Origin of the sequence: Thioalkalivibrio sp. ALJ2, assembly GCF_000378325.1 — a bacterium.
Taxonomy (GTDB): Bacteria; Pseudomonadota; Gammaproteobacteria; order Ectothiorhodospirales; family Ectothiorhodospiraceae; genus Thioalkalivibrio.
Map to the genome: position 1 here is coordinate 284,359 of NZ_KB899556.1, position 57,004 is coordinate 341,362.

The 57,004-nt window shown below is 65.4% G+C and carries 53 protein-coding genes and 1 pseudogene (2 of these 54 running past the window's edge); 12 read left to right on the plus strand and 42 right to left on the minus strand.

Going from position 1 to position 57,004, the window contains the following annotated elements; all coding sequences use genetic code 11:
* Positions 1 to 323: the 5' portion of an NUDIX hydrolase gene (locus F468_RS0108560; protein ID WP_018994963.1), read on the minus strand. Its footprint begins 226 nt before the window's first position; 323 of the gene's 549 nt are visible here — the first part of the coding sequence; its start codon is at positions 321 to 323; the stop codon falls past the left edge of the window.
* A 124-nt stretch (positions 324 to 447) separates the two neighbouring features.
* Here F468_RS0108560 and hspQ point away from each other — a divergent pair, with 124 nt between their 5' ends.
* Genes hspQ through F468_RS0108575 form a run of 3 tightly spaced genes read left to right on the plus strand, consistent with a single transcriptional unit; the run spans position 448 to position 3,192 of the window.
* Positions 448 to 768, plus strand: coding sequence for a heat shock protein HspQ (gene hspQ, locus F468_RS0108565; protein WP_012982621.1), 321 nt, complete (start codon positions 448 to 450; stop codon positions 766 to 768).
* 40 nt (positions 769 to 808) lie between these two features.
* On the plus strand, positions 809 to 2,494 hold the full coding sequence (gene ilvD / locus F468_RS0108570; RefSeq protein ID WP_012982620.1) for a dihydroxy-acid dehydratase: 1,686 nt from the start codon (positions 809 to 811) through the stop codon (positions 2,492 to 2,494).
* Between the two features lie 11 nt (positions 2,495 to 2,505).
* Complete coding sequence (locus tag F468_RS0108575; protein WP_012982619.1) at positions 2,506 to 3,192, plus strand: rhomboid family intramembrane serine protease; 687 nt, start codon at positions 2,506 to 2,508, stop codon at positions 3,190 to 3,192.
* Positions 3,193 to 3,196: 4 nt separating this feature from the next.
* Here the strand turns inward: F468_RS0108575 and galU are convergent, their stop codons facing one another.
* The 17 genes from galU to F468_RS0108660 all read right to left on the minus strand — a co-directional run bounded on the left by galU (position 3,197) and on the right by F468_RS0108660 (position 22,925).
* Entirely contained in the window at positions 3,197 to 4,087 is an 891-nt protein-coding gene (gene galU / locus F468_RS0108580; RefSeq protein ID WP_018993919.1) for a UTP--glucose-1-phosphate uridylyltransferase GalU, read from the minus strand.
* Between the two features lie 55 nt (positions 4,088 to 4,142).
* Positions 4,143 to 4,427: a ComEA family DNA-binding protein gene (locus F468_RS0108585; RefSeq protein WP_012982617.1), complete on the minus strand. Its 285-nt coding sequence runs from the start codon at positions 4,425 to 4,427 to the stop codon at positions 4,143 to 4,145.
* A gap of 63 nt (positions 4,428 to 4,490) precedes the next feature.
* On the minus strand, positions 4,491 to 5,222 hold the full coding sequence (pyrF, locus tag F468_RS0108590; protein ID WP_018993920.1) for an orotidine-5'-phosphate decarboxylase: 732 nt from the start codon (positions 5,220 to 5,222) through the stop codon (positions 4,491 to 4,493).
* A 23-nt stretch (positions 5,223 to 5,245) separates the two neighbouring features.
* Positions 5,246 to 6,472: a tetratricopeptide repeat protein gene (locus F468_RS0108595; RefSeq protein WP_012982615.1), complete on the minus strand. Its 1,227-nt coding sequence runs from the start codon at positions 6,470 to 6,472 to the stop codon at positions 5,246 to 5,248.
* A 342-nt stretch (positions 6,473 to 6,814) separates the two neighbouring features.
* Positions 6,815 to 7,132, minus strand: a complete 318-nt coding sequence (locus F468_RS0108600) for a lipopolysaccharide assembly protein LapA domain-containing protein (RefSeq protein ID WP_012982613.1) — start codon at positions 7,130 to 7,132, stop codon at positions 6,815 to 6,817.
* Positions 7,133 to 7,137: 5 nt separating this feature from the next.
* Positions 7,138 to 7,500 carry an integration host factor subunit beta gene (locus tag F468_RS0108605; RefSeq protein ID WP_255349413.1) on the minus strand — a complete coding sequence of 121 codons (363 nt, stop codon included), beginning with the start codon at positions 7,498 to 7,500 and terminating at the stop codon, positions 7,138 to 7,140.
* A gap of 34 nt (positions 7,501 to 7,534) precedes the next feature.
* Entirely contained in the window at positions 7,535 to 9,205 is a 1,671-nt protein-coding gene (rpsA, locus tag F468_RS0108610; protein ID WP_012982611.1) for a 30S ribosomal protein S1, read from the minus strand.
* Between the two features lie 82 nt (positions 9,206 to 9,287).
* A complete protein-coding gene (cmk, locus tag F468_RS0108615; protein ID WP_012982610.1) occupies positions 9,288 to 9,995 on the minus strand; it encodes a (d)CMP kinase in 708 nt (235 codons plus the stop codon).
* Positions 9,992 to 11,296: a 3-phosphoshikimate 1-carboxyvinyltransferase gene (gene aroA, locus F468_RS0108620; protein WP_018994965.1), complete on the minus strand. Its 1,305-nt coding sequence runs from the start codon at positions 11,294 to 11,296 to the stop codon at positions 9,992 to 9,994. Before aroA ends, cmk begins: the two co-directional genes overlap by 4 nt.
* 3 nt (positions 11,297 to 11,299) lie before the next feature.
* Entirely contained in the window at positions 11,300 to 12,181 is an 882-nt protein-coding gene (locus F468_RS0108625; RefSeq protein WP_012982608.1) for a prephenate dehydrogenase/arogenate dehydrogenase family protein, read from the minus strand.
* A complete protein-coding gene (hisC, locus tag F468_RS0108630) occupies positions 12,178 to 13,335 on the minus strand; it encodes a histidinol-phosphate transaminase (protein ID WP_018994966.1) in 1,158 nt (385 codons plus the stop codon). Before hisC ends, F468_RS0108625 begins: the two co-directional genes overlap by 4 nt.
* Before the next feature lie 12 nt (positions 13,336 to 13,347).
* Positions 13,348 to 14,406 (minus strand): prephenate dehydratase, encoded by a 1,059-nt coding sequence (gene pheA / locus F468_RS0108635; RefSeq protein ID WP_018994967.1) that lies wholly within the window; start codon positions 14,404 to 14,406, stop codon positions 13,348 to 13,350.
* 60 nt (positions 14,407 to 14,466) lie between these two features.
* Positions 14,467 to 15,630, minus strand: a complete 1,164-nt coding sequence (locus F468_RS0108640) for a 3-phosphoglycerate dehydrogenase family protein (RefSeq protein WP_018994968.1) — start codon at positions 15,628 to 15,630, stop codon at positions 14,467 to 14,469.
* Positions 15,631 to 15,668: 38 nt separating this feature from the next.
* Positions 15,669 to 16,754 carry a 3-phosphoserine/phosphohydroxythreonine transaminase gene (gene serC, locus F468_RS0108645; RefSeq protein ID WP_018139263.1) on the minus strand — a complete coding sequence of 362 codons (1,086 nt, stop codon included), beginning with the start codon at positions 16,752 to 16,754 and terminating at the stop codon, positions 15,669 to 15,671.
* Positions 16,751 to 19,363, minus strand: a complete 2,613-nt coding sequence (gene gyrA, locus F468_RS0108650) for a DNA gyrase subunit A (protein ID WP_018993925.1) — start codon at positions 19,361 to 19,363, stop codon at positions 16,751 to 16,753. Before gyrA ends, serC begins: the two co-directional genes overlap by 4 nt.
* 141 nt (positions 19,364 to 19,504) lie before the next feature.
* Entirely contained in the window at positions 19,505 to 20,581 is a 1,077-nt protein-coding gene (gene mtnA / locus F468_RS0108655) for an S-methyl-5-thioribose-1-phosphate isomerase (RefSeq protein ID WP_018139261.1), read from the minus strand.
* 28 nt (positions 20,582 to 20,609) lie between these two features.
* A complete protein-coding gene (locus tag F468_RS0108660; RefSeq protein WP_018994969.1) occupies positions 20,610 to 22,925 on the minus strand; it encodes a DNA internalization-related competence protein ComEC/Rec2 in 2,316 nt (771 codons plus the stop codon).
* 113 nt (positions 22,926 to 23,038) lie between these two features.
* Between F468_RS0108660 and F468_RS0108665 the strand changes: the two genes are divergently transcribed.
* Positions 23,039 to 23,608, plus strand: coding sequence for a DUF2062 domain-containing protein (locus F468_RS0108665; RefSeq protein WP_018139259.1), 570 nt, complete (start codon positions 23,039 to 23,041; stop codon positions 23,606 to 23,608).
* Between the two features lie 68 nt (positions 23,609 to 23,676).
* On the opposite strand, the gene F468_RS0108670 is transcribed toward F468_RS0108665, so the two are convergent.
* Positions 23,677 to 24,390 carry an ABC transporter ATP-binding protein gene (locus F468_RS0108670; RefSeq protein WP_026296514.1) on the minus strand — a complete coding sequence of 238 codons (714 nt, stop codon included), beginning with the start codon at positions 24,388 to 24,390 and terminating at the stop codon, positions 23,677 to 23,679.
* On the minus strand, positions 24,383 to 25,633 hold the full coding sequence (locus F468_RS0108675) for a lipoprotein-releasing ABC transporter permease subunit (protein ID WP_018139257.1): 1,251 nt from the start codon (positions 25,631 to 25,633) through the stop codon (positions 24,383 to 24,385). Before F468_RS0108675 ends, F468_RS0108670 begins: the two co-directional genes overlap by 8 nt.
* Before the next feature lie 91 nt (positions 25,634 to 25,724).
* Here F468_RS0108675 and F468_RS0108680 point away from each other — a divergent pair, with 91 nt between their 5' ends.
* The 5 genes from F468_RS0108680 to F468_RS0108700 all read left to right on the plus strand — a co-directional run bounded on the left by F468_RS0108680 (position 25,725) and on the right by F468_RS0108700 (position 32,332).
* Positions 25,725 to 26,123: a hypothetical protein gene (locus tag F468_RS0108680; protein ID WP_018139256.1), complete on the plus strand. Its 399-nt coding sequence runs from the start codon at positions 25,725 to 25,727 to the stop codon at positions 26,121 to 26,123.
* Entirely contained in the window at positions 26,120 to 27,190 is a 1,071-nt protein-coding gene (locus F468_RS0108685; RefSeq protein WP_038049141.1) for an agmatine/peptidylarginine deiminase, read from the plus strand. The genes F468_RS0108680 and F468_RS0108685 overlap by 4 nt, the downstream gene beginning before the upstream one ends.
* 6 nt (positions 27,191 to 27,196) lie before the next feature.
* A complete protein-coding gene (locus F468_RS0108690) occupies positions 27,197 to 28,096 on the plus strand; it encodes a carbon-nitrogen hydrolase (RefSeq protein ID WP_018174328.1) in 900 nt (299 codons plus the stop codon).
* A 99-nt stretch (positions 28,097 to 28,195) separates the two neighbouring features.
* Complete coding sequence (gene mfd / locus F468_RS0108695) at positions 28,196 to 31,669, plus strand: transcription-repair coupling factor (protein WP_018174327.1); 3,474 nt, start codon at positions 28,196 to 28,198, stop codon at positions 31,667 to 31,669.
* A complete protein-coding gene (locus tag F468_RS0108700; protein WP_018139252.1) occupies positions 31,670 to 32,332 on the plus strand; it encodes a CsiV family protein in 663 nt (220 codons plus the stop codon).
* Between the two features lie 40 nt (positions 32,333 to 32,372).
* Here F468_RS0108700 and F468_RS0108705 read toward each other — a convergent pair whose 3' ends face one another.
* From F468_RS0108705 to F468_RS0108715, 3 genes are read right to left on the minus strand one after another with little or no spacing between them, the layout of a single operon-like run.
* Positions 32,373 to 33,338, minus strand: a complete 966-nt coding sequence (locus F468_RS0108705; protein ID WP_012982592.1) for a S49 family peptidase — start codon at positions 33,336 to 33,338, stop codon at positions 32,373 to 32,375.
* Between the two features lie 9 nt (positions 33,339 to 33,347).
* A complete protein-coding gene (locus tag F468_RS0108710; protein ID WP_012982591.1) occupies positions 33,348 to 34,046 on the minus strand; it encodes an HAD family hydrolase in 699 nt (232 codons plus the stop codon).
* On the minus strand, positions 34,043 to 35,029 hold the full coding sequence (locus F468_RS0108715; protein WP_018174326.1) for an RluA family pseudouridine synthase: 987 nt from the start codon (positions 35,027 to 35,029) through the stop codon (positions 34,043 to 34,045). The genes F468_RS0108710 and F468_RS0108715 overlap by 4 nt, the downstream gene beginning before the upstream one ends.
* A gap of 432 nt (positions 35,030 to 35,461) precedes the next feature.
* Here F468_RS0108715 and F468_RS0108720 point away from each other — a divergent pair, with 432 nt between their 5' ends.
* Positions 35,462 to 38,296 (plus strand): Rne/Rng family ribonuclease, encoded by a 2,835-nt coding sequence (locus F468_RS0108720; protein ID WP_018994971.1) that lies wholly within the window; start codon positions 35,462 to 35,464, stop codon positions 38,294 to 38,296.
* A gap of 74 nt (positions 38,297 to 38,370) precedes the next feature.
* Here F468_RS0108720 and F468_RS0108725 read toward each other — a convergent pair whose 3' ends face one another.
* On the minus strand, positions 38,371 to 38,865 hold the full coding sequence (locus F468_RS0108725) for a low molecular weight protein-tyrosine-phosphatase (protein WP_018174324.1): 495 nt from the start codon (positions 38,863 to 38,865) through the stop codon (positions 38,371 to 38,373).
* A 223-nt stretch (positions 38,866 to 39,088) separates the two neighbouring features.
* Between F468_RS0108725 and F468_RS0108730 the strand changes: the two genes are divergently transcribed.
* Both F468_RS0108730 and F468_RS0108735 read left to right on the plus strand, forming a co-directional pair.
* Positions 39,089 to 40,324 carry a flagellar hook-length control protein FliK gene (locus F468_RS0108730; protein ID WP_018994972.1) on the plus strand — a complete coding sequence of 412 codons (1,236 nt, stop codon included), beginning with the start codon at positions 39,089 to 39,091 and terminating at the stop codon, positions 40,322 to 40,324.
* Positions 40,325 to 40,333: 9 nt separating this feature from the next.
* The gene (locus F468_RS0108735) at positions 40,334 to 40,693 is read left to right on the plus strand and encodes an EscU/YscU/HrcU family type III secretion system export apparatus switch protein (RefSeq protein ID WP_018174322.1); all 360 of its coding nucleotides are present in this window, start codon (positions 40,334 to 40,336) and stop codon (positions 40,691 to 40,693) included.
* 21 nt (positions 40,694 to 40,714) lie between these two features.
* Here F468_RS0108735 and F468_RS0108740 read toward each other — a convergent pair whose 3' ends face one another.
* From F468_RS0108740 to fliQ, 18 genes and pseudogenes are all read right to left on the minus strand, one after another.
* On the minus strand, positions 40,715 to 41,134 hold the full coding sequence (locus F468_RS0108740) for a DUF2802 domain-containing protein (protein ID WP_018139246.1): 420 nt from the start codon (positions 41,132 to 41,134) through the stop codon (positions 40,715 to 40,717).
* 83 nt (positions 41,135 to 41,217) lie between these two features.
* A complete protein-coding gene (locus F468_RS0108745) occupies positions 41,218 to 41,439 on the minus strand; it encodes a hypothetical protein (protein ID WP_018174320.1) in 222 nt (73 codons plus the stop codon).
* 99 nt (positions 41,440 to 41,538) lie between these two features.
* A complete protein-coding gene (locus F468_RS0108750; protein ID WP_018139245.1) occupies positions 41,539 to 41,997 on the minus strand; it encodes a chemotaxis protein CheW in 459 nt (152 codons plus the stop codon).
* 84 nt (positions 41,998 to 42,081) lie between these two features.
* Complete coding sequence (locus F468_RS0108755) at positions 42,082 to 42,813, minus strand: chemotaxis protein CheW (protein WP_018174319.1); 732 nt, start codon at positions 42,811 to 42,813, stop codon at positions 42,082 to 42,084.
* Entirely contained in the window at positions 42,810 to 43,616 is an 807-nt protein-coding gene (locus tag F468_RS0108760; protein WP_018993940.1) for a ParA family protein, read from the minus strand. Before F468_RS0108760 ends, F468_RS0108755 begins: the two co-directional genes overlap by 4 nt.
* A complete protein-coding gene (gene motD / locus F468_RS0108765; protein ID WP_018174317.1) occupies positions 43,613 to 44,530 on the minus strand; it encodes a flagellar motor protein MotD in 918 nt (305 codons plus the stop codon). Before motD ends, F468_RS0108760 begins: the two co-directional genes overlap by 4 nt.
* Positions 44,531 to 44,537: 7 nt before the next feature.
* Complete coding sequence (locus F468_RS0108770) at positions 44,538 to 45,281, minus strand: flagellar motor protein (RefSeq protein ID WP_018139241.1); 744 nt, start codon at positions 45,279 to 45,281, stop codon at positions 44,538 to 44,540.
* Positions 45,282 to 46,388, minus strand: coding sequence for a chemotaxis response regulator protein-glutamate methylesterase (locus tag F468_RS0108775; protein WP_018139240.1), 1,107 nt, complete (start codon positions 46,386 to 46,388; stop codon positions 45,282 to 45,284).
* Positions 46,389 to 46,390: 2 nt separating this feature from the next.
* Positions 46,391 to 48,523, minus strand: coding sequence for a chemotaxis protein CheA (locus tag F468_RS0108780; protein ID WP_018994973.1), 2,133 nt, complete (start codon positions 48,521 to 48,523; stop codon positions 46,391 to 46,393).
* 79 nt (positions 48,524 to 48,602) lie between these two features.
* The gene (locus F468_RS0108785; RefSeq protein WP_018139238.1) at positions 48,603 to 49,379 is read right to left on the minus strand and encodes a protein phosphatase CheZ; all 777 of its coding nucleotides are present in this window, start codon (positions 49,377 to 49,379) and stop codon (positions 48,603 to 48,605) included.
* 102 nt (positions 49,380 to 49,481) lie between these two features.
* Positions 49,482 to 49,862: a chemotaxis response regulator CheY gene (gene cheY, locus F468_RS0108790; protein ID WP_018139237.1), complete on the minus strand. Its 381-nt coding sequence runs from the start codon at positions 49,860 to 49,862 to the stop codon at positions 49,482 to 49,484.
* A 59-nt stretch (positions 49,863 to 49,921) separates the two neighbouring features.
* Entirely contained in the window at positions 49,922 to 50,683 is a 762-nt protein-coding gene (locus F468_RS0108795; protein WP_018994974.1) for an RNA polymerase sigma factor FliA, read from the minus strand.
* Entirely contained in the window at positions 50,680 to 51,504 is an 825-nt protein-coding gene (locus tag F468_RS0108800; RefSeq protein ID WP_018862904.1) for a MinD/ParA family protein, read from the minus strand. Before F468_RS0108800 ends, F468_RS0108795 begins: the two co-directional genes overlap by 4 nt.
* Before the next feature lie 159 nt (positions 51,505 to 51,663).
* Positions 51,664 to 52,735, minus strand: a pseudogene (flhF, locus tag F468_RS0108805) (flagellar biosynthesis protein FlhF); the annotation flags it as partial.
* Between the two features lie 104 nt (positions 52,736 to 52,839).
* Positions 52,840 to 54,951, minus strand: coding sequence for a flagellar biosynthesis protein FlhA (gene flhA / locus F468_RS0108810; RefSeq protein ID WP_018139233.1), 2,112 nt, complete (start codon positions 54,949 to 54,951; stop codon positions 52,840 to 52,842).
* Positions 54,951 to 56,102, minus strand: a complete 1,152-nt coding sequence (flhB, locus tag F468_RS0108815; protein ID WP_018994976.1) for a flagellar biosynthesis protein FlhB — start codon at positions 56,100 to 56,102, stop codon at positions 54,951 to 54,953. The genes flhA and flhB overlap by 1 nt, the downstream gene beginning before the upstream one ends.
* A 1-nt stretch (position 56,103) precedes the next feature.
* Complete coding sequence (gene fliR / locus F468_RS0108820) at positions 56,104 to 56,865, minus strand: flagellar biosynthetic protein FliR (RefSeq protein WP_012982569.1); 762 nt, start codon at positions 56,863 to 56,865, stop codon at positions 56,104 to 56,106.
* Between the two features lie 18 nt (positions 56,866 to 56,883).
* On the minus strand, positions 56,884 to 57,004 hold the final stretch of the coding sequence (gene fliQ, locus F468_RS0108825) for a flagellar biosynthesis protein FliQ (RefSeq protein ID WP_012982568.1). 149 nt of this gene lie beyond the right edge of the window; only the last 121 of its 270 coding nucleotides appear in the window; its start codon lies beyond the right edge, outside the window; its stop codon occupies positions 56,884 to 56,886.

The following is a 57,004-nucleotide window of genomic DNA, read 5'->3' on the forward strand; positions in this document are numbered from 1 at the left end:
TGCGGCAGACTGTAGACCGCGAGCAGGCGATCGATACGCAGCCGGGCGCGCGCCTCCTCCCAGGCCTCTCGCTCGGCGCCCTGCTCGGTCGACTCGCCGAGCTCCATGTATCCTGCGGGCAGCGTCCAGTGACCCTTGCGCGGCTCGATCGCCCGGCGGCACAACAGGACCCGCCCTTCCCATGTGGCGACGACGCCCACCACAATCCGCGGGTTCTCGTAGTCCACGAAGCCACAGTGACTGCAGATCTTGCGTTCGCGGTCATCATTTTCGGGCACGGCCCGGTGAAATTCGGGGCGGGGGATGCTGACGTCACGGGACATGGTATACGTTCGCTTTGCGGGTTCAGGACCACGCGCCGGAACGCGAGACCCGGGCGATGGTCTTTTCTGAGAGACACTGTCAATGCAGCGCAATTAATGCACCAAACGCCGCCAGGGGGCAGCGATGACACAGGGAACACGCTTCACCGTGGGTGAACTGGTCCACCATACCAAGTTCGGCTACCGCGGTGTGATCGTCGAGGTCGACCCGGTCTACTCCGGCTCGGACGAATGGTACGAAACCGTGGCCAGGAGCCGCCCCCCCAAGGACCGGCCGTGGTACCACGTGCTGGTGGACGGGTACTCGCACAGCACGTATGTGGCCGAACGCCACCTGGAACCCGACACCTCCGGCCAGCAGATCGACCATCCGGCACTGGGCCAGTTCTTCGATCACTTCCTCAATGGGCGCTACTGCCGGGGAAGCAATTCTCGCACCCACTAGTCCGCCCTCTCCCGGGCCGGACAACGGACAGGACGACTCGATGACCCAGGACAATCGACGCAGCCGCGTCGTCACCGAAGGGCCACGCCGCACCCCCAACCGCGCCATGCTCAGGGCCGTGGGCTTCGGTGACGACGACTTCCAGCGCCCCATCGTTGGCATTGCCAACGCCCACAGCACCATCACTCCCTGCAACATGGGGATCGGGGCACTGGCCGAACGTGCGGAATCGGCCGTACGAGCCTCGGGCGGCATGCCGCAGACCTTCGGCACCATCACCATCTCTGACGGCATTTCGATGGGCACCCCGGGCATGAAGTACTCCCTGGTGTCGCGCGAGGTGATCGCCGACGCGATCGAGACGGTCGTCAACGGCCAGAGTCTGGACGGGCTGCTGGCCACCGGCGGCTGCGACAAGAACATGCCCGGCGCCATGATGGCGATCGCCCGGCTTAACGTGCCCGCGATCTTCGTCTACGGAGGCACGATCAAGCCGGGACGCTACAAGGACCAGGACCTGACGATCGTCAGTGCGTTCGAGGCCGTCGGACAGCATGGGGCGGGAAAGCTGTCGGATGAAGACCTGGCCGGCGTGGAGCGCAATGCCTGCCCGGGAGCCGGCTCCTGTGGCGGCATGTTCACAGCCAATACCATGTCCAGCGCCTTCGAGGCGATGGGCATGAGTCTGCCGGGCTCGTCGACCCAGGCGGCCGAGGACCCGGAAAAGGCCGACTCCGCCGCCCGTTCCGCCGAGGTCCTCCTGGAGGCGATCCATGCCGACCGCAAGCCGCGCGACATCCTCACGCGCGAGGCCTTCGAGAACGCCCTGGCCGTGGTTATGGCCGTCGGGGGATCGACCAATGCCGTGCTCCACCTGCTCGCCATTGCCCACTGTGCCAACGTGCCGTTAGCTCTGGATGACGTAGAACGGATCCGCCGGAAAACCCCGGTACTGTGCGATCTGAAGCCCTCCGGTCGACACGTGACCACGGAATTCCATGCGGTGGGGGGCACACCGCAGGTCATGAAGATCCTGCTGAACGCCGGTCTTCTGCACAGGCACTGCCTGACCATTACCGGCCAGACCCTAAGCGAGGTCCTCGCAGACATCCCTGATGCACCACCATCGAACCAGACCATCATCCGCCCGCTGGATGCCCCCCTGTACCCGCAGGGGCACCTGGCGATCCTTAAGGGCAATCTGGCGCCGGAAGGCAGCGTGGCCAAGATCACCGGGCTCAAGTCCACTTCGATTCGCGGGCCCGCGCGCGTATTCGAATCCGAGGAGGAATGCCTGGACGCCATCCTGGCGGGTGGTATTCAGGCTGGAGACGTCATCGTGGTCCGTCACGAGGGTCCTCGTGGGGGGCCCGGTATGCGCGAGATGCTCGCCCCCACGGCAGCGATCATCGGCGCGGGTCTCGGCGACTCCGTTGCGTTGATTACCGACGGACGCTTCTCCGGAGGCACCTACGGTCTCGTCGTCGGACATGTCGCGCCCGAGGCGGCGCAAGGTGGGCCCATTGCCCTGGTGCGCGAGGGCGACATCATCGAGGTCGATGCCGACCGTAATCGTCTCGCGCTCGAGGTACCAGAGGACGAACTGGCGCGTCGCCGCAGTGCCTGGCAGGCACCCCCGCCGCGCTTTGATCGAGGTGTGCTCGGGAAGTACAGCCGTCAGGTCGGATCCGCCAGTCGCGGCGCGGTCACCGACGACTTTCGCTGATCCCGGCCCCGATGACGCACCCGGACCCGCGCCACCCCGATTTCAGCATGATGCCACCGGTGATCGGCTTTTTGCTGATCACCAACGTGGCGCTCTTTCTTGCCCTGCCCTGGCTGGGCGACTGGCTGATGACCCATTTCGCTCTGTGGCCCATCGGAACGCCTTCGATGATCCTCCAGGACGGGCAATGGCTACGTGTGCCGGACTTCCAGCTCTGGCAGCTGTTGACCTACGGGTTCCTGCACGGAGGCCTCGTTCACCTCTCGGTGAACATGTTTGCCGTCTGGATGCTGGGAGTGCAGATCGAGAACGCCTGGGGTTCCAGGACCTTCGCCCTGTACTTCCTCATCTGCGTGATCGGCGCAGGGCTGGTACAGCTTATGGTCACCGCCTATGGCGACAATGGGATGGTCTATCCCACTGTTGGGGCATCCGGCGGCGTGTTCGGGGTCTTGCTGGCGTTCGGGATGATGTTCCCCAACCAGCGGCTTTATCTGTTCTTCCTGCCGATCCCCATCAAGGCAAAGTACTTCGTCATCGCCTACGGCGCCCTGGAACTCTACCTGGGGATCTCGGGCACCCTCGCCGGTATTGCGCATTTCGCGCATCTGGGCGGGATGGCGTTCGGCTTCCTCGCCATCCAGTACTGGCGCGGAAGGCTTCCGATACGTCCGCGTCAGCGGAGGTTCTGGTGGTGAGGCTTCAGGAGGTGCTGGCGCGGGATTTCAGATAGGCGCCAAAGTCGTCCTTCAGCTCCGGGTGCATCAACGCGAACTCCACGGTCGCCTCCAGATAGCCCAGCTTGCTTCCACAGTCGAAGCGGCGACCTTCGAAATTAAGGGCAGTTACACGCTCTTCCTGAAGTAACTTGGCAATTGCGTCGGTCAGCTGGATTTCGCCCCCAGCACCGGGCTCCTGCTCCGCCAGCAGCTCGAAGATGCGCGGGGTCAGGACATAGCGGCCCACGACCGCCACATTGGAGGGTGCGTCCGCCGGCTGCGGCTTCTCCACAATCCCGCGTACGTCCCAGGTGCGCGGGCCCGTTTGCACCGGATCAATGATGCCGTACTGATGGGTGCGGTCCGCCGGCACCTCTTCCACGCCCAGCACGCTGCATCCATGCTGGTTAAAGGCCTCAACCATCTGCTTCGTGGCACCGCCCTGCTCTTCTTCGATCAGGTCATCGGCCAGGATCACCGCAAAGGGCTCGTTGCGTACCACCGGCCGCGCGCACGCTACCGCATGTCCCAGACCCAGTGCCTCGGCCTGACGCACGTACACACAGGTCACGTTGGACGGCACGATATTGCGCACCTTCTCCAGCATCTCCGTCTTGCCGCGTTCTTCCAGCTCCGTTTCAAGCTCGTAGGCCTTGTCGAAGTGATCGGGGATGGAACGCTTGTTGCGACCGGTCACGAACACCAGGGTCTCGATACCCGCACGCACGGCCTCCTCGGCCGCGTACTGAATAAGCGGCTTGTCGACAATGGGGAGCATCTCTTTGGGGTTGGCCTTGGTGGCCGGAAGAAAGCGGGTGCCCATGCCCGCGACAGGAAAAACAGCGGTACGGATCGGTGGCGTATTCGGGTTCATCCTGACTCCAGGTGGGGAAAGACGACGGGGATCGGCCCCGTCGTCCTCGATCGGGCTACTCGACCTCGATACGGTCGAGATTCATCTCCACCGTGCGCTCGCCGACGCCGGATACGTCCGTCAGCGCCTGCACCGAGGCAAACGGACCGTGGGCTTCGCGATGCTCGACGATCGCCTCGGCCTTGACCTGGCCGATGTTGTCCAGCGTCGCGAGTTCATCCGCCGATGCCGAGTTCACATTCACCGGCGTCTGCCCGCCTGATGCCGTAACCAGCGCCAGCGGCAGCACGCACAAGGCGGCGAAGAACCAGCATTTCACACAGTAGATGGCATTTTTCATGTTAACTGCTCCATGTTGAGTGATAACCGGCGCAACCCTTGCGCCAAGGTCATCCTAACGGGATCAGTGGCTCTGGAAAACCCTCTCCAGGCGATGTGCGAAATCGGTCGCAGCTGCCGCCGGATCGGCCGCCCGGGTAATGGGTCGTCCCACCACAATGGCGCTGGCACCGGCCTTGATCGCGTTCTCCGGTGTCATCACCCTGCGCTGATCGTCTCCTTCGGCCTCCGGAAGCCGGATTCCGGGGGTCACCAGCATCGGGCCAGAGCCCAGCTCCTCACGCAGCAGGCTTGCCTCCTGCGCAGAACACACCAGCCCCTCCAGCCCAGCCCGTGCGATGGCCAGATTGCCCAGCAGGCGCACCTGGGCCTCCGGGCTGCGCTGAACGCCAATCTCGCGCAGCGTGTGTGCGTCGCTGGAGGTCAGAACCGTAACCGCCAGAACGGCGGTGTGATCATTGACCTCGCGGACCGCCTCGTGCGCCGCCTGCATCATCTGCAAGCCACCACTGGCGTGCACATTTACCAGCCATACGCCGGTTCGCGCCGCTGCCCTGCAGGCGGCGGCCACTGTATTGGGGATATCGTGAAACTTGAGATCGAGGAATACCCGAAAGCCGAGATCGTGCAGTCTGCCCAATAAATCGGGCCCGGCCACGACAAACAACTCGAACCCGACCTTCAGGGCGCACAATGACGGATCGAGACGCTGCGCCAGCTGGATGGCACTGTCGGCATCGGCAAAGTCGAGTGCCACGATCAGACGCGGGGCTGGGGACTGAACGACTGCTCGCATGGCTCTTCCTGATTAAATGGGTTTCAGCGCGTCCCTTCGCGGACCAGCGCATCTTCAGCCTCCTCGGTAGAGGCATCGAGTTCAAAATCCAGCCCCCGCAGGGTATCCCATCGGCGACAGCTCGGACATTGCCAGACGTGCGCTCGACCTTGGTAGCCACAGTTCATGCACTGGTACAGATGCTGGCTTCCGAGCTGATCCGAAAGCGCTTTCTCGAACGCGGCGAACTCCACACTGTATTCCTGCACCGCGGGGAGAATCTTCATCCAGCGCACGGCCTCGAGCAAGCCCGATGTCGGCACCGGGCGTTGCGAAAGGATCATCCCGAGTTCGGAGAGTGCGGCATCCAGCCGCCCGGTGCGACGGTACAACCGCATCAGTGCGATCCGCGCCACGGTGATACCGCGGCTGTTCGCCAGATCTTCCAGGGTTTGCTCCAGCTGCCCCAGGCGGTTCTCACCTGGCAGTGCCTGGTGCAGCCGCTCGAGGCGCGGCACGACCAGGGGTGCCAGCGGTGGCGTACGGGCCACGGCCTCACGGCCGCATGCAATCGCATCGGCGATGCGGTCTTCGCGTTCCGCGATCTCGGACTTGATCAGCAGTGCGCGCGACAGCCCAGGGACCAGCCCCTCTGCTTGTGCCGCTCGCTCGGCGGAGGTTGAGCGGTCACCTTGCTCCAGCGCAATAGTCGCCAACTCACAGTGATAATGCGCGATTCGAAGATGTTCATTCGGCACGTTATGCGCTTTCAGTCGTGTGCCGACCTCGATCGCGCGCTCCCATTCACGCTGGGTTTCATAGACATGCTGCAGGCCCTTCAGCGCCTGCACCGCCTGATGCGGCGAGTCCGCAAGCTCGCGGAAGACCGCCTCGGCCCGATCGAGAACGCCGGCTAGCAGAAAGTCCTGCCCGAGCTCGTTCAGCGCCTGGGCCCGCTGCTCGTCCTTCAGAGAAGGACGCGCCACCAGGTTCTGATGGATCCGGATCGCCCGATCGACCTCGCCTCGACGCCGGAACAGGCGTCCAAGAATCACATGGGTCTCAAAGGTTTCGTGGTCGACCTCCACCATCTCGATGAAGGCCTGCAAGGCATCATCGGTACGGTCGTCCAGCAGATATCGGACGCCCTCAAGGTAACGGTGAAGGGAAGGTTCCTGGTCCCCCGGGTCTTCCGGGTGGACGCGACGGGCTACCCACCAGCCGCTTGCCGCCGCCACGGGCAGCAAGAGCCAGAACCAGTCGTTGATCACGTGACGCTCCCGGACTCGGACAGCGACCCCAGCTTTCGCGCCGGGCCACAGGGCCGAGCGAACGCTGCGAGGCATACCCGTTTCCACACCCTGCAACATGACCCACGAGAAGGGCCTGGCCAACCAATCTTGTTACATCGGGTGATCAATAAACGAGCGTTCACGGGAGAGGAAACGAGCCATCCCAACCATATGGTCGATCGATTCTCGGACGTAGCGGAAGACATGGCGCGTCGTTTGTGCCTCAAGGCTAGTGTGCCTCAAGGCTAGCCTTCGCCGGCTGCACTGTGCACGTGGGCGAAATGGACTCCAGCGCGGGCATGCACAGTGATCCGCATTGCACTAATAAAAATCCCGCATCGGGGCCGTTCGCATCTGCTCGACCTCGGTCTTCAATGCGCGATTCTCCGCGCGCAGGTCCGCCACCTTCTGGTTCAGTCGGCGGATACGGAGAAGCAGAATGGCGGCCGTGACGACCACACCCACGAGCGCGGAAATGCCCAGCAGGACTACCAGGGGCGCTTGCACGTCTACCCATGGCAGGCTCAGGGTGACCTGGCCCTCGTTGAACACCACAAGAATACCGATCGCCGAAGAGATCAGGATCAGCAAGGCAAACGCGACTGCGTTGCGGACCTGCTGGCGCCGTCGATCGGACATGCCGATTACTCGTCGACAACCGCGGGGCTATTGACCCGCTCGCGCAGTTCCTTGCCGGGTTTGAAATGCGGGACATGCTTGCCCGGCAGTGCCACCCCTTCCCCGGTCTTGGGATTGCGTCCAAGACGCGGCGGGCGGAAATGCAGGGAGAAGCTGCCGAAGCCACGAATCTCGACTCGCTGACCATGCGCCAGGGCCTGACTCATCCGTTCCAGCAACGCCTTCACGCACATCTCGACATCCCGTGCGGGCAGGTGAGGCGATTTCTGGGCGAGGCTTTCGATCAATTCCGATTTGGTCATCTGACGCTCGTCACAGACAGAAGAAAGAGATCCGCACTGTGCGGATAAAAAAACAGTCCACGGCATCCGTACGGACACCGTGGACTTTATTGTGACGGACTTAGTCGTTCTTGCCCATCTGTTCCTTCAGCAGATCGCCAAGGGAGGTCGTCGCACTACCGCTCGCGGAGTAGTCGGAGACCATCTCGGCCTCTTCGGCGCGGTCCTTGGCCTTGATCGACAGGCTGATCGCACGGGTCTTCTTGTCCACACCCATGAACTTGGCCTCGACCTCTTCGCCGACGTTCAGCACGGTCCGCGCATCTTCCACACGGTCCTGGGAGATATCGGCCGCACGCAGGATGCCGTCGATACCGTCAGCCAGCTCGATCACGGCCGCCTTGGCGTCCACTTCCTTGACCGTACCCTTCACGATGCTGCCCTTGGTGTGCTCGGCCACGAAGTTGGAGAACGGATCGCGGTCCAGCTGCTTCAGCCCCAGGGAGATACGCTCGCGCTCCGGATCCACCGACAGCACCACGGCCTCGACCTCGTCGCCTTTCTTGAAGTTGCGGATCGCCTCTTCACCGGCCTCGTGCCAGGACAGGTCGGACAGATGAATCAGGCCGTCGATGCCGCCATCCAGACCGACGAACACGCCGAAGTCGGTGATCGACTTGATCTGGCCGCGGACCTTCTCGCCACGATTGTGGTTGGCGGCGAAGTCGTCCCACGGGTTGGACTGGCACTGCTTCATACCCAGCGAGATGCGGCGGCGCTCTTCGTCCAGGTCCAGGATCATCACCTCGACCTCGTCGCCGATGGCCACGACCTTGCCCGGATTGACGTTCTTGTTGGTCCAGTCCATCTCGGACACGTGCACCAGGCCTTCCACGCCGTCTTCGATTTCCACGAAGCAGCCGTAGTCGGTAATGTTGGTGACCTTGCCGAAAATACGGGTGCCGGTCGGGTAACGGCGGGTGATGTTCTCCCACGGATCCTCGCCCAGCTGCTTCAGGCCCAGCGAGACGCGCATGCGTTCGCGGTCGAACTTCAGCACCTTGACTTCGACTTCCTGGCCGATCTCGACCACGTCGGAGGGGTGCTTCACGCGCTTCCAGGCCATGTCGGTGATATGCAGCAGGCCGTCGATGCCGCCCAGATCCAGGAACGCACCGTAGTCGGTCAGGTTCTTCACGATGCCCTTCACGACCGCGCCTTCCTGCAGGTTCTTCAGCAGTTCTTCGCGCTCGGCGCTGTATTCCTGCTCGACCACGGCGCGGCGCGATACGACCACGTTATTGCGGCGGCGATCCAGCTTGATGAGCTTGAATTCCAGTTCCTTGCCTTCCAGGTACGCGGTATCGCGCACCGGACGTACATCCACGAGTGAACCGGGCAGGAATGCACGGATGTCTCCCAGCTCGACGGTGTACCCGCCCTTGACCTTGCCGGAGATCTTGCCGGTGACGTACTGCTCTTCTTCCATCGCACCTTCGAGACGATCCCAGGCCTTGGCCCGCTTGGCCTTCTCGCGCGACATGCGCGTCTCGCCGAAACCGTCTTCGGGGGTTTCGAGGGCCACTTCGACGACATCGCCGACCTTGACCTCGAGCTCGCCCTCGTCGTTCATGAACTGCTCGGTGGGGATGACCCCCTCGGACTTCAGGCCGGCATTGACCACGACCACATCCGGGGTGACCTCAATGACGGTGGCACTGAGGATGGCACCCGGCTGCATCTGGGTGTAGGCCATGCTCTCTTCGAGCAGTTGCGCGAAACTTTCACTCATGGATTTAAAAACCTGTGATTAAACAAACTCTTGAAGAAACTTCCTACAAGAGGGTTTGAACGTTAATGTACCCGCTTCGAGGCTATCCCTCGATTCGGGGGCTTTGTTCCGGGAGTACGTCCCGGAGGCGCTCCAGGATCATGTCCACCACGCTGACGATGTCGAGTTCCGTGGTATCCAGCACCCAGGCATCTTCGGCGGGCTTGAGGGGAGCCACGCTACGCTCGCGGTCACGGCGGTCGCGCGCCTCCATCTCATCCTGAAGGGCGGAAAGATTAGCACTAAGTCCTTGTTCCTTCAACTGCATGTAACGCCTGCGCGCCCGCTCCTCCGCCGAGGCCGTCAGGAAGATCTTGAGGTCCGCATCCGGGAACACCACGGTGCCCATGTCGCGCCCGTCCGCGACCAGCCCCGGGGCCTGAGCAAACCATCGCTGGCGATCGAGCAATGCCTCGCGTACAGCGGGCAGCGCGGCGACCTGCGAGGCATCGGAACCCGCCTGTTCGGTGCGCAGGAGCACGTCCACCGGCTGGCCCTCAAGCAGGGTCGTTACCCTTGCCGCATCGCCGTCGATCTCGAAGCTGACGTCCAGTGCGCCGGCCAGGCGTTCGAGTCCTTCGATATCGGTCAGCTCCACCCCATGCTGGCGCGCCGCAAGGCCCAGCAGTCGGTACAGGGCCCCACTGTCGAGCAGGTGCCAGCCCATCGCCGCGGCGACGCGCATGCACACCGTCCCCTTTCCGGCACCACCCGGGCCGTCAATGGCGAGCACCGGGATCGCCGCCGTCATGCCGCCTCCAGCGACAGACCGGCATTACGGGCAAGGTCCACGAAACCCGGGAACGATGTCGCCACATTGGCGCAGTCACGAATGCGAATCGGGCCACTGGCCCGCAGCCCGGCCATCGCGAACGACATCGCGATACGGTGGTCGCCATGGCTGTCGATCTCTCCGCCGGCGAAACCCTCGCCGCCCAGAATGCGAATACCATCGCGCTGCACCGAGCACTGCACACCCAGCGCCTGAAGCCCATCGGCCATCACCTGAATGCGATCGCTCTCCTTGACCCGCAGTTCTTCCGCGCCCGTCAGGACCGTCTCGCCCTCGGCGCAGGCCGCGGCGACAAAGATGGCCGGGAATTCGTCGATCGCCAGCGGCACCAGCTCGGTCGGGATTTCGATCCCCTTCAGGCGCGTGGCATGTACCTCGATGTCGGCCACCGGCTCGCCGCCGGCTTCGCGTTCGTTCTCCACGCGGATATCCGCGCCCATCAGGCGCAGGATGTCGATCACACCGGTCCGGGTCGGATTGATGCCGACGTGTTCCAGGCGCATCTGCGAGCCCGTCGCGATGCTGGCGCCCACCAGGAAGAACGCGGCCGAGGAAATGTCCGCCGGGACATCCACCGAACTGGCCTGCAGGCGCCCGCCACCGGTCACACAGGCCTTGGGACCATCCCGGGTAACGACGCAGCCGAAGCCATTCAGCATCCGCTCGGTGTGGTCCCGGGTGGGCGCGGGCTCGGTCACACAGGTTTTCCCGTCTGCCCACAATCCCGCGAGCAGGATCGCGGACTTGACCTGTGCGCTGGCCACCTGCAGCACATGATCGGTGCCCCGCAGGGGTGCGCCGCCACGGATGCGCAAAGGCGGCGTACCCGTCTCGCTGGTCTCGATCTGCGCACCCATGAGCGCCAGGGGCTCGGTGACCCGGCGCATGGGGCGACGGGTCAGGGATTCATCGCCGATGAGCTCGCTATCGAACGACTGCCCGGCGAGCACCCCGCAGAGCAGCCGCATGGCGGTCCCCGAGTTACCCATGTCCAGCGGGCGATCCGGGGCCTGCAGGCCCTGCAGGCCCCGGCCCTGGATCACGACCTCGCCTGGCCCTTTGCGCTCGATCGGCACACCCATCGCGCGAAAGGCCTCCAGCGTCGCCAGGCAATCGGCCCCTTCGAGAAAGCCGGTGACACGCGTCTCGCCCTCGGCCAGCGCACCCAGCATGATCGAGCGATGGGAAATGGATTTGTCGCCCGGCACACGGGCGACACCGGAGAGCGTGCCCCCCGGCTGTACGGTAAAGGTGTTCATCTTTCAGGTATCCAGTTGTGCATCCGCCGGGTCACAAAAACGATCCCGGGTTTCCTTTGCGTGCCGAAAGCGCGTCTCGATCGCGGGCCCGTCCGCCGATTCGATCATCCCGCGTAACTGCTCCAGGTCACCCTGGTAGCGTTCGATCACCTCGAGGATGGCCGTGCGGTTGGCCAGGCAGATATCGCGCCAGACCACCGGGTCCGACGAGGCAATGCGGGTGAAATCGCGAAAGCCGCCCGCCGCATAATGAAAGATCTCGTCGCGCTCGCTCATGTCCGACAGTGACGCCACCAGCGTGTAGGCCAGCACGTGAGGCAGATGGCTCGTCGCCGCGAGCACCCGGTCGTGGTGGGCGGGTGTCATGAATTCCACCCGCGCACCAGTCGCCTGCCACATCTGTGCAATGCGATCGCTGGCCATCGGGTTGGTCGCATCCGCCGGGGTCAGGATCACCAGCCGGTCCCGAAAGAGGCTGGGGAATGCCGCCGCCACCCCGCTCTTCTCGGTCCCGGCAATGGGGTGACCGGGCACAAACTGGCGCGGCGTGGTGCCAAAGCCCTCGGTCACCGCGTCGATCACGGCCTGCTTGCTCGAGCCGACGTCCGTCAACGGGCTGTCGTCCGGCCAGCAGCCGGCCAGGTCGCGTGCCAGCGGGCCCATTGCCCCCAGCGGCACTGCCAGTACGCCGATATCCGCCCCTTCCGCGGCCTCCGCCACCGAGGTCGTCCAGCGGTCGATCACGCCCAGACGCTCGGCCTCGCGCAGGTTGTCCGCATTGCGCGAACAGCCCACGATCTCGCGTACCGCTCCCGCCTCGCGCAAGGCGAGCGCGAGCGAGCCACCAATCAGGCCAACCCCGAAGATGACCAGCCGCTCGATCATGCCAGGGCCCGATCCAGTGCCTGCAGGAAGCGTTCGTTGTCCTCGGCCGTGGAGACCGTCACCCGCAGATGCCCGGGCAGCCCGTAGTTCTCCACGGGGCGCGTAATCACGCCTTCGTGTTGCAGCGCCTCGTACACCGGCCCCGCATCACGCCCGGTGTCGAAGGTGATGAAGTTGCCTACAGACGGGATCGCGCGCAGCCCCCGCTCGCGCAGCCCCTCGCCCAGCTGCAGCAGGCCCTCGCGATTGACGCGCACCGAACGTTCGATATGGGCGGAGTCCCCCAGCGCGGCGAGGCCCGCAGCCTGTGCCACGGCATTAACATTGAACGGCTGGCGCACGCGATTGAGCAGTTCCGCGACCGCGGGTGAGCTGATGGAGTACCCCAGGCGCAGGCCGGCAAGGCCCTGAATCTTGGAAAACGTGCGGGTCACGATCAGATTCGGGTAGCGCGCGACCCACTGGGTGGTGTCGGGATAGTCTTCCTGTTCAACGTATTCCGCATACGCCTCGTCGATCACCACCAGCGTGGTGGCCGGCATCGCCGCCACAAAGGCCTCGAGCGCCGCGCGCCCGACCCAGGTCCCGGTCGGGTTGTTCGGATTGGCCACGAACACCACCCGCACGGCGTCATCCACGGCTTTCTCCATCGCCGCCAGATCATGCCCGTAGGGCTGTTCCAGGTCGGTCGCAGGCAGCGCTTCGACCACCCGTGCCTCGGCCCCCACCGCCTGGGTAACCAGCGGATATACCGCAAAGGCATGAGCCGAAAAAACCGAGGTACGACCGGGCGCCAGCCACGCCCGCGCAATCAGCTCCAGGATCTCGTTGGACCCATTGCCGAGGGTAATGGCATCCGGATCGACACCATGCCGAGTGGCTAGCGCGGCCTTGAGTTCGAAGCCTGCCCCATCGGGATAGATGTGGGCCTCGCTCATCGCCGCGCGCGCGGCCTCCACCGCCTGGGGCGAGGGCCCCAGCGGATTCTCGTTGGAGGCCATCTTGATCGCCTGCTGAATACCCAGCTCCCGCTCGAGCGCCGCGATCGGCTTGCCGGGCTGATAGGGCGTCAGGCCCCGAACGCCATCCACGGCAAGCGCGGCGGCATCAAAGCCACCCGGGTTCATATCGGACGCGGGGTTGCGTGAAGCCATGGAATGTCTCGGTTAGGTAGCGGCCTGGGGGTAGCTCCCCAGCACCTTGACGGTATCGGCGGTCTGGCGCAGCTGCTCAAGACAATCCTGGATTGCCCGATCCTTCTGGTGGCCCACCAGATCCAGGAAAAACACATAGGTCCACTGGGTACAGCGCGAGGGCCGGGACTCGATCCGGGTCAGGCTGATGCCGGCCTCTGCGATCGGCTTGAGCAGTGCATACAGCGACCCTGGCCGGTTCGCGGTACTGAGCATGATTGAAGTCCGGTCCGCACCACTCGGCTCGGTGGACGCGGTGCCAATAATCAGGAAGCGCGTGGTGTTGTCCGCGCGATCCTCGACATGCTGCACCCGCAGTGGAACACCATAGTGCTCGGCGGCCACGCGGCTGGCGATCGCCGCGCTTTCCGGATCTTTCGCCGCGACCTCCGCCGCCCGCGCGTTGGAGGACACCGCCTCGCGCTCCGCGTGTGGGAGGTGGGTGTCCAGCCACTGCCGGCACTGGGCCAGTGCCTGGGCGTGCGCGCGGACACGGCGAACCTGGCTCAGGTCTTCGGCCTGCGCCAGAAGATGATGATGGATCGGCGTCACGACCTCGCCGCAGATCTGCAGCGGCGAATCGAGGAAACAGTCCACGGTATGCGTGACCACGCCCTCGGAGCTGTTCTCGATCGGCACTACACCGAACTGCGCCCGCCCGGCTTCCACCGCGCCAAACACCTGATCGATCGAGGTCAGCGGGGTGGTCTCCACCGCATGACCAAAGTGCTTGCGTGCCGCCAGGTGGGTAAACGTACCCTCGGGGCCCAGATAGGCGACCGTCAGCGGGTGCTCGAGCGCCAGGCACTCGGACATGATCTCCCGGAACAGCCGGACCACGGCCTCGCCGGACAAGGGTCCGGGATTTTCCTCGCGCACGCGCCGCAGGATCTCGGCCTCGCGCTCCGGCCGGTAGAAGACCGGATTCGGCTCGAAGTCGCGCTTGACCCGCGCGACCGCCTCGGCGCAGCGTGCACGCTCGCTGAGAAGCTCCAGCAACTGCCCGTCCAGCGCGTCGATGCGGTTACGCAAGGACCCGAGGTCTTCCGGCCCCGTAGCGGCTTTCGGCGATGGCCCCTTCTTCGTCACGATCTACAGCACCCGTGCGCGCAGCACGCCATCAATCTGCAGCAACGCATCCAGCGTGGACGGGTCGGGCTTGCCGTCCACGTCCAGAAGCGTATACGCGAGATCCCCACGGGAATCGTTCATCAGGTGCAGGATGTTCAGGTTGGATTCGCCCAGGACATGCGAGATGCGCGCCACGCGATCCGGGAGATTGCGGTTGACCACCGCGATGCGGGTGTCGCCCTTGCGGTCCAGCACCAGGGTCGGCAGGTTCACCGAATTGACCACATTGCCGTTCTCGAGATAGTCGCGCAGCTCGTCGGCGATCATCACCGCGCAGTTCTCTTCCGACTCGGTCGTCGAAGCCCCCAGGTGCGGCAGCGTGATGACCCGCGGGTGGCCCAGCATGTTGGGCACCGGGAAGTCGGTAATGTAGGCGTGCAGCCGCTCGGCATCGAGCCCTTCGCGCACGGCCTCGTCATCGACGATGCCCTCGCGCGCCAGGTTCAGCACCATCGCGCCTGGATTCATACCAGCCAGCCCCTTGGCATTGACGATATGGCGAGTGTTCTCGGTCAGCGGTACATGTACCGTCACCGAGTCGGCACCCTCCAGGGCAGCTTCCACGGAGCGCGCCCGCTCGATGTCCGAATCGAGGCGCCAGGCATTCTCGACCGTGACCTTGGGGTCGAAACCCACGACTTCCATGCCGAGGGCCTTGGCCGCATTGGCCACGCCGACACCGATGGCGCCCAGTCCCAGCACGGCGAGCTTGCGCCCGGGCAGTTCGAAGCCCGTGAACCGCTTCTTGCCGTGTTCGACCGCGGCCATGAAGTCGTCCTTGCTCGGGTCCAGCTCCTGCACATAGCCGGCCGCCGGGAGCAGATTGCGCGCGCCCAGCAGCAGGCCGGCGATCACCAGCTCCTTGACGGCATTGGCATTGGCCCCGGGCGCGTTGAATACCGCGACCCCACGGTCCGACAGCGCCGTGACCGGGATATTGTTCACCCCGCTGCCAGCCCGCCCGACGGCCAGCACGGACTCCGGGATATCGACATCGTGCAGATTGAACGAGCGCAGCATCAGCGCGTCGGGCTGATTGATGTCCGAGGCGACCTCGTAACGGTCCCGCGGGAAGCGATCCAGCCCGCGTATGGCGATATTGTTGTAGGTCTGTATGCGGTACATCCGGGTCCTCCGTGATCGGTTACCCCAGGGGGACACGCTCAGGCGTGGCGGTTCTCGAAGTCCGCCATGAACTCGATCAGCGCGTCCACAGCACTCTCCGGCACGGCGTTGTAGATGCTAGCGCGCATACCGCCCACCGAACGATGCCCTTTCAGCGACGACAGCCCGGCGGCATCGGCCTCGTTCAGGAACGTACCATCCAGCGAGTCGTCCGCGAGGATAAACGGCACGTTCATCCACGAACGCGCATCCGGCTCGACCGGGTTGCGATAAAACGCCGAGTTATCCACGAAATGATAGAGTTTCTCGGCCTTGCGCTGGTTGATCTCGGCCATCTTGTCCAGCCCGCCCTGCTCCAGAAGCCACTCGAAGACCAGTCCCGCCAAGTACCAGCCGAAGGTCGGCGGCGTGTTGTACATGGAGTCGTTTTTCGCCTGCAGCGTCCAGTCGACCACCGCCGGCAGATTCGGATTCGACTCTTTGTCCAGCAGGTCATTGCGAACAATCACCACGGTCAGCCCGGCGGGCCCGATGTTCTTCTGCGCGCCCGCGTAGATCACGCCAAATTTCGACACGTCGATCGGGCGCGAGAGGATGGTGGAGGACATGTCCGCCACCAGCGGCTTGCCCCCGACATCCGGGACCTCGTGAAACTCCACGCCACCGATCGTCTCGTTCGGGGTGTAGTGCACGTAGGCGGCATTCGGGTCCAGATTCCAGCTGTCGCGCGCCGGGATCGAGGCGTAGCCACTGGCCTGCGAGCTGGCGACGATATTCACCGGCCCGAACTTCTGGGCTTCCTTGATCGCCTTGCCCGACCAGGCCCCGGTGTCGATGTAGTCCATCGGTTTTCCGCCCGAGTGCAGGTTCATTGGGATCGCCGCAAACTGGCCGGTCGCCCCACCCTGCAGGAACAGCACACTGTAGTCGTCCGGAATGTTCATCAGCTTGCGCAGGTCTTGCTCCGCCTTCTCGGCAACCTGCATGAACGGCTTGCCGCGATGGCTCATCTCCATAACCGACATCCCGGCGCCATGGAAATCGATCAGTTCTTCGCGTGCCCGTTCCAGGACCGCCTGCGGCAGCGCAGCCGGCCCCGCACTGAAGTTATGCACTCGGCTCATTCCGGATCTCCGTTGTCGATGGTGTTCTGCGTGGATTCGTCGTCCTCGCTCTCGCTGTCGTCGTCCAGGTCTTCATCCTCGCCCTGCAGCTTTTCGACCCGGGCCAGTTCCACCAGGCGCTCGCCCTCGTCCAGGCGGATCAGCCGCACACCCTGCGTATTGCGCCCGATCAGCGGGATCTGGTCCACCGGTGTACGCACCAGCGTACCGCCCGTGGTGATCAGCATCGCCTCGTCGTCTTCCAGCACGCGCGCGGCCCCGACCAGTGGCCCGTTGCGCCCCTCGGTCTGGATCCCGATCACGCCCTGGCCGCCACGACGGTGGACCGGGAATTCGTCGAAGCGAGTCCGCTTGCCGTAGCCGTTCTCGGTGGCCAGCAAGGCGGCACCCTCGGCGACATTGAGCAGCGCAATCACGCGATGATCCGATTCCATGCGCACGCCGCGCACACCGCAGGCGGTACGGCCCATCGGCCGCACGTCGTTCTCGGAGAAGCGCACTGCCTTGCCGGCCGTGGTAACGAGCATTACGTCCATCTGGCCATCGGTAAGCGAAACGTCCACCAGGTAATCGTCGTCGCGCAGATCCACCGCGATGATCCCGGTCGAGCGGCGGCGCGAGAAGTCGGTCAGCGGGGTCTTCTTGACCGTTCCGCGCGCGGTCACCATGAACACATAGTGGTCCGGGTCGTACTCGCGCACCGGCAGGATGGCGTTGATTCGCTCGTCCGCTTCCAGCGGCAGCAGATTCACGATCGGCTTGCCACGCGAGGCGCGCGAACCCTGCGGCAGTTCATAGACTTTCAGCCAGTAGACCCGCCCGCGGCTGGAGAAACACAGCACCGTGTCGTGCGTGTTCGCGACCAGCAAGCGGTCGACAAAGTCCTCTTCCTTGAAGCTCGCGGCCGCCTTGCCGCGACCGCCTCGGCGTTGCGCGCGGTAGTCGGCCACCGGCTGGTACTTCACATAGCCGGCGTGGGAGAGCGTCACCACGACGTCTTCCTCGCCGATCAGGTCTTCCAGGGTGAGGTTCGCCTGGCGCTCGCGGATCTCGCTACGGCGTTCGTCGCCGAACTGCTCGGCCACGGCCAGCAGTTCGTTGCGGATCTCCTGCTGCAGGCGCTCCCCCGAACCGAGAATGTCGAGCAGGTCCTCGATCAAGTCGAGCAGCTCGCGGTATTCGTCGAGGATCTTGTCCTGTTCCAGCCCGGTCAGACGGTGCAGGCGCAGATCCAGAATCGCCTGCGCCTGGGCCTCGGACAGGCGATAGCCGTCGTCGCCCACGCCGTAGTCCGCTGCCAGATCCTCCGGACGCGAGGCGCTGGCCCCGGCCCGGTCGAGCATGTCGCTGACCACGCCCAGCGGCCAGCTGCGCGCCAGCAGGCCGGCCTTGGCCTCGGCCGGGTTGGGGGCGGCACGGATCAGTTCGATCACCGGGTCGATGTTGGCCAGCGCGATCGCCAGGCCTTCCAGGATATGGGCGCGCTCGCGCGCCTTGCGCAGGTCGAAGATCGTGCGGCGGGTAACCACCTCGCGGCGATGCCGCAGAAAGGACTCCAGCACCTGACGCAGATCCAGCACCTTCGGCTGGCCGTCAACCAGGGCGACGATGTTGATGCCGAAGACGTTCTGCATCTGCGTGTGCATGTACAGGTGGTTCAGGACCACCTCGGCCATCTCGCCGCGCTTGAGCTCGATGACCAGTCGCATGCCGTCCTTGTCCGACTCGTCGCGCAGCTCCGAGATGCCGTCGATGCGCTTTTCCTTGACCAGCTCGGCGATCTTCTCGGTCAGGCGGGCCTTGTTCACCTGGTACGGGAGTTCGGTGACGACGATCGCCTCGCGCTGTCCGCCCTCCAGCGGCTCGACATGCGAGCGCGCCCGGATCAGCACCCGGCCACGACCAGTGCGATAGGCCTCGCGCACGCCTTCCACGCCGTTGATGATCCCGGCCGTCGGGAAATCGGGGCCCGGCACGTGCTCCATCAGACCTTCGATGGATATCTCCGGGTCATCAATCAGCGCCACACAGGCGTTGATCACCTCGCGCAGGTTGTGCGGCGGGATGTTGGTCGCCATCCCCACCGCGATCCCGGCGGAGCCGTTGACCAGCAGGTTGGGAAACTTGCTCGGCAGTACCGCCGGCTCCGTCTCGGAGCCGTCGTAGTTGTCGATGAAGTCGACGGTTTCCTTGTCGATATCGGCCAGCAGCTCGGCCGCGATGCGCGCCATGCGCACCTCGGTATAACGCATGGCCGCCGGGGAATCACCGTCAATGGAGCCGAAGTTGCCCTGCCCGTCGGCCAGCATGTAGCGCATCGAGAACGGCTGCGCCATGCGCACGATGGCGTCGTAGACGGCGGAGTCACCATGCGGGTGGTATTTACCGATCACGTCACCGACCACGCGCGCCGACTTCTTGTACGGCTTGTTGTAGTCGTTGCCCAGCTCGCGCATCGCGTAGAGCACGCGGCGATGGACCGGCTTGAGGCCGTCACGGACATCGGGGAGGGCCCGGCCCACGATTACGCTCATCGCGTAATCGAGGTAGGACTGCTGCATCTCGTCTTCGAGATTGACCGGGAAGATTTCCTTGGCAAATTCAGCCATCGAGGGTTACGCCGTCCGTCTGAACAAGCTCGCGATCATACCACAGGGGTAACCACTGGGACCTAGCAAATGGGCCTGAAATCGCCCCTCCGTAGCTCTCAGCCGGGGTGCACCACTGTGAAACACCGTGATCCGGCGCTGTCAGCCCTCCACAACAGGCTCTCCAGCGACGGCTTTCCGCCGCAGGGCGGCCAGTTTGTCCCGATCCGGCGCCTCGACCACACCGTGCTCGGTCACGATCGCGTCGACCAGGTGCGCCGGCGTGACGTCGAACGCCGGGTTGTAGGCCCGGGCGCCGTCCGCGGCCACGCGCTTCCCGGCGAGCGCCAAAACCTCGTCTTCGGCGCGCTGCTCGATCGGGATACCCTCCCCGTCCGGCATGTCGAAGTCGATGGTCGACAACGGGGCCGCGACCATAAAGCGCACGCCGTGGGCACGGGCCAGGAGGGCCAGCCCATAGGTGCCGATCTTGTTCGCCACATCGCCGTTCGCCGCAATGCGGTCGGAACCCACGATCACCCAGCCGACGCGTCCGGAACGCAGCAGACTGGCGGCCGCCCCTTCGCACAGCAGCTGTACCGGGATACCGTCATGCACGAGTTCCCAGGCGGTCAGCCGGCTCCCCTGGAGCCACGGGCGGGTCTCGTCGGCAAAGACCTCGGTCACCCGACCCTCGTCCCAGGCCGCGCGAATCACCCCCAGGGCCGTGCCATAGCCCCCGGTGGCCAGCGAACCCGTATTGCAGTGGGTGAGCACCGCCTGTCCCGGCTCAATCAAGGAAGCCCCGTGCCGCCCCATGCGACGGTTGCCCGCGATGTCGTCGTCCAGCATCTGCCGGGCCGCGGTCGTGGTCGCCTCAATGGCGGCCTCCGGATCCGGGGCGCCATCGACCTCCCGGGCCATGCGGTCCAGTGCCCAGAACAGATTCACCGCCGTGGGCCGCGAGGCCCGCAGGCGATCCATGTCCGCGGCCACGCGTTCGCGCCAGTCGTCCCGACCCCGGGCCTTCTGGCAGGCCAGCACGACCCCGAACGCGGCCGTGATCCCGATGGCGGGCGCACCGCGCACGACCATGTCGCGTATCGCGGTCGCCACCTCGCCGGCATCGGTGTAGCACTGGCGCACGGCCTCGCCCGGCAACAGGCGCTGGTCGAGCAGATAGAGGTTGCCGTCTTCAAAGCGAATCGGGCGGATCGTGTCGGAGCGGTGTTCGGTCATGGCGTTATTCTATCAGGGCTCTTTTCGGTCAGGGCTTTTGCGGGTGCCAGAATCGCGTCCGCGGGCGGCCTGTCGCCGGAGCGCGGTCGAGTTGCGCGCTGCTCGTGACCAGCGCCCCGCTGCGCCCGGTCTCGTACAGGGGAATACCGCTTAGCTCCAGCCGTTTCCGTGCCTCGTCGGGCAAACCGGCACCCTCGGCAGTCGTCGCAGCCCAAACCTGACCGGGCGGGAATTGCGCCAGCCAGTCGTCCTGCAGGGCGCGCGGGTTGGAAGTCCTCGGCGCTACCAGCAAGTCAACCGCAAATCCTGCGGTGCCCCGACGCATCACGGCCTCGCCGAGACCATCCAGCCCGCCCATGACCAGCAGGGTCGCGTCCGCCCCCTCCACCTTCAGCACACAGGACGCGGACGAGTCGTCATTCCAGCCCGGCGGCGGATGGAGTACCTCGAAGCGCACACCGTCCCAGTTCCACTGATCCCCCTTTTCGCAGCTTTCGTCATTGTCATGGCTCACCGGAGTGCGCCGCAGCGTGCGCCCCACCGGAATCTGTTCCCGGACTGCCGCCACGCCGCCGGCGTGCCCGGCATGCTCGTGCGTCACCATCAGCGTGTCCAGGGAGCGGATGCCGCCCGCCCGCAAGGCCGGCACCACAATTCGGTCACCCGCGCTGAAGCCGCCCTCCCGGCCCGGACCCGCATCAATTAACAGCGCGTGTCGTCGGGTCTCGACGATGGTGGCCTGCCCGGCGCCAACGTCCAGGACCTGAACGCGCCACTGCCCGGCCCCAAGCTCCGGGCGCAACGGCGCGACCAAGGCGATCGCAGCCACTGCAATCCAGGGCGCCAATCGCCGGGCGAGCGGCTGCAAGGCCAGGAAAACAGCCACCCCGCCCAGCAGGGACGCGGCCACCGGCACATGGCGCTGGTCCACCAGGACAGGGATCCCTGCCAGTGCCTCGAGCGTCATCACCAGCAGTGCCAACAGGCCATCCGCAATGCATAACAACAAGCCACCTGCGGCCGGCCACCCCCACGCGAGCAAGGCACCGACCAGCAACAACGGCAAGATCAGTAGCGTCACCATCGGCACCGCGACCAGGTTGGCCACGGGTGCGACCCAAGACCCCAGCTGGAACCAGGCCAGACTGAGCGGCAGCATCGCAATCGCCAGCACGACCTGGATGCGCAGGCCTTCGCGCCAGCCGGTCGTCCCGACCCGACCCTGCAACAGCAGCAGGATCACGGCCACTGCGCCGAACGAGAACCAGAACCCCGGGGCCAGCACGCTCGGTGGGTGCACAATCAGCACCATGGCCGCGGCAAGGGCCAGGGCGCGCCAGGCAACACCCTCGCGACGCGACAGCACCGCAAGCGTGAGCGCAATCAGCATCAGCAAAGCCCTTTGGGTCGGGATGCTGAAACCGGCGAGTACCGCATAGCCCGTGGCGGCCACCAGCCCGACCACACCCATGAACAGCCAGCGCCGCAGCCGTCTTATAACGGCCACCCCGGACCACAACCATCCGGCAATGCCGCCGGCAAACCCCGCCACCAGGGCCACATGCAACCCGGAAATCGCCATCAGGTGATTCGTCCCGGTGTGTAGAAAGGCCTGCCATTCACTCTCGGTCATGGCCTGACGATTGCCGATGACCAGCGCCTGCACCAGGCCCGGGTGACGCAAATCCGGTGCCGCGCGCTCCAGACGCGCCTGCATTGCGGCCCGAAGGCGGTGCATGATCACGCGGCCCCTGGCCCCCTCGTGCACGCCTGCCAGTGGGGTAACGGAACGCGCAACGGCGCTGCCGTGCATCCCCTCGCGGTAGAACCAGCCTGCGGCATCGAATCCCCCGGGGTTGCGGGGGCCGTCGACACCACGCAATCGCAAGTCCAGCCGCAGCGAATCACCCACCTGTATCGCCGGCCGCGCGGGGAAGGTGCTCACCCACAACTCGCGGCCTTCAAGCTCCAGCCCCGGGCTGCCCTGCTCGATCTCCGACACCCCAACCCGGAACCGGCTGCGCCGCTCCCCGTGCTCCGGCAAACTGACCACCTGTGCCCGCACCGAGACCTCGACTCCCGACCACTCGGGACCCACGACCTTGCCCGACCAGTCCGTCGCATGCGGGAGTGCCAGCCACACGCCCGCGAGCAACCCCAGCGAGGCTGCTGGCAACCACGTGAAAGGAGAACCTCGCCGAGCCGCCTGGACCCAGCCAAGTGCGACCAGCGCGCCAGCGACAGGCAGGAACACTCTCAATGGACCTTCGAGCAAGACAGGCAGGACGGGGAGCTGGTGCAACCCCCACACACCGGCGATCAGACCCAGCACCGCGACCATCATGGCGCACGGTCCCGTCCAGGAAGAGTTGGAATCCTCTCCCCAGGGCCCAGTCCTAGCAGGTAGGATGCACGCCCAGGATTGGGCCTGCGAGAGTCCGACAGATACCCACAGACATGGCGAAGCACATCATCAGAAGGCTGTTCCCCGGCATGGAGGGCGTGCGCGGCCATCGCGCACTCTCCCCACTGGGGCCGCGCCTGCGGTCTCCGGATCTGTGGCATCTGAACCGCCGCTCCGTGGCTGGTGCGTTTGCCGTTGGGCTGTTCGTGACCTTCCTGCCTATCCCTATGCAGATGCTGGTCGCCGCGATTGTCGCGCTGATTGTGCGCGTCAACCTGCCCATCTCGGTGATCCTGGTCTGGATCTCCAACCCGATCACCATGCCCCCCATGTTGTATATGGCCTATACCGTCGGCCGCAAGCTGCTGGGTGAGCCGCCCCGCGATGTGCATCTCGACTGGAGTTGGGAATGGTTCAGTACCGAGCTGCTGACCATCTGGCAGCCGCTACTGCTCGGCAGCCTGCTCTTCGCGACGCTGGCCAGCCTCTCCGGATATCTGCTGGTGCGTGTGCTGTGGCGCGTGAATGTCGTACAGCGCCTGCGGACCCGTCGCGCGTTGCGGCGGTTACGCCAGGAGAGGAACAAGGAAAAGGAAAAAGCGGAAAAAGACGATTCGAGCTGACCGTCGGCGCACAACACACGGTGACTGTAAATCAGCAAGGCTTTGCCCGGCGCTCCCGAGCGGGCGGATCAGTCGTCGGCCAACTGGCCGTGGAAGTGCTCGCGCTCCAGGTGCCCCTTGACCAGCTGTACCGACCGATCCAGCTCGCGCGCCAGCGTGATGTCGTGCGTCACCAGCGCCAGCGCGGTGCCGGTCGAACGGTTCATCTCGCGCAGTAGCGCGAACACATGCTGGGCGCGCTCCTGATCGAGGTTTCCGGTCGGCTCGTCAGCCAGGATCGCGGACGGTCGGGTCACCAGCGCCCGCGCAATCGCCACACGCTGGCGCTCGCCCCCCGACAGTTCGGCCGGTTTGTGCGCACCACGGTGCCCGAGGTCGACCTGGCCGAGCCAGTGTTCCGCCTCCTGCCGCGCTCGCCGGCTGGCGACCCCCCGGATCAGCAACGGCAGCGCGACATTCTCGACGGCCGTCAGCTCCGGCAACAGGTGATGGAACTGATAGACGAAACCGAGGTGCTGGTTGCGCATTCGGCCCCGGCGCGCCTCGCCCATGCGCGACCACTCCTGCCCCAGCAGCCGAACCTCGCCCGCCGTGGGGCGATCCAGTCCCCCGAGCAGATGCAGCAGCGTACTCTTGCCGGAACCCGAGGCACCGATGATCGCCGTCTGGTCGCCCCGCTCCAGGCGAAAATCGACGCCCTGCAGCACGGCCACATCCAATTTGCCATCACGGAAACGCCGCTCGACCCCCATGGCCTCCAGTACAGGCACAGTCTCAGTCATGGCGCAGGGCCTCCGCCGGCTGTGTACGGGCCGCCCGCCAGGCCGGGAACAGCGTCGCCACGACGGTCAGCAAGAACGCAATCCCGCCCACCCGAAAGACATCGGATGCTTTCAGTTCCGACGGCAAGTCACTGATGTAGTAGACATCGGCCGCGAGAAACTCGATACCCATCGCGCGTTCGATAAAGGGCACCACGACATCGATATTGAGCGCCAGCGCGACACCGGCGACCGAGCCGAGCAGGATGCCGATCGCGCCGATCACCACCCCCTGGACCACGAACACCAGCATGACCCCCGAGGGGGACAGCCCAAGGGTTCGCAGTATCGCGATATCCCCCTGCTTGTCGGTCACCAGCATGATCAGCGTGGAAACGATATTGAAGGCCGCTACCGCGACGATCAGGGACAGGATGATGAACATCACCATCTTCTCGATCTGGATCGCGCGAAACAGGTTCGCGTGCTGGCGCGTCCAGTCGGACACCCGGAACAGCCCGTCAAGCTGACTGGCCACCTCGCGCGAGACCACACCCGCCCGCATCATGTCCGTCAGGCGCAGGCGCAGGCCGGTGACGCTCTCGCCGGTCTGGAAGACCGCCTGGGCGTCCTGCAGATGAATAAACGCAGTCCCGCGGTCGTACTCGTACATCCCGACCTCGAAGATCCCCGCCACCTCAAATCGTCGCATGCGCGGCATTACACCCGCTGGCGACACCGAGGCCTGTGGCGCCATCAGGATCAGAGAATCGCCTACCCTCACGCGCAGTTCCGCTGCCAGCTCGCGCCCCAGCACAATGCGGTAGGCACCGGGTTCGAGCTGCCCGAGCCGGCCCTGAGTCATGTGCTCGCCGATCCGCGCCACGCGCTCCTCGGCCCCCGGGTCCACCCCGCGGATCAGCGCACCGGAGATGTTCCCGGTGGCACTGAGCATCGCCTCGCCCTGGACATACGGAGCGACCGCCAGTACTCGCTCGTCGATCGTCTCGACCTGCTCCTTCAGCGACTCCCAGTTGCGCAAGCCACCATTCACGTCCTGGATGGTCGCATGCGACGCCATGCCCAGGATGCGATCGCGCAGCTCGCGTTCGAAGCCGTTCATGACCGAGAGCACGGTAATCAGCGCCATCACACCCAGCACCAGGCCGAGGATCGAGACGACCGAGATAAAGGAGATGAAGTGGTTACGCCGTTTGGCGCGCGTATAGCGCAGACCAATGGCGAGCGGGAGCGGGCGGAACATCGAGAAATCATGCCAGAGTTACACGGGCGCGCCTATCCCCGATGGCACAGACTTTCACGATGGGAGGCACAGCCAACAGGATGACGCTACCATGTGGTTTATCGTCCGCGAGCCATCGGAGATTTGTCTCATGCAAGGGAATCATGCAAAGCCAACGCTTACCCGTCCGCGCGGCCTGCTCGCCGTCGCTGCCGCGGCGGTCCTGGTCATGACCACGGCACTGACCCCATTGACCGTCAACGAGGCGCAGGCCGAGATCCTGCGGGGCACAAGCGGAGACTTCGAAGTGCAAACCCGTGAGGGGCTGCCAGCCCGTGGCCAGAGCCAGTCCGGGGTGCGCAGTCGTCATGGCGAGCCCAGCCAGCGCCATCCCACGGTCGGTGATCCGCCGATCACCCGCTGGGACTACAGCGATTTCTCTGTCGTGTTCGAGGGCGAATACGTGCTGCACAGCATCGTGCACGGCGAACAGACCCCGCGTCGGCCGTGACGGGCGGCGCATCTTCCCCCCATACCCGGCGTCTACCAGCAGAGTGGGAACCGCAGGCCGGTGTTCAGCTCACCTGGCCGCATAGCGGTACCGACTGGGCCGGAGAACTCGACCGGGTCCACCCTGTCTTTGCCACCCTCGCGGCTGCGATCAGCCGTTTCGAGCCGGTGGTGATCGTCGCCCGCGACCCGGAACACATCGAAGAGATCTCCGGATTTCTGGTCGAGGCCGCCATCCGCAACGACCGTCTGTGGTTCGCGCTGGCCGACTCCGACGACACCTGGGCTCGCGACCATGGCCCGATTACCGTACTGGAAGGGCCGCAGCCCCGCCTGCTCGACTTCACCTTCAACGGCTGGGGCGGCAAATTCCCTGCAGAGCATGACAACGCGATCACCACTGCCCTGGCCCAGCAGGGCGTCTTCGGCCCGAACGTGCCGGAGCCCATCGCAATGGTGCTGGAGGGTGGCAGCATCGAGTCCGACGGCGACGGCACCCTCCTGACGACTGCCCAATGCCTGCTGCAGCCAACACGCAACCCGGATCTGGACAAGGCGGCGATCGAGCGCCGCCTGCACGAGCATCTGGGCACACAACGGGTCCTGTGGCTGGAACATGGCCACCTCGAAGGGGACGACACCGACAGCCACATCGACACCCTCGCCCGCTTCTGCAGCCCGGATACGATCGCCTATGTCCAGTGCGACGACCCCGATGATCCGCACCACGGCGAACTGGCGGCCATGGAGGAGGAACTCCGCTCGCTGCGCCAGGCCTCCGGCGCGCCCTACCGGCTGATTCCCCTGCCCTGGCCTCGCCCGCAGCGCGGCCCCGATGGCCAGCGCCTGCCGGCGACCTACGCAAACTTCCTGATCCTCAACGATGCCGTCCTGATGCCGGCCTACGACGACCCCGCCGATGCCATCGCGCTCGATCGCCTGACCGAGGCCTTTCCGGGGCGCGAAATCGTGGAAATCGACTGCCGGGCCATCATCCGTCAGGGTGGCAGCCTGCACTGCCTGACCATGCAATACCCCAAGGGCGCCCTTGGCATCCCGGAAGACTGATCTGTGATGACGACCGATACCCTTCCCGTGGCCCTGATCCAGCACCGCGATGCCGGGAGCGTCGAGGCCAACCTGGACGCGACCGCCCAGGCCGTAGCCGATGCCGCGGCGGGCGGGGCTCGCCTGGTCGTGCTGGCCGAGCTGCACACCGGCCCCTACTTCTGCCAGACCGAAGACCCGGGGGTCTTCGACCGCGCCGAGCCCATCCCCGGCCCGTCCACCAGGCGCCTGGGACAGATCGCCCGCGACAACGCCGTGGTGCTCGTGACCTCGCTGTTCGAGCGGCGCGCAGCCGGCGTTTACCACAACACCGCGATCGTCTTCGAGGCCGATGGCCGCCCGGCGGGCCTTTACCGCAAAATGCACATCCCGGACGACCCCGGGTATTACGAGAAGTACTACTTCACCCCGGGTGATACCGGCTTCGTCCCGATCGACACCTCGGTCGGCCGGCTGGGCGTGCTGGTCTGCTGGGACCAGTGGTATCCGGAGGCCGCGCGCATCATGGCCCTGTCCGGGGCGCAATGCCTGATCTACCCGACCGCCATTGGCTGGGACCCGCGCGACGAGGCGGACGAGCAGACCCGCCAGCGCGAGGCCTGGATCACCGTCCAGCGCGGCCACGCGGTCGCGAACAACCTGCCGGTCCTCGCCTGCAATCGCACCGGACACGAAATGGACCCGTCAGAGACCAGTCCCGGGGCCCGGTTCTGGGGCACCAGCTTCGTTGCGGGCCCGCAGGGCGAGTTCCTGGCGCAGGCGGGCGAGGATCAGCCCGAGACCCTCCGCGCCACCCTGGACCTGGGCCGCACCGAGGCGGTCCGCCGGATGTGGCCCTTCCTGCGCGACCGTCGCATCGACGCCTACAGCCCGATCCTCAAGCGCTACATCGACCGCACGGACTGACCGCTACCGGCTAATTCAGCGCCTTCCCGACGGGGTTCCGCCGCAAACAGGATCGAATCCGTATAATGCCGGCCCGTTTTCCCGGATTCTCGACACTGCATGTCCGAACAGCCGCGCAACCCGCTAAAACCCGGTCGCTTTCCCGGCGACGGATTCGAGATCTGGTCGGGGCTCAATACCTCGGCCGCGCCCCTGGCACTCGCACGCGCCGCCGCATCGGCCGAATGGCCGCTGCTGGTCGTCGTCGAGTCGAATGAGGCCGCGGACCGCTGGCAGGAAGAGTGGGACTTTTTCGGTGCCGGGCTCGACCTGCCAGTGATGCGTCTCCCCGACTGGGAGACCCTGCCGTTCGATGTCTTCTCCCCACACGAGGACATCATCTCCGAGCGGCTGCGCACGCTGTATCACCTCCCGTCGCTGGAGCGCGGGATCATCCTGATCCCGGTCTCCACGCTGATGCAGCGCCTGCCCCCGCGCGACTGGCTGACCACCCAGGGTCTCTCCCTGCGCAGTGCCCAGCGCCTGGACCGCATGCAGCTGCGGGAACGGCTGACCGAGGCGGGCTACAGCGCAGTCAACCAGGTGATCAGCCACGGCGAATTTGCCGCACGCGGGGAGATCCTCGATCTGTTCCCGATGGGCGCCGAGCAGCCGGTGCGCATCGAGTTTCTCGACGACGAGATCGATTCCCTGCGCCATTTCGACCCGGAGACCCAGCGCTCCACGGAAAAGGTCGAGCGCGTCGAGATCCTGCCCAGCCACGAGTTTCCGCTGAACGAGGATTCCATCCGCGCGTTCCGCACCCGCTACCGCGAGCAGTTCAGTGGCGATCCCAGTCGCCACCCGATCTACCGGGACATCAGCGAAGGCCTGGTTCCCCCGGGCATCGAAGCCTACCTGCCCCTGTTCTTCGAGGGCATGGACAGCGTATTCGACTACGCCCCTCAGGCTCGCGTCGTGCAGGCCGGCAATATCGCCGACGCCGCGCAGGAGTATGCCCGCGAGATCGCCGACCGCTTCGAGCAACTGAGCCACCAGGTGGAACGCCCCCTGCTGCCACCGGAGCGCCTCTATCTCGACGAGTCGGCCCTGAACGAGGCGCTGCGCGCCCGCGCCGGTATTGCCCTGGGCGGCGAGCCGCCGCAGCCGCTACCGGCAGACCGAGGCAGGACCGTGCCCTTCACCTGCGACGCCCTCCCCGAACTGGGAATGGAACACGGCAAGGATTCCCCCGCCGAACGCCTGAAGCGCTTTGTCGGGGAACAGGAGCGGGTCCTGCTCACCGCCGAGTCCGCCGGCCGGCGCGAGGCCCTGCTCACACTGCTGCGCGAACAGGATGTGCCGCACCACGCCGTCGATGACTGGGAGGCCTTCCTGGGGGGCGAGCCCGGCCTCAGCGTGACAGTCGGTGCGCTGAGCGAAGGGTTCCGACTGCCGGACGGGATCGTGCTCGTGCCGGAGTCCGCCATCCTCGGCGAACGCGCGCGGCAATCCCGCCGGCGCAACCGCCCCACCCGCGATGCCGATGCCGTCATCCAGAACCTCAGCGACCTGACAGTCGGGGCCCCGGTCGTCCACGAAGAACAGGGCGTGGGCCGCTACCTGGGCCTGCAGACGCTGGATTTCAGTGGCCAGCCGTCAGAGTTCCTGACACTGGAGTACGCCGATGGCGCCAAGCTCTATGTCCCGGTCTCCTCGCTGCACCTGATCAGCCGCTATACCGGAGCCGATGCAGAACACGCCCCACTCCACCGCCTGGGCAGCGAGCAGTGGAACCGCGCCCGCAGCAAGGCCGCCGAGAAGGCGCGCGATGTCGCCGCCGAGCTGCTGGAGGTCCACGCTCGGCGCGCCGCCAAGCAGGGGACGGCGTTTGCGACCGAGACCCCCGAGTATCACGCCTTTGCGGCTGCCTTCCCGTTCGAGGAAACCGCCGATCAGCTCCAGGCAATCGACGCGGTACTGACCGACATGGCTGACACGCGGCCGATGGACCGCGTGATCTGCGGCGATGTCGGCTTCGGCAAGACCGAGGTCGCGATGCGCGCCGCATTCGTCGCCGTGCAGAACAATCGCCAGGTGGCCGTGCTGGTCCCGACCACCCTGCTCGCCCAGCAGCACCACCAGAACTTCAGCGACCGCTTCGCCGACTGGCCCGTCCGCATCGAGTCCCTGTCGCGCTTTCGCAGTGCCAAGCAGCAGGCCGCCGTGCTGGAAGGGCTGAAGGAAGGCAAGGTCGATATCGTGATCGGCACGCACAAGCTGCTGCAGTCGAACCTGGACTTCTCCAACCTCGGGCTCGTGATCGTGGACGAGGAACAACGCTTTGGCGTGCGCCACAAGGAGGCGCTGAAGAGACTGCGCGCCGAGGTCGACATGCTGACCATGACCGCAACCCCGATCCCGCGCACGCTGAACATGGCCCTGTCCGGGCTGCGCGACCTCTCGGTGATCACCACCCCGCCGCGCGAACGCCTGGCAATCAAGACCTTCGTCAACGAGTGGAACGACGCGATCATCCAGGAGGCCTGCCTGCGCGAGATTCGCCGCGGTGGCCAGGTGTACTTCGTGCACAACGAGGTCAACACCATCGAACGCATGGCGGAACAGATTCGTGCGCTGCTGCCGGGCGCCCGCATCGGTATCGCCCACGGCCAGATGCGCGAACGCGAACTCGAACAGGTGATGCTCGACTTCTACCATCGGCGCTACAACATCCTGGTCTGCTCCACCATCATCGAGACCGGCATCGATGTACCCACCGCAAATACGATCGTGATGAATCGCGCGGACAAGCTGGGCCTCGCCCAGATGCACCAGCTGCGCGGCCGCGTCGGGCGCTCCCACCACCGGGCCTACGCCTACCTGGTCACGCCGCCAGAAAAAGCCATGTCGGCCGACGCGCGCAAGCGCCTGGAGGCGATCGCCTCGCTGGAGGATCTCGGCGTGGGCTTCACGCTCGCCAGCCACGACCTCGAGATCCGGGGCGCTGGCGAGTTGCTGGGTGACGAGCAAAGCGGCCAGATCCAGGAAGTCGGCTTCTCGATGTACAACGACCTGCTCAACCGCGCGGTCAACGCCCTGCGCTCCGGCAAGATGCCCGAACTGGAGACCCCGGAGACCCCCGGAACGGAGGTCGAGCTGGGGCTGCCCGCCCTGCTCCCGGATGCCTACGTGCCGGATGTGCACACACGCCTGATCCTCTACAAGCGCGTCAGCAGCGCCGAGAACAGCGATGCACTGCGCGAACTGGAGGTGGAACTGGTGGATCGTTTCGGCCTGCTGCCCGATCCGGCGAAGGCCCTGTTCGAGGCGGCCCGCCTGAGGCTCAAGCTGACGCCGCTGGGGATCCGCAAACTGGAACTGGGCCCGGCCGGCGGACGCTTCGTTTTTGGACCCAATCCCGAAATCGATATCGCCGCCCTGATCGAACTGGTGCAATCCGACCCGAATGCCTACAAACTGGATGGCCAGAAGGCTTTCCGCTTTTTTGCCGAAATGGAGACTCTGGAGGCCCGCTCTCAGGCCGTCCAGCGTCTGATCCATACCATCAGCCCGAAACAACAGGCCGCCTGAATGCCCGCCAACACCAATCGCCCCGACCCGAACCGCCGCAGGCTCGTCAGCAGCCTCGCCCTCCTGCCACTACTCGGGCTTGGGACAACGGCCACCGCCCAGGTCGGCCGCCGCTACCGCATCGAGCTGGTCATCTTCGAGCACACGACCGCGGAGAGCCGGCGCCTGCAGGAGGAAATCGCCTCCGTGCGCGAACCCAACCTGGCAGGATCCGAACTGGGTGGGCGCATCTATCAGGATTCTCGGCGCGGCTTCGAGTTGCAGCGGGCGGCCAGTCGGGTCGAAGACTCCGGCACCGGGCGTGTGATCGCGCGTCTGGCCTGGGATCAGCTGGGCCGCGATCATAGCGCCACCCCCTGGCTCAAGGTGCAGCAGGGCCGCCGTCTTGGGGCCCGTCAGGCTGTGTTTGGCGATTCCACCACCGCAGCGCAGCCGATCGTAGTGGACGAAGACCGCTACGAACTGGAGGGCCGGCTACGGGTATGGGTCGGGCGTTTCCTCCACCTGGAGACCGACCTCGTCTATCACATCGACCGTGACGGGGCCGAACCGCTCGGCGTGGCCGTGCGCGGCCACCAGCGCATGAACTCCGGCAGCCAGCTCTTCTACCTGGACCACCCGGTCGTCGGGATCATCGCCCGCGTGACGCGGCTGGACAGCTAGTCCGGACTGAAACAGGCGTCACCCCGCCTGTTTTGCCGGCTCAGCGCCAGTTGGGCTTGGTCTCCATCGCCAGCCAGCTCTGCAGCGCCGACATGCCCAGGTCCTCGAACAGAAGCTGCAGGGCGCTGCGGCGCGGCTTGAAGGTCACCATTTTCTCAACACCAATCACGTCGCGTGCGACCGACTGATCCGTCCCCAGACCATCGATAAGGCCCAGATCCACCGCGCGTTGACCGGTCCAGATCAGGCCGTCGAACAGCTCCTCGTTTTCGGCCAGACGATCTCCCCGCCCCTGGCGGACCACATCGACGAACTGCTGGTGCAGCCCGTCCATCAGGTCATGGATATGGCTCACGTGACCCTCGTCGAGCGGCAGAAACGGATCCAGCAGGGCCTTGTTCTCCCCGGAGGTGAACAGCCGCCGTTCGACACCAATGTTCTCCAGCAGATCCACCACGCCAAAGCTGTCCAGGCGCACCCCGATCGAACCGACCATGCTGGCCTGGCTGGCGTAAATCTCGTCGGCCGCCACGGCGATGTAGTAGGCGGCCGAGGCCCCGATATCGGTGACGACCGCATAGACCGGGATGTCCTCGTGCTCGTCCTTCAGCCGCAGGATCTCGTCATGGATCGCGGCGGCCTGCACCGGACTCCCGCCCCCACTGTTGATGCGCAGCATTACGGCGCGAGTGCCATCCGCCTCGAACGCCCGTTTCAGGGTCTTGTTGAGCTCTTCGGCGTTGGCCCGAGCACTCGACGCGATCAGTCCGTCGACCTCGACAACGGCCACGTGCTCTTCGGGCTCGCGGTCGTCCTCGAACCAGGCGGTCAAGCCCATATCGCCGCCCCGCACCAGAACCAGCAGGGCGAACAGATAGATGAACAGCAGCAGCTTGAAGAAGATTCCCCAGCGCCGGGCACGCCGCTGTTCCACCACCTGGGCCTGGACCAGACGCTCCAGCGTCTCGCGCTCCCAGCCCGGCTTGTTCTCGTTCGACCAACCCATCGTTTGTCCTCAGTCCTCGGGAAGCGGCTCCGACTGCCGCAGGAGATCCAGCAGTTCCTTCAGGTCGCGGGCCACGGCCAGCGGGCGCTCGGCGCTCAGCCGGCGGTGATCGTGGACCCCATGTGTCACGGCCAGCGACGGGACGCCGGCGGCGCGAGCCATCTGCAGATCATAAACGCTATCACCGACCATCCGTGCCCGGGAACGTTCCACCCCGCAGCGCGCCATCACATGTTCCAGCATCACCGGACTGGGTTTCGACGGATGCTCGTCCCCGCAGGCCGTCGCGACAAAACGTCCCATGAGGCCGGCGGCTTCCAGGGCCTGGTCCAGCCCCGCCCGCGACTTGCCGGTCGCAACGCCCAGCAGCACGCCGCGTTCGTCAAGCCAGTCGAGCAAGGGCTCGACATGCGCGAACAGGGGCGTCTCTGGCGCATCGGTGGCGCCCAGATAGCACTGGCGATAGGTGGTGGCGAACGCCCCCACGAACGCAGAGTCGGCGCCCGGGAACAGTCTCTCTACCGCGGCCTCCACGCCCAGGCCAATAATATCGCGCAGCTCGCTTTCCGCGGGCGTCTCGCGCCCCAGGGCCGCACAGGCCCGCTGCAGGCAGTGAACAATCCGGCGTGGCGAATCCATCAGCGTCCCGTCCCAGTCGAATACGACCAGGCGCAAGGCATCCCCCTCCGGTGGCAGCAGTGTGCTCATCCGGACGCTTCGGGGCTTGCGAGCGCATCGAGGATCGACTGCAGCTCGTCCGGCAGCGGCGCGGAGTACACATGCGACTCGCCGGCCGAATCCTCGTACTGCAGGGCCTGGGCGTGCAGAAACAGGCGTTTCAGGCCTGCCCCGCGCAGTACCCGGTTTGCATCGGGCAATCCGTAGTCGTGATCGCCGCCAACGGGATGGCCAATCGCCTGGCCATGTACGCGGATTTGGTGGGTCCGTCCGGTACCGATCCGTACCTCGGCCAACTGAAAAGATCCAAAACGTTCCAGCGGCACGAACTGGCTGATCGCCGAGCGGGCACTCTCGGGGTCGGCATCCTCCCCCGCACGCATGCGGCGTTTCCCGTCCTGACCCCGACTGGAGGCAATCGGTTCGTCGCACACAATGGGCTGATCGTTGGGGAACGCCCCCACCAGCAGCGCCAGATAGCGCTTCTCCACACGCCCCTCGCGCAGCGCCGCGTGGAAGTCCTGCAATCCCGCGCGAGTCTTGGCCAGCAGCAGGCAGCCGCTGGTCTCGCGATCCAGCCGATGCCCCAGCTCCAGCTCGCAACCGGGACGCAGCTGGCGCATCGCCTCGATGATCCCGAAGGCCAGGCCGCTGCCGCCATGCACCGCAAGGCCCGAGGGCTTGTCGAGGACCAGGACCTGGTCGTCTTCATGCAAGATGGAGCGGCGCAGTCGGTCCAGGACCCCCGGGGGGATGTCCCGCTCGACGGCCTCGGGCCGGTCCAGGTCCGGCACGCGCACCTCCGAGCCGACACTCAGCCGCTGGGTCACCTTGGCACGGCGCCCATCGACCCGGATCGCCCCCTTGCGCACCAGGCGGTAGATCAGACTTTTGGGAACTCCCTTGAGCTCGCGCAGGAGGAAGTTATCCAGGCGCTGGCCATCCCCGCGCTCGGTGACCGAGAGCGTACGAGGCCCAGAGGGAGATTGCGGCTGACGGGGACGTGCTTTCATCGGGCGCGATCCTACCTCAGGCGCGCCATCCTAACCATGTACCCTGGCATTTGCGCGACGAAAAAACTTGCCCAATCGGGGGGTTATGCCCTACATTGGCGCACGGTACCTGCTGGCGGATATTGCGCCCGGGCGCCTCGAATTACCCGCCGATCTGGTCCTGCACAGTGCGACTACATGCGACCAGACGGCCATCGCCCAAAAGCGAACCTGTGACACTATTTCTTCTAACCCAGTCCTGTCTCCCCGGCCCCGCATCCCGCGGACGGCTGGTCCCGTGGCTATTGGTGAACACCTGGCTGGCGCGTTGGATTCCTCTTCGCGCCGCCATGGCGAGCATGCGTCTCGAAACGTCGACGTGCCGCCTCCGTTCCGCACCACACGGCCCCGGGCTTGTGACCGACGTACAGGACGACCGACCGAGTCCATTGCATGAAACGCATCCTGATCAATGCCACGCAGCCCGAAGAGCTGCGCGTGGCCATGGTCGACGGCCAGCGGCTGTACGACCTCGATATCGAACTGCCCTCGCGCGAGCGCAAGAAGGCCAACATCTACAAGGCCAAGATCACCCGCGTCGAGCCAAGCCTCGAAGCCGCGTTTGTTAATTTCGGCGCCGAGCGCCACGGCTTTCTCCCGTTCAAGGAGATCGCCCCCTCCGCGGTTGGCGCGCCGGCCGACAGCGACAAGCCCATCCGCGAGCTGCTAAAGGAAGGGACCCAGCTTCTCGTCCAGGTGGAGAAGGAAGAACGAGGCAACAAGGGTGCCGCGCTGACCACCTATATCAGCCTGGCCGGGCGCTACCTGGTCCTGATGCCGAACAATCCCAAGGCCGGTGGCGTCTCGCGACGCATTGAGGGCGAAGATCGCGCGGAACTGCGCGAGGCCCTGTCCGGCCTGACCATGCCCGATGGCATGGGCGTGATCGCCCGCACCGCCGGCGTAGGCCGCAGCACCGAAGAACTGCAATGGGACCTCGACTACATGACGGCCCTTTGGTCGGCCGTGACCGAGGCGGCGGAAAAGGCCAACGCCCCGGCGCTGATCCACCAGGAAAGCAACGTGATCATCCGCGCCCTGCGCGATCACATGCGCAATGACGTCGGCGAGGTGATCATCGACGACGAAGCCGTCTATCAGCAGGCGGAGGACTTCGTCCGACTGGTGATGCCGAACAGCCAGCGCAAGCTGAAGAAGTACGACGACCCCGTCCCGCTGTTCAACCGCTATCAGATCGAAAGTCAGATCGAGAGCGCCTTCGATCGCGACGTGCAGCTCCCCTCCGGCGGCGCCCTGGTCATCGACCATACCGAGGCCCTGATCTCCATCGACGTGAACTCCGCCCGCTCCACCAAGGGTGGCGATATCGAGGAGACCGCCTTCCACACCAATCTGGAAGCCGCTGAAGAGGTGGCGCGCCAGCTGCGCGTGCGAGATCTGGGCGGCCTGATCGTGATCGATTTCATCGACATGAGCGCCAACAAGCATCAGCGAGAAGTGGAAAACCGTCTCCGCGAAGCGCTCGAGCTCGATCGCGCGCGGGTCCAGGTGGGCCGCATCAGTCGCTTTGGGCTGCTGGAGATGTCGCGCCAGCGCCTGCGTTCGTCGCTCGGCGAGTCCAGCCAGATCACCTGCCCCCGCTGCCAGGGGCATGGCCAGGTGCGCAGCGTCGAGTCGCTAGCCCTGTCGATCCTGCGCCTGATCGAAGAAGAGGCGATGAAAGACCGCACCGGCCTCGTCCTGGCGCAGGTCCCGGTCGATGTCGGCACCTTCCTGCTGAACGAAAAACGTTCATCGATCAACGAGATCGAGGCACGCCATCGGGTCGATATCAGTATCGTCCCGAACCCGCAGTACCTGACACCGAAGTTCGAGGTCCAGCGCGTGCGCGGCGACGAACGCGAAGAGGTCGTCAGTGGCCGCGGATCGCACGAACTCGTGGAGTCCGTCGAAGAGGATGTCGACCCGCACGGCGAACGCCGCGGCAAAGTGGAGAAGCCCCTGGTCCAGGGTGTGAAGGTCAAGGCCCCGGCCCCGATGGCCGAGTCGCCCGCCCCTCAAACGCCCAGCGAGCCGGTGCAGCAACCCGGGTTCTTTACCCGCATCTGGTCCTCCCTGTTCCCCAATGCGGCCCGGACCCCGGAGCCTGAAGCAGAAGAGCAAGAGAAAGACGAGGGGCGCAAGCGCGGCAAAGGCGGGCAGCAGCGAGCCAGCCGCGGTAATGGAAGCAACCGTGGGGGCGGCTCCAACCGGCGCCGTGGCGCACGAGACGACGGCGGTGACAAGCGTGATGCAGCGAAGCCGTCAGGTAACGGCAAAGGCGAGCCCCGTCAGGACGCCAGCAGCGCCGGTAGTGAAGACGGCGGCAAAGGCGGCCGATCGCGACGGCGTGGTAGCGCCAGTGGTGGCGCCGGCACCAAGGCTCGCGAAACCGAACCCAAGGCCGCCAAACCGAAGGCGGAAGGGGGCGAGGCAGCCGCAACATCCGAGGAACCGGCATCGCCTTCCGGGAACGGCCCGTCCACTTCCGACGACGATAGCGGCAAGGGCCGTGCCCGTTCGCGCCGCTCGCGCCGGGGCGGGCGCCGTCGTGGCGGCCGCGGCCGCTCCGGAAGCGGTGACGACAGCTCGGGTAATGAAAACGCCGAGAACCAGGATGCCGGTACTTCGAAGGAAGTTGACCAGTCCGCCTCCTCGCCCCAGGACAGCGAGACCACCAGGAAGCCGGCCGTGAAGGACTCGGGCAAGGGCGACAGCCAGCCACCCAGCGGCGAGTCCAAGCCGGCCGCTAGGGAAAAATCAGCCGAGAAGGACTCCGGCCAGGAAACCGGTGGCAAAAGCGAAAAGGCGCCTGAAGACAAAGGTGCGGTAAGCGACAAGCCTCAGGCCCAGGAGAAGCAACCCCGCGAGCCTGGCAAGGCGGAAAAAGGGTCGGAAGACGCGCCCAAGACTGCCTCCGGCACACGTCGGGCAAAGGGAAGCGCTCAATCGTCCAAAACGGATGACGCGAAGGACAAGGGTGATTCTGGATCGCACACCGAGAATCGCCCTTCCGAAGCCGCCAAAGCGGATGACAGCTCCGCATCAAAGCCGTCTCGTGGCAAGAAAAGCGATGCCAAGCCCACGCCCGAGAAGGCCGCACCCGCCGAGGCCAGCGGTTCTGCCCGGTCGGAGCCGGCCTCGGCACCCCCGACCGACAAGCCGGCCAGCAAGCCGGAACCGGCGGCTGAGTCTTCGAGCAGCCCGGACGACAAACCGCGCGATTGAGCTGGAAACCGGCCGATAACGTTTATCGCGTTATCGGCCGGCGGGAGAACGCCCCGGCCGCCTGACCAGGGTCTTCAGGAGACGCGCTCCAGCGCGTGTTCCCGGCAGATGTGGTCCAGCAGGCCGTCGCTGGCGGCCTCGACGAGATCCATCACATGAACGAAGCCATCCGGCCCGCCATAGTACGGGTCCGGTACTTCGCGCTCGGGATGGTCCTGGGCGAACTCCAGGAAACGGTGCAACCGCGCGCGGGCGCCATTCGGCTGGATCTGCTGGGCATTGCGATAGTTCGCCTCGTCCATCGTCAGGATGTAGTCGAACGTCTCGAAGTCGTCCGCCTCCAGCTGCCGCGCCCGCAACTGGTCGAGATCGTAGCCTCGGCGGCTCGCCTCCTCGCGGGCGCGCGGGTCCGGCCGTGCCCCAACGTGATAACCCGCCGTACCCGCCGAATCCACCTCGATGGCGGACTCCAGACCATGCGCGCGCACGCGTGCCTGGAAGACACCGTGAGCCATGGGCGAGCGGCAGATATTGCCCAGACAAACCATCAGCACTCGAATCTTTTGCATGCCTTCTTTTGTGTTCGCGAAATGAACACACAGCATAGCAAAGCCCCGCTCCGATGCCCGCCCGTAGGCGCGGCGGACACGGTGTGCGATGCTGTTGGCATGCCTGCAGTGCGGGCAGCCGCTTCCCAAGCGACTCGGAGCACCGATGCCCGACTTTACCGGCCCTCGCCCAACCGGATTGCCCGCAGGCGGCCTTGATCGGGTAGCCCCGCGAGCGAGCGCGATGCCGACGCTTGAGACAGGCACCCGGCTGCAGGTCCAGATCGTCGGGCAACTCGCCGAACGGGGAGTTCAACTGCGCCCGCTGACGTCGTCCGGCGCGCAAAGCGTGGACACCCGCGCGCCCATCTTCAATGCCCAGCTGGCGACTCCACTACCCAACGCCCTGCTACCCGGCAACCAGTCCGGTCCACGCATCGCCCTCGCCGAGGTGACCCGCACAGAGCCGCGCCTGGAGGTGAGGCTGCTACCCCTGCCCTCTGGCACCACCCTGGCGACCGGTTCGCCCTCGCCCCCGGCGCCGACTTCACCATCGAATCCGTCGGTCGGCCAGCACGACGCCACGCAGTGGCTGTTGCGCGAGTTGCGCCACCAGATACCGGGGGCGCGAGGCCTGGCCGGTGGCATGCAAACGATTCAGAACACGCTGGCCACGGCCATAGCAGCCGGCGCGCCACCCACAGCAAGCGAAGCCCGAGTGCTGCCGGCGATGAACCGCCTGATCGAACTGACACCTCCTGCCGTTCGCCTGACCAGCCCCGATAGCCTGAATCGCCATATCCAGCAGTCCGGCCTGTGGCTGGAGGCCATGCTCGCTCAGGGGGTTCGAACCAATACCTCTGGCACGGCCGCTCAGGATCTCAAGGCCCAGCTGCTGCGCGTCGCCGAACACCTGCGCCAATCGGCCGAGACCCGTTCCCCTCTGCCAACCCCCGCGGCTGCGACGCCGGCTCCACCCGCGCCCACCACGGCGGGCCTGCCTCCCACGGGGGCGCTGGCCGGGCTCATCGAAGGGATGCTGAAGCGCATTACCACGCTGCAACTGCATTCACTGCAGCCCAGCACGCAGGGAGACGACGAGTCGCACCCCCGCTGGTTCTTCGAGCTACCCTTTCGCAGCCCGCAAGGGCTTCACTCGCTGGCCGGCCAGTTGCAGCACGAGGCTGGCCGCCCCCCCGAACGCGCCGAGGGATGGACTCTTGTGCTGGATCTCGATTTGCAGGCCCTCGGCCCTACCCGTGTCGCCCTTGCGCTGCGCGATGACCGGGTATCCGTTCATTTCACCGCAGAACGCCCGGAAACCGTCCAACGCCTGCGCGCCGGCACGCCGGAACTCCATCAGCGCCTGGCCGGGCGTGACCTGACCGTCGGATCGCTCTCGGTGCGAGAAGGTCAGGTGGAGCCACAGGATCCGGCGAGCCTTACCTTGCGTGACGGGCTGCTGGACGAGCGCGCCTGAAGGCTTGAGATGAGCAAGCGACGCCCCCCTCACGATCACGACGAGCCGTACGTCGACCCCCGCGGCCCCCGCCGGCAGCAAGCGGTGGCACTGGAATGGGACCGGCAACGGGCGCCGCGTATCACCGCGAGCGGCAGTGGTGTCACCGCCGAGCAGATCCTGCGAATCGCCGAGGAACACGGGATTCCCCTGCACCAGGACCCGGGCCTGACCGAGGCGCTCGCACAGGTACCGCTGGGCGAAGAGGTCCCGGAGAGCCTTTATGTCGCGGTGGCCGAGGTCCTGGCGTTTGTATTTGTGCTTGCGGGCATCACACCCGAGGACCGCGAACAGGGATACCGCCGCGACGATTCAACATCGGGCGAGTGAAGACACAAGCAGTAGCAGGGACTAACGACGACCCGCAGAGCCGGGGGCGTGCAGACTGTACAGGAGGTCCAGCTCGGTGGTGGTCAGGCCGCACATCCGGCGGACTTCTTCGCGCTCACGGCCCTGCCGAATAAGCTCGATCGCCTGCTGATAGGCGCCATCATCGGCGTCACGGGCCCGCAGCTCGCTTTGCTGGTCGTTGAGGCGCTCCAGTGCGCGCTGCACCGCGGATTGCGCCTGGCTGTGGTTGACCACCCCCTGGGAGATGACCTTCATCGCACCCTGCAGCGCCATCACCGAGGTCGCCTGACGCTGGTAGTCCTGGCGCAACGTCGCGAGCTGGCGCCGCAGGGTTAACACAAGCGAGACGGACAGCACTGCAACGACGGTCGCCACCAGGGCGATTGCCGCGACAATCCAAACCAGAATGCCTTCCCCCATCGACCCAATACTCCCAGCGACTCAGACTCGATTGTCGCGTGAAATGCACTGATACACCACCCGGGGCCGACTGGAGGGGTCCGTCAGGCGTAATCGTCGATCAAGCCCTTACGGGGGCGCTGGCGTCGGTCGCGCGGGGAACGCTGTTGCGCAGGCTTTACGGCCGGACGCAGCACGGGGTCCCGGTCGTGGTCATCACTGAGCGTCCGCCCGGGCACGGTCGTATGGACCGGGCGAACCGTGGAGTTCGTGGTCGGCGGCTGCACGGGGCGAACCGTACGATCCGGCTGCAGTTCATCCACCATCGCCCCACCTCCCCTCCGCATGCCGCGTTTCGGAGCCACTCTCAGGTTTGATCCTCTCCAATACGCGGCGGTTCCAGTTCGCCGAATGCCCCGCGGTTTCTACAGCTCCCGCAACTGGGCCCATTCCTCGTCAGACAGGAGCTTGTTCAGGTCGACCAGGATCGTGAGCCCCTGCTCCGTGCTCGTCACCCCCTGGATGAACCGCGAACTGTCGTCATTTCCGACTTCCGGCGCGGGCTCGACCGAATCCAGCGAGATCCGCACGACCTCCGAGACCGAGTCCACCAGGATGCCGACATTCTGGTTGTCGACATCGATGATCACGATGCGCGAGGCCTCGTCCGGCTCGCGGTCCTCCAGGCCCATACGGCGGCGCGCGTCGATCACGGTCACGACGTTGCCCCGCAGGTTGATAATGCCAAGGATATAGTCCGGCACACCGGGAACAGGCGCGATCTCGGTGACCTTCAGCACCTCCTGCACCTGCAGGACGTCAATCGCGTAGGTCTCCTCCGCGAGACTGAACGTCACATACGGGGCCGTATCGGCCTTGGCCATCGCTTCTACGTCTTGTGCGCTGCTCATGTCGTCCTCGTCGCTCGCGGACCCTGTTGCGGGCCCGGTGTTCGGTTCCTGAATACGTTATCGGCCGCGCTCGTCCCGGCTTGAGTCCGGAGTACCGCCCATTTCCCAGCTGCCCTGGTCCAGGGTCCGGTCGAGGGCCTCCAGGTCCAGCAGGGTGGCCATCTGTTCCCGCTCCACCCCGGCCAGCCAGGGCAGGCGCTTGCGGTGACTGCGCCAGCGCAGATTCTGAGGGTCGATCACGCGGGTCCCCTGAATCGAGCGGCAGGCCAACGCGAAGCGCGAACCGGCCAGGAACACGACATGGCGGGCTGTCTCCGGCTCATATTCCCGATCCTCGGGGGTCACCACGGCCGCGAGATCAATCAACTGCACTCGCCCCTGTTTGGTATCCGCCAGACCCAGATACCAGACGGAGTGGTTGGGCGTGGGGCGCACATCCAGATCCCCAAGCGGCGCAACGCCGCCGAGCGAGGCCAGCGGCGCCAGCAGGGTCAGATTCCCGGCCTCCAGCACCAGGGCGGAGAATCGCTCGGACGGACGCGGATACTCGTCACTCTCGACAATCGTGCGCGGAGGCACGGGGGGCGCGACCGCTTCGGCCACCACGGGGACCTCTGGTTCGTCTAACGGCTCCGGTTCAGCGGGCGCCGGTCTCGGTTCGAGGATATCCGGGCGCAGCAGGTGCGCCGGGGCGATCGGCGCCGGTTCGTCCAGCAGGCTGCCAAAATAGTCATGCAGGGCTTCAGGTTCGGCCTTGAGTGCCAGGTTGTCATCACGCGAACGGTTCATCCCTTCTGCCTCCGGGTCCGGGCATGAGGCTGCGAAAGCTGCCCGCCAATCGCCTCCAGCAAGTCCGAGTACGCCAGTACGCCCCGGGCGTCCGGAATCATGAAGCACAGCGGCTGGCCTGCGCTCGACGCATCGCGAAACTTCGTATCGACCGGGATCACGCCGGGCCAGACCTCATCGCCATAAAGGCGGCGCAGCTCGGCCAGCGCCTCGTGCGCGGCACGCGTGCGTCGATCGAACAGGGTGGGAATGATCCGGTACTGCAACTCGGCCTTGCGCGACTTCTGGACCATTTTCAGGGTATTGATCATGCGTTCCAGGCCCTTGAGGGCAAGGAACTCGGTCTGCACCGGGACCAGCAGCTCGTCACAGGCCGCCAGGGCATTGACCATCAACACGCCCAGCATGGGCGGGCAGTCCATCAGCACGTAGTCGTACTGGTCGGCGACCTGCTCCAGCGCCTGGCGCAGCACCAGGCCCATCCCGCTGCGCGTACCAAGCTGCCGGTCGAGTGTGGCCAGTGCCGTGCTGGCCGTCAGCAAGTCCAGCCCCGGGAACCGGGTCTCGCGGATCAACCCCCGCGGATCAGGACGCTTCCCCTCTGCGCACTGGCTGAACAGCTCGTACACACCGCGGGTGGCGGTCTCCGGGTCGTGGCCGAAATAGGCCGTCAGCGAGCCATGGGGGTCGACGTCGACCATCAGGACGCGCTGTTCCGGACCCGACAACAGGCCACTCAGGGTGACTGTGGTCGTGGTCTTGCCCACCCCGCCCTTCTGGTTGGCCACCGCCCAGATCTTCACTCGGTATCCCCCTCGTCCCCATCCATCGTTGGTGCACCCGGCGCGAGCGGAAGGTCTTCGCGCAATTGCTCGGGTTCCTGCGCCCCGTCTTCGCGCGGGCGCGCGCCGGGCAGGACCACGATGGCCACCCGCCGGTTTTCCGCCCGTCCTTGCTCGGTATCATTGCTCGCGACCGGACGATGCTCACCATATCCCAGGGCCACCAGATTCTTCGGCTCGATGCCCGCGTCTTCAAACACGCTCACCACGGCCGCGGCACGCCCCGAAGAAAGCTCCCAGTTGGAAGGATAGACCGCCGTCTGGATCGGGACATTGTCCGTATGGCCCTCCACGTGCACCCGCGACACCCGCGGCGCGAGGATCGCCCCGACCTCGTCCAGCAGGGCCCGGGCCTCGGGATTCAACGTAGCCGAACCGCTCCCGAACAACAGCCGACTGGTGATCTCGATCTCCAGCCAGTACGCCTCGCGGCTTACCCGGAGATCACCCTCCTCGATCAAGGGGGCCATCGCCATTTCCAGCTCGTCGGCGACCTCGGCCAGTGCCTCCAGGAACTCCTGCAGCTCGTCATCCGTACCCGCATCGTCCAGTAGCCCGGATAAGGCCATGTCGATGGGTGCTACACCGTCGTCAACGATGCCGGGCTGCACATCAATCGGAACCAGCGCGCGCATCTCGTCCAGGGACTGCTCACGCGACACCGTCGGTTCTCCCACCTGGATCGGATCGGTCTGCGCCGGTGCCCGGAAGGCGTCCACCAGCGACTCCGACAGCACACGATACTTGCCGTCATCCACCGAGGAGATCGCGTACATCACCACGAAAAACGCCAGCAGCAGCGTGACCAGGTCGCCATAGGGGATGGCCCAGGCCTCGTGATTCTCCGCTTCTTCTGGGCGTTTGCGCCGGGCCATCGCGACCTCACTCGTGGATGAAGCCGCTAAGCTTGCTTTCAATGTTGCGGGGGTTTTCGCCCTCGGCGATGGAGATCAGCCCCTCCATCAGCATCAACTGGTGCTGCGAGCGTTTCTGGATGATTGATTTCAGCTTGTTCGCCACCGGCAGGAACAACAGATTCGCCGACGCAATCCCGTAGATCGTGGCGACAAAGGCCGCGGCAATCCCCGCTCCCAGCTTGCTGGGGTCAGCCAGGTTCTGCATGACCGCCATCAGACCCATCACCGCGCCGACAATGCCAAGCGTCGGGGCGTAGACCCCCATGCTCTCGAATACCTTGGCCCCCTGGGTATCGAAATGCTCGCGGTTGTCCAGATCCGCCTCGAGGATCTGGCGGATGGTCTGCGGCTCGGAGCCATCCACCAGCAACTGCAGCCCCTTGCGCGCGAATTCGTCGGTCTCCTCGTCGGCCAGCGTCTCCAGACCCAGCAGCCCTTCCTTGCGTGCCACGTTGGACCACTCCACGATGCGAGCCAGCATCGCCTCGTTGTCGATCCGCGGCGGCTTGAATGCCCAGGGCAGAATGCGCATCCCGTGAAGAAACACCGCCATGCGCGCCTGCACCAGGGTTGCCCCCAGCGTCCCCAGGACCACGATCACAAATGCGGCCGCATTCCAGAGTGCGCCCAGACCACTCCCCTTCGCGATACTCCCCCCGAGCACCGCGACGAGCCCCAGGGTGATCCCGATGAGGCTCAGGATATCCATCTAGCAGAACCCCTTGACCAGTGCCGGACCCACATCCGGCAACGGATACACCTGGTCCACGAGCCCGGCCTCTGCGACTGCAGCCGGCATCCCATACACCACCGAGGTGGCCGCGTCCTGTGCCCAGACCTGCGCCCCGGCGGTCTTCAAAGCCCGCGCACCTTCGCGGCCATCTGCGCCCATCCCGGTTAGCACCACGGCGAGCACCTGCCCGCGCAAGGCCTCGACCGCCGAGCTGAACGCGGCATCCACGCTGGGCTTGTAGATCGTGCCCAACGGGCTCTCGGTCACGCGCACCGTTGTCTGGCTGCCGCGCTCCAGCGTGGTTTGCAGACCGCCGGGGGCCAACAGGGCCACCCCAGGGCGCATGACATCGCCATCCTGTGCCTGCTTGACCCGAATTTGGCACATGGCGTCCAGGCGCTCCGCGAAGGCCGGCGTAAAGCTCGCAGGCATGTGCTGAATCAGCAAGATCGGCTGTGGGAAGTTCGCCGGCAGGGCCTTGAGCACTTCCTGCAAGGCCACCGGCCCCCCGGTGGACGTCCCGATCAGTACCGCGCGGACCTGCCGCAGCGGCACGGCGGGCCGACTGACCGGCGGGGCCTGTCGCTGTACCTCGGCCGCCTTGCGGTCGGACTCTTCACGACGCGCAGAAGGGCGGGCCTCGACCGCTGGTCGCACGCTCCCTGGCTGGCTGACCGAACGGGCCCGGCTGCGCGAAAGGCTGCGCACCCGCCGGCGCAGCAGCATGCGCGCGCTGTCCTCGTCGGACGCGATGTCGCTGAAGCGCTTCGGCAGAAAGTCCACCGCCCCTGCCTCAAGCGCATCCAGGGTCGCCTGGGCCCCCTCGGTGGTCAGACTCGAGAACATCAGTACCGGCCGGGGGTTCTCGGCCATGATCCGGCGCACCGCGGTGATGCCGTCCATCACGGGCATCTCGATATCCATGGTCACGACATCCGGGTCCAGTTCCTTGACCTTGCGAATCGCCTCCTCGCCGTTCTCCGCGCTGCCGACGACCTCGATCCCCGCGTCGGCGTCCAGAATTTCACTAATGCGGCGGCGGAAAAACCCGGAGTCATCCACCACCAGTACCTTAACCGGCATCCTTAGCCCTCGATTGTTTGCGCAGGCCGCCGGGTGCGGCCCGCCGACGGGATCTTGTGCGTCAACAAACCCACGAGATCGGCGACATCCAGGATCAGCGCAATCCCTCCATCACCGGTGATGGTCGCGCCTGCCAGGCCCTTCACGCCCTGCAGGTTCTGCCCCAGTGGCTTGATGACCACCTCTTCCTGCCCCACCAGATCATCGACGACCAGCCCTACCTTGCGATCCGCGGTATGCACCACGACCACATGCGATTCCGGTTTGGCTTCGGGGATGAACCCCGGCTTCAACCACCGCTTGAGATAGTGAACCGGAAGCGCCTGATTTCTTACAACAATGACCTCCTGGTCATCCACGTAATGGGTCTTGGTCAGATCCAGGTCCAGGATCTCCGAGACAGACGCCAGCGGGATCGCGAATCGCCGCCCGTCGAGGATGACCATCAATGCAGGGAGGATCGCCAGGGTCAGCGGCAGCTTCACCCGCAGCGTGGTCCCGACACCGATCTCGGAATCGATCTCGATGGTGCCGTTGAGCTGCGAGATCTTCGTCTTGACGACGTCCATCCCCACCCCGCGACCGGACACATCCGAGATCTCGGTCTTGGTCGAGAACCCGGCCATGAAGATGACGTTGAAGGCCTCGCGATCGGTCATCCGCTCGGCCATCGCGGGTTCCATCAGACCCTTCTCGACGACCTTGCGCCGCAGGGCCTGCGGATCCATGCCACCCCCATCGTCCTTGATCAGCAGGGCGATGTGATCGCCTTCCTGCGCCGCGCCGAGCACCACCGTCCCCTTGCGCGGTTTGCCGGCCTTCTCGCGCACCTCCGGAGTCTCGATCCCATGATCCACGGCGTTGCGCACCAGATGCACCAGCGGATCGGACAGGGCCTCGACCAGGTTCTTGTCGAGGTCGGTGTCCTCGCCGAAGATCTCCAGCTCGATCTCCTTGCCCAGGCTGCGCGACAGATCGCGGATCACGCGCGGGAAGCGATTGAAGACCTTATTGACCGGTTGCATGCGGGTCTTCATCACCGACGTCTGAAGATCCGACGTGACCAGCGCCAGCGAACTAATGGCCTTCCCCAGCTCGTCATCCACGTGCTGGGTTCGCAACATGCTCAGGCGGTTGCGCACGAGCACCAGCTCCCCGACCAGATTCATAATCTCGTCGAGACGTTCGGTGTTCACACGGACCGAGGCCTCGCCCTGAGGGGCCTGCCGGGCGCCGGCCGCCGCGGCCGCAGGCGAAGACGCCTGTGGCTTGGCTTCGGGAGCCGGCGGTTCCTGTGTCGCGCCAGCGGCTTCGGGCTCCACGCTCGGCTCTTCATGCGGGGACGACTCAGTCACAGCGGGTGCCGGCGCTGCAGTGGCGGGAGGCCCATCACCTCGCGCCTGCAACTCGTCCAGCAGGTTCTCGAACTCATCGTCGGAAATCAGGTCCTCGCCGTCGTCCCCTGGCCCGGCTGCATCCGAATCGGTGCCGGGCAACCCGGCGTCCTCAGTCGACGGCGTAGCGGAGTCCTGGGCCGCCTGCGGCGAACCATCGCCGTGCAGCGAATCCAGCAGGGCCTCGAACTCGTCATCGGTAATCTCGTCATCGGCACCGACCAGCCCCGACTCATCCCCTCCAGCCTTCGCAGTGGCTTCCACCTCGGCGGGGGGTGCCGGTTCCGGCTCCGGTTCGGGGGGCACGTCTGGCGTCGCGATTGCGGCGGGTTCGGAATTGCCGGCCACGTCTTCATTCTTGGCCATCCGCCGCAGGTCTTCGACGAGATCGGCCTCCGCGGGCGTCGGATCGACCCCGGAGCGGAGGTCGCCAAACATCACGTTCAACGTATCGAGGACCCGCAGCATGGTATCCATCAGGTGACCGTCGACCTGACGTTCCCCATTGCGCAGGAGATTAAACACATCCTCTGCGTGATGGCAGACGGTCACCAGCGGATCCAGGCTCAGAAAGCCCGCGCCACCCTTGATCGTGTGAAAGCTGCGAAATACCGCGTTCAACAGATCCCGGTCATCGGGATGCTGTTCCAGGTCGATCAGCTGCTCGTTGAGTCCTTCGAGCAGTTCCCCGGCCTCGATCAGGAAGTCCTGAAGGATTTCGTCGTTGGGGTCGATGGCCATTCGGTCTCTCCGTTCCGGTGAGGCTTGCCGTTGAGGGGTGGGCGCCGGGAAGCCGCCGATTCAGGGATCAGCGGGCTACCTAGAAGCCCAGGCTGGACAACAGATCGTCCACCTCGTCCTGTCCTTGAACGACATCCTGGCCGGAATCTTGAGTCTTCGGCACTGCTGGCCCGTGTCCACGCCGATCGCCCTCACGCCGCTCGGCATCGTCATCCAGCGTCTTCTCCGCAGCCTCGACCGTCTCCATACGCCCGCTGGACAGCCGAATCAGCGTGACCAGGTTCTCCTCCAGGTCGGTCACGAGCTGAATCACGCGCCGGATCACCTGCCCGGTAATATCCTGGTAGCTCTGCGCCATCAGAACCTCCGACAGCAGGCGGCGCAGCTCTTCGGTATCGTCGTTGGCCTGAGCAAAAAACTCGTCCAGCTCACGAGCGAACTCCCGGAACTCGTCGACCGAGAGTTGCCGATTGCGAAAACGGGTCCACTTCGCCGTCAGTTGGCCGGCCTGCTGGCTGAACGATTCGGCAATGGGGAGACTCGTCTCGATCGCGGTCAGGGTCTCGTGCGCGGCCTTCTCGGTCATCGTGACCACATAATTGAGACGCTCGCGGGCATCCGGGATCTCGGCCTGGGTCAACTCGACCAGCCGCGAATCCCCCCGGAAGCTTTGCAAGGCCTCGTGCAGGTCGCGCGTAAGCTTTCCGAGCTCGTCGAAGAGTTCGCGGTCGTAGGGGCGCGCCAGATCCTGGATCAACGCGCGCGCGGCCACCTCATCACCTGCCTCCAGAACCTGCACGAGCTCCCGCGCGCGAGCGATTTGCTGCTCACTGATCGATTGTTCTTGGTCTGTCATCCAAAGCCCCTTGCTCGCTCCCCATCCCGAACGTGATGACCGGGATCGATCCCCCGGCCATCCATTTGTCTGGACCAGGAGACTTCGACACCGAATCCCAAACTAGCCTTGGGATTCAATGCGTTCGAATATTTTGTCGATCTTTTCCTTGAGGGTTTCCGCAGTAAAGGGCTTCACCACGTAGCCGTTCACGCCCGCCTCGGCCGCCTCGACGATCTGATCCCGCTTGGCCTCCGCCGTCACCATCAGCACCGGCATCGTCTTCAGCTTCTCGTCGGCACGCACCGCCCGCAGCAGGTCGATGCCCGGCATATTGGGCATGTTCCAGTCGGTAATCAGAAAATCGAAGTCGCCGTTCTGGAGCATCGGCAATGCCGTGCTGCCGTCATCGGCCTCTTGGGTGTTGTTGAAGCCAAGATCACGCAACAGGTTCTTGATGATCCGTCGCATCGTGGAGAAGTCGTCCACGATGAGAATTTTCATTCCCTTGTCCACAGGTCACTCCGGGATAGATGATTCATATGAGTACTAGAGCTTGGCCTTCAGAATAACTGCAAAGCCTCGCCGTCTTCGAGCCAGGAGCCCAGACGCGCGCGCAGTCGGATAACGGCCTGACTGCGGATCTGGCTGACGCGCGACTCGGTCACCCCGAGTACCGCGCCAATCTCGCGCAGGTTGAGCTCCTCGATGTAATAAAGCGACAACACCAGACGTTCGCGTTCGGGCAAATCGCCCAGCGCGGCGGCCAGCTCCTCGCGAAACTCCCCGGCCTCGATCGTGCGCGAGGGCGAGGCCTCCTGCCCCTCGATCACCCGGTCCGCATCACCATCGGTGCCGCCCAGATCATCCAGCGCGAACAGATGGGCGCCGGCATGGTCCTGCAGCATCGAGTAGTACTCGTCGATCGGGACCTCGAGTTCCTCGGCCACCTCGACCCCGCGCGCCGCACGCCCTTCACGGGCCTCGACGGTCTGAATGGCCGAGGCGATCTTGCGGCTATTGCGGTGCACCGACCTCGGGGTCCAGTCACTGCGGCGTAACTCGTCGATCATCGCGCCACGGATGCGAATCCCGGCGTAGGTCGCAAACGTCGCGCCCTGCCCGCCCTCGAATTGCCGCGCGGCCTCCAGCAGGCCAATCATGCCGGCCTGGATCAGGTCATCGACCTGGACCGAGGAAGGGAGGCGAGCCATCAGATGGTGCGCGATGCGGTGCACCAGCTCGATATGTTCCGCGACGCGCTGCTCGTGGCCGGCTGCGGCCACGTTCTCGTATCCGTGGAGGCGATTACGCGTCGCCATCATGCGCTCTGCAGCATCCGTTCGACGAAAAACCCGACACCACCATCGGCACCACGGGCCACCGGCCAGCGGTCGACCGCACGGGCGAGTTCGGTAAAGGCCTTGGCCGCCGGGCTGCCCGGATATTGCTGCACGACCGGTGCCCTTTTCTGTACGGCCTTGCGCAGATGCTCGTCCATCGGGATGTAACCGGCGAGATCCAGGATGACTTCCGGCAGGTAGTTGTCGCAAACCGTGGTGAGTTTCTGCAACAAGCGCTCGGCGCCCGCGCGGTCCTGGACCATATTCGTGACCAGCCGGAAACGCCGCATGCCATGATCTCGATGCAGCACCTTGATCAAGGCATAGGCATCGGTGATGGACGCCGGCTCGTCGCAGACGACGACCAGGGTCTCCTGGACCGCTCGACAGAAGGTCGTGACGGATTCCTGCAGGCCCGCTGCCGTATCCACCACCAGCACATCCAGCGGCTTGGAATAGGCGCTGAATGCCTGGATCAAACCGTTGTGCTCGAGCTGCGTGAGATTCGCCATCGCCGCGATCCCCGAGGCCGACGGGATGACCTTGATCCCCTCCGGGCCCTCGATCAGCACATCCTGGAGGTCGTCCACCTGTCCGGTCACCAGGTCATGCAGGGTGCGCTCGGGTCGCAGTCCGAGCAGCACATCGGCATTGGCCAGCCCCAGGTCGGCATCAAACAGCATGACCTCGCGGCCCAGCCGCGCGAGCGCCACGGACAGGTTGACCGACACATTGGTCTTGCCGACGCCGCCCTTGCCGGAGGCAACCGCAATGACCTTCAACGGCTGATTAGTGCGTGGCATAGCGTCCTTTCCCCACCGGATGGATCATCTCCAGAACGCCCGCATCCTGAGTACGGCGCGGCGACGGCGCATTGCGGCCGGCATTCGAGAACTCCGCCAGGCTTGCATCGGTCCATCGTTCATCGCGGGAGGATCGACGCGCGGGGCCGCGCTCTTCGCCGAGCGCCCGCCGGGTCAGATCGCCCGTCTCGACCCGGTGGAAGTCTTCGGCAATCCGCTGTCCATCGCTAACAAACGTGAGCCCAAGGTGTTGATCGAGCAATACCGACAACGTCTCCCCCAACTGTTCGGCTTCGTCGAGTTTGGTCAGCACCAGCGCCGATGGCTCCGTCTTCCGGAACGCATCCAGCACCCTTCGCAGCGCCGCCGCCTGAGTGGTCGCGGAGACGACCAGCCAGCTCTCGCGCCGGACACGGTCCGGCCAGCCGGCAAACAGCGACTCGTCGCCCACCGTGGAAGGTGCCTGCCCGGCGGTGTCGACCAGAATCAGATGCCCATCCTCTGCCCGCGCGGTCATGTCGCGCAACTCGCGCGGGCTCTGCAGCACCCGCAATGACACGCCCGCCATCTGCGCGAACGCCTGCAGCTGGCGCGTGGCCCCAATGCGCTGGGTGTCCAGTGTGACCAGCGTAACCGAATCCGCACCCATACGACGGATTTGACGCAAGGCAATGCGTGCGAGTGTAGTGGTCTTGCCCACCCCCGTAGGCCCCACCAGGGCCAGCACGCCACCTTCATCCAGGATGTCCGGATGGCGGGTCGCGATCGCCCCGGAAAGGCGTGCGCGCAGCCTCTCCCAGGCCTGTTCCACCGTGCTGTCGTCGAGAATACTCCCGGCGAGACTGCGCGCCAGTGACTCGCTGAACCCACGGTCCATCAGACGCGCCTTGCACTCCGCCGCCAGCGGATGCCGCGCCGCCCACTGTGCGGCCTCGTTGTCGCTGTGCTGGCGGGTGAGCAGGCTGCGCAGATCCCGCAGCTCCTGGCGCATCGCGGCGAGCTCGGGGTCCGCGGGCCAGGCCGAGCCCGGGCTCGGACGCGAGGCGGATGCCGGCGCCTCACGCGGGGCATGGACCGCGTTCACCGCAGCCTGCTGCTCGCGCTCCGAGACCCCCGCATCGCCATCTTCCAGCGCCGCGACAACCTCCAGCCAACCATCGACACGGCGGCTCGATAGGATCACGGCATCCTCGCCCTGCTGTTCACGCACTTGCCGCATCGCATCGCGCATGTCGCGTGCCCGGTACCGTCTCACATTCATCGCTGTTCTCCCGCTCCGCTCAAGGAAAACACTGATCAGTGTTTCCCTCTCGTATCCGATCGCTACTGTTCGTCTCAGGCACCTGTGGGCGTTGCCTGCCGGGCCGAGTCTTCCTGGCCCACCGTGGCCACCACGCGGATCCGCCGGTTATCGGGGATCTCGGTAAAGGCCAGCACCGCCAGGCTGCGCACGGCTCCGCGGAGCCACCCGGCAATCCAGGAGCGGATCTCCGGGGCCACCACCAGGATGGCCGGCTGCCCGCTGGCTTCCTGGCGCTGGGCCGCCTCGGACACCGACCGCTGCAGGCGTTCCGCCAGGCCCGGTTCCAGCCCCACGGTCTCGCCATTACTGCCCTGAAGAGACTTATGCAAAAGCTGTTCCAACGAGGGATCGAGCGCGATCAATGGCAGCTCATCGTCCGGTCCCACAAGGTCCTGCACGATCGAGCGCGACAGCGAGACACGCACGGCCGCAGTCAAAACGCCGGGATCCTGACTCTTCACGCCCTCCTCTGCCAGGGTTTCGGCGATCGTGCGCAGGTCGCGGATCGAGACCTGCTCGGCCAGCAGGTTCTGCAGCACCTTCAGGATTACCGACAGCGAGAGTGTCTTCGGCACCAGATTCTCGACCAGCTTCGGCGAATGCCGTGCCAGCTGGTCCAGCAGATGCTGGGCCTCTTCGTGACCAATCAGGCGATGGGCGTTCTCGCGGAAGACCTGCGACAGATGCGTGGCGATCACGGTGGAACAGTCGACCACGGTGTAGCCGGCGCCCTGCGCCTGATCGCGATCCGCCGGATCGATCCACAAGGCGTCCAGATTGAAGGTCGGATCCTTGGTCGGCGTGCCCGGAACGGTGCCGAACACCTCGCCCGGATTGATCGCCAGCTCGCGATCGGGGAAGACCTCGGCCTCCGCCACCGTGACACCCAGCAGGGAGATGCGATAGGCATTCGGACTCAGTTCCAGGTTGTCGCGGATATGGACCGGTTGCAGCAGGAACCCCAGCTCCTGGGAGAGCTTGCGGCGCACACCCTTGATCCGACCCATCAGCTGACCGTCCTGGGTGCGATCCACCAGCGGGATCAGACGATAGCCGACTTCCAGGGAGACGAGGTCGATCGGCGGCACGTCGTCCCAGGTGAGATCGCGATTTTCCGGACTGGTGTCCGCCGCTTCGTCAGGCACGCGCTCCACCTCCACGGCCTGCTCGCGCTCGCGCCGCTGCATCAGGTAGGCCGATCCGATGGCCAGCGAGGCGAGACCCAGGAATACGGCATTGGGCATACCCGGCACCAGCCCCAGCGCGGCGATCACGCCACCCGCCACGTACAGCACGCGCGGGTTGGAGAACATCTGCCCGAACACCTGCTGGCCCATGTCCTGGGTGCTGGAGACACGGGTCACGATGATCGCGGTGGCCGAGGACAGCACCAGCGACGGGATCTGCGCGACCAGACCATCGCCAATGGTCAGCAGCACGTAGTTCGTCGCGGCGTCGCCCATCGACATGCCGTGCTGCAGCGTGCCGATGGTCAGGCCGCCAATGATGTTCACGAACAGGATGAGAATCCCGGCGATTGCGTCCCCGCGCACGAACTTCGAGGCACCGTCCATCGAGCCGTAGAAGTCCGCCTCGCTGGCGATCTCCTCGCGGCGCTTGCGCGCCTCTTCCTGGGTCAGAATTCCGGCATTCAGGTCGGCGTCGATCGCCATCTGCTTGCCCGGCATGGAATCCAGGGTGAACCGGGCGCTGACCTCGGAGACACGCCCCGCGCCCTTGGTCACCACCACGAAGTTGATGATGATCAGGATGGCGAACACCACCAGACCGACGGTGTAGTTGCCGCCCACGACGAAATCGCCAAAGGCCTGGATGACCTGGCCCGCGGCGTCAGTGCCGGTATGCCCCTCCAGCAGGATCACGCGCGTGGAGGCCACGTTCAGCGCCAGGCGCAGCAAGGTGGCGACCAGCAGCACGGTCGGGAAGACCGCGAACTCCAGCGGCCGCGGCGTGTAGACCGCGACCATGATCACGACCAGCGACAACGCAATGTTGAAGGTGAACAGGACGTCCAGGGCGATGGGCGGCAGCGGCAGCACCATCATCGAGAGCATCGCGATCAGCAGGATCGGCGCCCCCAGGCCCCACTTGCCGACAGTCCCCAGGCGGTCGAAGAAGGCCATTAGCGGTTCCTCCGACGGCCGCGCGGCTGCTGCGGATCGAGATAGTCTTCCGGCACCGGCAGGTCATCCGGCATCGCGACGTCTGCATCCGAGCGCTTCAGCTGATAGACGTAGGCGAGGATGCGCGCGACTGCGACGAACAGCCCGTTCGGGATCTCCTGGTTCAGATCCGTGGTGAAGTAGATTGCACGCGCCACCCGGGGTGCCTCGACGCGAATGATTTTGTGTTCGTCCGCGACCGCGCGGATCGACGCCGCGACCTCGTCCACGCCCTTCGCCACGAGCTTCGGCGCAGCCATGCGCGAGGCCTCGTAGGTAATCGCTACCGCGTAGTGGGTCGGGTTGGTGATGACCACGTCGGCCTTCGGGACTTCCTCCATCATCCGGCGCTGCGCCATCTCCTGCTGCAGCTGCCGGATTTTCTGCTTGACCTCCGGCTTGCCGTCGGTCTCCTTGTACTCGTCCTTCAGCTCCTGGCGCGTCATGCGCAGCTGCTTCTGGTGGTTCCACATCTGGAACGGCGCGTCGATCGCGGCCACCAGGATCAGTGCGGCCGAGACCGCCACGAACGTCCCCAGCGCCAGCTGCGCCGCGTGCGCGATCGCTTGCTCAAGGGGCTCGTAGCCGAGCATCAGCAGGCGATCCGAAAAGGCCCACAACACCGACATCGCGACACCCGCGATGAGCACGAACTTGGCGAAGGTCTTGCCAAACTCCATCAAACCCTGCCACGAAAAAATGCGCTTGAGACCCTTGAGCGGGTTCAGCTTGGAGGCCTTGGGTTTCGCCGCCTGCCAGGAGAAGTTGGCGCCGCCGATCAGGATGGGCGCCAGTACCGCCGCGACCATCAGCACGCCAAAAAGCGGCAGCAGCGTGCGCAACGTCATAAAGATCTGTTCCGACAGATACGGCAGCAGCAGCGAGCTGTCATAGGCCAGATCACGCTCGATGTCGAAGCGCCCGGCCGTCTGTTCGGCCAGCTGCCCGCCCATCGTCGGGCCGAAGAACGTCATGAACCCGCCGGCCGCCATCAGCACGAGGAAGGTCGACAGCTCCCGCGAACGCGGGACCTGACCCTTCTCCTTCGCCTCGCGCAGGCGTTTCGGAGTCGGTTGTTCGGTTTTCTCTTGTCCGCTCTCGTTCTCGGCCATCCTAGAACCCCAGCATCGCTTGCATCAGGCCAAAGCCGTCGAACAACAGATCCCCAAGTCGCTCCGGCAACCCGGGCATGGTCAGCATCAGCAGGATGAAGCCCATCAGGATCATCATCGGAAAGCCCACCGCGAAGATGTTCAGCTGCGGCGAGGCCCGGGTAATCACCCCCATCGACAGGTTGACCAGCAGCAGCGAGGCCACCGCCGGGATCGCAACCAGCACGGCCCCCTGGAACATGACACTGCCAAACGCGATCAGCGACGCCAGCGCCTCGGCATCCAGCCCCGAGGGGGCGACCGGCAGCGTCTCGAAGCTGGTCAGAAGCAGCTCGAGCGCGATCAGATGCCCATTCATTGCCAGGAAGATCAACGTGGCCATAATCACGAAGATCGTGGAGACCACCGGCACCTGCACGCCCTGCGCCGGATCCACGATCGAGGCGAAACCAAGACCCATCGACAGTGCGATCACCTCGCCGGCCTGCGTCAGTGCGGAAAAGACCATCTGCAGGATGAAGCCCATCACCAGACCGATCAGGATCTGGTGCACGGTCACCACTACCCCCTCGATGCTGATCGGGTCCACCGCCGGCAGCGCCGGCCCCTGCATGGCCACGAAGATCGCCAGCACCAGGGCAAACAGGATGCGCACCGTCGCGGTGAGCTGATCACCGCCGAACACCGGCATCACCAGGAGCATCGCCCCAATGCGGGCAAACGGCCACATGACCGCCCCCACCCACACGAGGATCTGCTCCATGGCGAGGTTCACGGCTGCCTACCCCACCATGCCCGGCGCGGCATCATAGAGTCGCTCCGTGTATTCGATGATCAGCGCCAGCATCCAGTGCCCGGAGATCAGCAAGGCGGCAAACATCGCCAGCAGCTTGGGGATGAAG

What these genes read in the sequence shown, in the direction of transcription:
- cheY (WP_018139237.1), bottom strand. Translation starts at nt 49,862, where the DNA reads ATGAAAATTCTCATCGTGGACGACTTCTCCACGATGCGACGGATCATC.
- F468_RS0108675 (WP_018139257.1), bottom strand. Translation starts at nt 25,633, where the DNA reads ATGTTCCGCCCGCTCCCGCTCGCCATTGGTCTGCGCTATACGCGCGCC.
- F468_RS0108740 (WP_018139246.1), bottom strand. Translation starts at nt 41,134, where the DNA reads ATGGGGGAAGGCATTCTGGTTTGGATTGTCGCGGCAATCGCCCTGGTG.
- F468_RS0108625 (WP_012982608.1), bottom strand. Translation starts at nt 12,181, where the DNA reads ATGATCGAGCGGCTGGTCATCTTCGGGGTTGGCCTGATTGGTGGCTCG.
- F468_RS0108640 (WP_018994968.1), bottom strand. Translation starts at nt 15,630, where the DNA reads ATGTACCGCATACAGACCTACAACAATATCGCCATACGCGGGCTGGAT.
- F468_RS0108775 (WP_018139240.1), bottom strand. Translation starts at nt 46,388, where the DNA reads ATGCCGGTTAAGGTACTGGTGGTGGATGACTCCGGGTTTTTCCGCCGC.
- motD (WP_018174317.1), bottom strand. Translation starts at nt 44,530, where the DNA reads ATGGCCCGGCGCAAACGCCCAGAAGAAGCGGAGAATCACGAGGCCTGG.
- F468_RS0108705 (WP_012982592.1), bottom strand. Translation starts at nt 33,338, where the DNA reads ATGGGTTGGTCGAACGAGAACAAGCCGGGCTGGGAGCGCGAGACGCTG.
- F468_RS0108660 (WP_018994969.1), bottom strand. Translation starts at nt 22,925, where the DNA reads ATGATGGTCGCGGTGCTGGGTCTGATCGCCGGTGTGTGGGGGTTGCAC.
- F468_RS0108800 (WP_018862904.1), bottom strand. Translation starts at nt 51,504, where the DNA reads ATGCCACGCACTAATCAGCCGTTGAAGGTCATTGCGGTTGCCTCCGGC.
- mfd (WP_018174327.1), top strand. Translation starts at nt 28,196, where the DNA reads ATGTCCGAACAGCCGCGCAACCCGCTAAAACCCGGTCGCTTTCCCGGC.
- F468_RS0108575 (WP_012982619.1), top strand. Translation starts at nt 2,506, where the DNA reads ATGACGCACCCGGACCCGCGCCACCCCGATTTCAGCATGATGCCACCG.
- F468_RS0108720 (WP_018994971.1), top strand. Translation starts at nt 35,462, where the DNA reads ATGAAACGCATCCTGATCAATGCCACGCAGCCCGAAGAGCTGCGCGTG.
- F468_RS0108715 (WP_018174326.1), bottom strand. Translation starts at nt 35,029, where the DNA reads ATGAAAGCACGTCCCCGTCAGCCGCAATCTCCCTCTGGGCCTCGTACG.
- F468_RS0108735 (WP_018174322.1), top strand. Translation starts at nt 40,334, where the DNA reads ATGAGCAAGCGACGCCCCCCTCACGATCACGACGAGCCGTACGTCGAC.
- rpsA (WP_012982611.1), bottom strand. Translation starts at nt 9,205, where the DNA reads ATGAGTGAAAGTTTCGCGCAACTGCTCGAAGAGAGCATGGCCTACACC.
- F468_RS0108690 (WP_018174328.1), top strand. Translation starts at nt 27,197, where the DNA reads ATGACGACCGATACCCTTCCCGTGGCCCTGATCCAGCACCGCGATGCC.
- F468_RS0108605 (WP_255349413.1), bottom strand. Translation starts at nt 7,500, where the DNA reads ATGCCGTGGACTGTTTTTTTATCCGCACAGTGCGGATCTCTTTCTTCT.
- F468_RS0108780 (WP_018994973.1), bottom strand. Translation starts at nt 48,523, where the DNA reads ATGGCCATCGACCCCAACGACGAAATCCTTCAGGACTTCCTGATCGAG.
- serC (WP_018139263.1), bottom strand. Translation starts at nt 16,754, where the DNA reads ATGAGCCGAGTGCATAACTTCAGTGCGGGGCCGGCTGCGCTGCCGCAG.
- F468_RS0108680 (WP_018139256.1), top strand. Translation starts at nt 25,725, where the DNA reads ATGTGGTTTATCGTCCGCGAGCCATCGGAGATTTGTCTCATGCAAGGG.
- gyrA (WP_018993925.1), bottom strand. Translation starts at nt 19,363, where the DNA reads ATGGCTGAATTTGCCAAGGAAATCTTCCCGGTCAATCTCGAAGACGAG.
- ilvD (WP_012982620.1), top strand. Translation starts at nt 809, where the DNA reads ATGACCCAGGACAATCGACGCAGCCGCGTCGTCACCGAAGGGCCACGC.
- hspQ (WP_012982621.1), top strand. Translation starts at nt 448, where the DNA reads ATGACACAGGGAACACGCTTCACCGTGGGTGAACTGGTCCACCATACC.
- galU (WP_018993919.1), bottom strand. Translation starts at nt 4,087, where the DNA reads ATGAACCCGAATACGCCACCGATCCGTACCGCTGTTTTTCCTGTCGCG.
- F468_RS0108725 (WP_018174324.1), bottom strand. Translation starts at nt 38,865, where the DNA reads ATGCAAAAGATTCGAGTGCTGATGGTTTGTCTGGGCAATATCTGCCGC.
- flhA (WP_018139233.1), bottom strand. Translation starts at nt 54,951, where the DNA reads ATGGCCTTCTTCGACCGCCTGGGGACTGTCGGCAAGTGGGGCCTGGGG.
- F468_RS0108665 (WP_018139259.1), top strand. Translation starts at nt 23,039, where the DNA reads ATGGCGAAGCACATCATCAGAAGGCTGTTCCCCGGCATGGAGGGCGTG.
- F468_RS0108750 (WP_018139245.1), bottom strand. Translation starts at nt 41,997, where the DNA reads ATGGCCAAGGCCGATACGGCCCCGTATGTGACGTTCAGTCTCGCGGAG.
- aroA (WP_018994965.1), bottom strand. Translation starts at nt 11,296, where the DNA reads ATGAACACCTTTACCGTACAGCCGGGGGGCACGCTCTCCGGTGTCGCC.
- F468_RS0108710 (WP_012982591.1), bottom strand. Translation starts at nt 34,046, where the DNA reads ATGAGCACACTGCTGCCACCGGAGGGGGATGCCTTGCGCCTGGTCGTA.
- F468_RS0108585 (WP_012982617.1), bottom strand. Translation starts at nt 4,427, where the DNA reads ATGAAAAATGCCATCTACTGTGTGAAATGCTGGTTCTTCGCCGCCTTG.
- F468_RS0108700 (WP_018139252.1), top strand. Translation starts at nt 31,670, where the DNA reads ATGCCCGCCAACACCAATCGCCCCGACCCGAACCGCCGCAGGCTCGTC.
- F468_RS0108600 (WP_012982613.1), bottom strand. Translation starts at nt 7,132, where the DNA reads ATGTCCGATCGACGGCGCCAGCAGGTCCGCAACGCAGTCGCGTTTGCC.
- F468_RS0108730 (WP_018994972.1), top strand. Translation starts at nt 39,089, where the DNA reads ATGCCGACGCTTGAGACAGGCACCCGGCTGCAGGTCCAGATCGTCGGG.
- F468_RS0108795 (WP_018994974.1), bottom strand. Translation starts at nt 50,683, where the DNA reads ATGATGGCGACGCGTAATCGCCTCCACGGATACGAGAACGTGGCCGCA.
- F468_RS0108670 (WP_026296514.1), bottom strand. Translation starts at nt 24,390, where the DNA reads ATGACTGAGACTGTGCCTGTACTGGAGGCCATGGGGGTCGAGCGGCGT.
- hisC (WP_018994966.1), bottom strand. Translation starts at nt 13,335, where the DNA reads ATGGCTTCACGCAACCCCGCGTCCGATATGAACCCGGGTGGCTTTGAT.
- fliR (WP_012982569.1), bottom strand. Translation starts at nt 56,865, where the DNA reads ATGGAGCAGATCCTCGTGTGGGTGGGGGCGGTCATGTGGCCGTTTGCC.
- F468_RS0108785 (WP_018139238.1), bottom strand. Translation starts at nt 49,379, where the DNA reads ATGACAGACCAAGAACAATCGATCAGTGAGCAGCAAATCGCTCGCGCG.
- F468_RS0108770 (WP_018139241.1), bottom strand. Translation starts at nt 45,281, where the DNA reads ATGGATATCCTGAGCCTCATCGGGATCACCCTGGGGCTCGTCGCGGTG.
- mtnA (WP_018139261.1), bottom strand. Translation starts at nt 20,581, where the DNA reads ATGACCGAACACCGCTCCGACACGATCCGCCCGATTCGCTTTGAAGAC.
- F468_RS0108755 (WP_018174319.1), bottom strand. Translation starts at nt 42,813, where the DNA reads ATGAACCGTTCGCGTGATGACAACCTGGCACTCAAGGCCGAACCTGAA.
- F468_RS0108745 (WP_018174320.1), bottom strand. Translation starts at nt 41,439, where the DNA reads ATGGTGGATGAACTGCAGCCGGATCGTACGGTTCGCCCCGTGCAGCCG.
- cmk (WP_012982610.1), bottom strand. Translation starts at nt 9,995, where the DNA reads ATGACGGCGGCGATCCCGGTGCTCGCCATTGACGGCCCGGGTGGTGCC.
- pyrF (WP_018993920.1), bottom strand. Translation starts at nt 5,222, where the DNA reads ATGCGAGCAGTCGTTCAGTCCCCAGCCCCGCGTCTGATCGTGGCACTC.
- flhB (WP_018994976.1), bottom strand. Translation starts at nt 56,102, where the DNA reads ATGGCCGAGAACGAGAGCGGACAAGAGAAAACCGAACAACCGACTCCG.